At 36.3% G+C, this 52,736-nt stretch carries 50 protein-coding genes (1 of these 50 cut by a window edge); 3 read left to right on the top strand and 47 right to left on the bottom strand.

Translation table 11 applies throughout. From position 1 onward, the window contains the following. Nucleotides 1–103: 103 nt before the first annotated feature. From ACQV2Q_RS02005 to rpsB, 25 genes are all read right to left on the bottom strand, one after another. A complete protein-coding gene (locus ACQV2Q_RS02005; protein ID WP_428881752.1) occupies nucleotides 104–1,018 on the bottom strand; it encodes an ROK family protein in 915 nt (304 codons plus the stop codon). Nucleotides 1,019–1,623: 605 nt separating this feature from the next. Then, nucleotides 1,624–3,168 (bottom strand): sodium:solute symporter, encoded by a 1,545-nt coding sequence (locus ACQV2Q_RS02000; protein WP_428881751.1) that lies wholly within the window; start codon nucleotides 3,166–3,168, stop codon nucleotides 1,624–1,626. Between the two features lie 86 nt (nucleotides 3,169–3,254). Continuing rightward, nucleotides 3,255–4,151: an N-acetylneuraminate lyase gene (locus ACQV2Q_RS01995; protein ID WP_428873954.1), complete on the bottom strand. Its 897-nt coding sequence runs from the start codon at nucleotides 4,149–4,151 to the stop codon at nucleotides 3,255–3,257. Nucleotides 4,152–4,170: 19 nt separating this feature from the next. Further along, the gene (locus ACQV2Q_RS01990) at nucleotides 4,171–4,854 is read right to left on the bottom strand and encodes an N-acetylmannosamine-6-phosphate 2-epimerase (RefSeq protein WP_428881749.1); all 684 of its coding nucleotides are present in this window, start codon (nucleotides 4,852–4,854) and stop codon (nucleotides 4,171–4,173) included. Between the two features lie 276 nt (nucleotides 4,855–5,130). After that, nucleotides 5,131–6,954: a translation elongation factor 4 gene (gene lepA / locus ACQV2Q_RS01985; RefSeq protein ID WP_428873951.1), complete on the bottom strand. Its 1,824-nt coding sequence runs from the start codon at nucleotides 6,952–6,954 to the stop codon at nucleotides 5,131–5,133. Nucleotides 6,955–7,204: 250 nt separating this feature from the next. Further along, on the bottom strand, nucleotides 7,205–8,353 hold the full coding sequence (gene dnaJ / locus ACQV2Q_RS01980; RefSeq protein WP_428873950.1) for a molecular chaperone DnaJ: 1,149 nt from the start codon (nucleotides 8,351–8,353) through the stop codon (nucleotides 7,205–7,207). An 86-nt stretch (nucleotides 8,354–8,439) separates the two neighbouring features. After that, on the bottom strand, nucleotides 8,440–10,284 hold the full coding sequence (gene dnaK, locus ACQV2Q_RS01975; RefSeq protein ID WP_428875319.1) for a molecular chaperone DnaK: 1,845 nt from the start codon (nucleotides 10,282–10,284) through the stop codon (nucleotides 8,440–8,442). A gap of 51 nt (nucleotides 10,285–10,335) precedes the next feature. Beyond that, nucleotides 10,336–10,977, bottom strand: a complete 642-nt coding sequence (gene grpE, locus ACQV2Q_RS01970; RefSeq protein WP_428881748.1) for a nucleotide exchange factor GrpE — start codon at nucleotides 10,975–10,977, stop codon at nucleotides 10,336–10,338. Between the two features lie 13 nt (nucleotides 10,978–10,990). Continuing rightward, complete coding sequence (gene hrcA / locus ACQV2Q_RS01965; RefSeq protein ID WP_428875320.1) at nucleotides 10,991–12,019, bottom strand: heat-inducible transcriptional repressor HrcA; 1,029 nt, start codon at nucleotides 12,017–12,019, stop codon at nucleotides 10,991–10,993. Nucleotides 12,020–12,170: 151 nt separating this feature from the next. Continuing rightward, entirely contained in the window at nucleotides 12,171–13,106 is a 936-nt protein-coding gene (gene ribF, locus ACQV2Q_RS01960) for a riboflavin biosynthesis protein RibF (protein ID WP_428873946.1), read from the bottom strand. A 3-nt stretch (nucleotides 13,107–13,109) separates the two neighbouring features. Continuing rightward, on the bottom strand, nucleotides 13,110–14,030 hold the full coding sequence (gene truB, locus ACQV2Q_RS01955; RefSeq protein WP_428881747.1) for a tRNA pseudouridine(55) synthase TruB: 921 nt from the start codon (nucleotides 14,028–14,030) through the stop codon (nucleotides 13,110–13,112). Between the two features lie 160 nt (nucleotides 14,031–14,190). Then, nucleotides 14,191–14,577 (bottom strand): 30S ribosome-binding factor RbfA, encoded by a 387-nt coding sequence (gene rbfA, locus ACQV2Q_RS01950; RefSeq protein WP_428873944.1) that lies wholly within the window; start codon nucleotides 14,575–14,577, stop codon nucleotides 14,191–14,193. 11 nt (nucleotides 14,578–14,588) lie between these two features. Continuing rightward, the gene (gene infB / locus ACQV2Q_RS01945) at nucleotides 14,589–16,922 is read right to left on the bottom strand and encodes a translation initiation factor IF-2 (protein WP_428876532.1); all 2,334 of its coding nucleotides are present in this window, start codon (nucleotides 16,920–16,922) and stop codon (nucleotides 14,589–14,591) included. Between the two features lie 22 nt (nucleotides 16,923–16,944). Continuing rightward, the gene (locus ACQV2Q_RS01940; protein ID WP_428873942.1) at nucleotides 16,945–17,271 is read right to left on the bottom strand and encodes a L7Ae/L30e/S12e/Gadd45 family ribosomal protein; all 327 of its coding nucleotides are present in this window, start codon (nucleotides 17,269–17,271) and stop codon (nucleotides 16,945–16,947) included. Then, entirely contained in the window at nucleotides 17,268–17,564 is a 297-nt protein-coding gene (gene rnpM / locus ACQV2Q_RS01935) for an RNase P modulator RnpM (RefSeq protein WP_428873941.1), read from the bottom strand. The genes ACQV2Q_RS01940 and rnpM overlap by 4 nt, the downstream gene beginning before the upstream one ends. Nucleotides 17,565–17,598: 34 nt before the next feature. Next, on the bottom strand, nucleotides 17,599–18,852 hold the full coding sequence (gene nusA / locus ACQV2Q_RS01930; RefSeq protein WP_428881745.1) for a transcription termination factor NusA: 1,254 nt from the start codon (nucleotides 18,850–18,852) through the stop codon (nucleotides 17,599–17,601). A gap of 24 nt (nucleotides 18,853–18,876) precedes the next feature. Continuing rightward, nucleotides 18,877–19,350 (bottom strand): ribosome maturation factor RimP, encoded by a 474-nt coding sequence (gene rimP, locus ACQV2Q_RS01925; RefSeq protein WP_428875324.1) that lies wholly within the window; start codon nucleotides 19,348–19,350, stop codon nucleotides 18,877–18,879. A 116-nt stretch (nucleotides 19,351–19,466) separates the two neighbouring features. Beyond that, nucleotides 19,467–23,780: a PolC-type DNA polymerase III gene (locus ACQV2Q_RS01920; RefSeq protein WP_428881743.1), complete on the bottom strand. Its 4,314-nt coding sequence runs from the start codon at nucleotides 23,778–23,780 to the stop codon at nucleotides 19,467–19,469. A gap of 84 nt (nucleotides 23,781–23,864) precedes the next feature. Further along, nucleotides 23,865–25,118 carry an RIP metalloprotease RseP gene (rseP, locus tag ACQV2Q_RS01915; RefSeq protein ID WP_428875326.1) on the bottom strand — a complete coding sequence of 418 codons (1,254 nt, stop codon included), beginning with the start codon at nucleotides 25,116–25,118 and terminating at the stop codon, nucleotides 23,865–23,867. A gap of 18 nt (nucleotides 25,119–25,136) precedes the next feature. Next, the gene (locus ACQV2Q_RS01910) at nucleotides 25,137–25,934 is read right to left on the bottom strand and encodes a phosphatidate cytidylyltransferase (protein WP_428873936.1); all 798 of its coding nucleotides are present in this window, start codon (nucleotides 25,932–25,934) and stop codon (nucleotides 25,137–25,139) included. Nucleotides 25,935–25,959: 25 nt separating this feature from the next. After that, nucleotides 25,960–26,685, bottom strand: a complete 726-nt coding sequence (locus ACQV2Q_RS01905) for an isoprenyl transferase (protein WP_428873935.1) — start codon at nucleotides 26,683–26,685, stop codon at nucleotides 25,960–25,962. Nucleotides 26,686–26,841: 156 nt separating this feature from the next. After that, nucleotides 26,842–27,402, bottom strand: coding sequence for a ribosome recycling factor (frr, locus tag ACQV2Q_RS01900; protein WP_428873934.1), 561 nt, complete (start codon nucleotides 27,400–27,402; stop codon nucleotides 26,842–26,844). A 69-nt stretch (nucleotides 27,403–27,471) separates the two neighbouring features. Continuing rightward, nucleotides 27,472–28,200 carry a UMP kinase gene (gene pyrH, locus ACQV2Q_RS01895; RefSeq protein WP_428873933.1) on the bottom strand — a complete coding sequence of 243 codons (729 nt, stop codon included), beginning with the start codon at nucleotides 28,198–28,200 and terminating at the stop codon, nucleotides 27,472–27,474. Between the two features lie 68 nt (nucleotides 28,201–28,268). Continuing rightward, nucleotides 28,269–29,150 carry a translation elongation factor Ts gene (gene tsf, locus ACQV2Q_RS01890; protein ID WP_428873932.1) on the bottom strand — a complete coding sequence of 294 codons (882 nt, stop codon included), beginning with the start codon at nucleotides 29,148–29,150 and terminating at the stop codon, nucleotides 28,269–28,271. A 152-nt stretch (nucleotides 29,151–29,302) separates the two neighbouring features. After that, nucleotides 29,303–30,106 (bottom strand): 30S ribosomal protein S2, encoded by an 804-nt coding sequence (rpsB, locus tag ACQV2Q_RS01885; protein WP_428873931.1) that lies wholly within the window; start codon nucleotides 30,104–30,106, stop codon nucleotides 29,303–29,305. 253 nt (nucleotides 30,107–30,359) lie between these two features. On the opposite strand from rpsB, the gene ACQV2Q_RS01880 reads away from it, so the two are divergent. Beyond that, on the top strand, nucleotides 30,360–31,577 hold the full coding sequence (locus ACQV2Q_RS01880) for an Mbeg1-like protein (RefSeq protein ID WP_428875440.1): 1,218 nt from the start codon (nucleotides 30,360–30,362) through the stop codon (nucleotides 31,575–31,577). Nucleotides 31,578–31,592: 15 nt separating this feature from the next. Here the strand turns inward: ACQV2Q_RS01880 and ACQV2Q_RS01875 are convergent, their stop codons facing one another. The 8 genes from ACQV2Q_RS01875 to ACQV2Q_RS01840 form a co-directional block, all read right to left on the bottom strand. Next, nucleotides 31,593–32,234, bottom strand: a complete 642-nt coding sequence (locus ACQV2Q_RS01875; protein WP_428881741.1) for a hypothetical protein — start codon at nucleotides 32,232–32,234, stop codon at nucleotides 31,593–31,595. 71 nt (nucleotides 32,235–32,305) lie between these two features. Beyond that, nucleotides 32,306–33,277, bottom strand: coding sequence for a flotillin-like protein FloA (gene floA / locus ACQV2Q_RS01870; protein ID WP_428873958.1), 972 nt, complete (start codon nucleotides 33,275–33,277; stop codon nucleotides 32,306–32,308). A 31-nt stretch (nucleotides 33,278–33,308) separates the two neighbouring features. After that, nucleotides 33,309–33,920: an NfeD family protein gene (locus tag ACQV2Q_RS01865; protein ID WP_428875442.1), complete on the bottom strand. Its 612-nt coding sequence runs from the start codon at nucleotides 33,918–33,920 to the stop codon at nucleotides 33,309–33,311. Between the two features lie 532 nt (nucleotides 33,921–34,452). Further along, on the bottom strand, nucleotides 34,453–35,676 hold the full coding sequence (locus ACQV2Q_RS01860) for an AI-2E family transporter (protein WP_428873927.1): 1,224 nt from the start codon (nucleotides 35,674–35,676) through the stop codon (nucleotides 34,453–34,455). 157 nt (nucleotides 35,677–35,833) lie between these two features. Next, nucleotides 35,834–38,446, bottom strand: coding sequence for an ATP-dependent chaperone ClpB (clpB, locus tag ACQV2Q_RS01855; protein WP_428873926.1), 2,613 nt, complete (start codon nucleotides 38,444–38,446; stop codon nucleotides 35,834–35,836). 157 nt (nucleotides 38,447–38,603) lie between these two features. Next, complete coding sequence (locus tag ACQV2Q_RS01850) at nucleotides 38,604–38,969, bottom strand: hypothetical protein (RefSeq protein ID WP_428873925.1); 366 nt, start codon at nucleotides 38,967–38,969, stop codon at nucleotides 38,604–38,606. 16 nt (nucleotides 38,970–38,985) lie between these two features. Continuing rightward, complete coding sequence (locus ACQV2Q_RS01845) at nucleotides 38,986–39,828, bottom strand: serine aminopeptidase domain-containing protein (RefSeq protein WP_428875826.1); 843 nt, start codon at nucleotides 39,826–39,828, stop codon at nucleotides 38,986–38,988. Further along, on the bottom strand, nucleotides 39,828–40,166 hold the full coding sequence (locus tag ACQV2Q_RS01840) for a metal-sulfur cluster assembly factor (protein ID WP_428873923.1): 339 nt from the start codon (nucleotides 40,164–40,166) through the stop codon (nucleotides 39,828–39,830). The genes ACQV2Q_RS01845 and ACQV2Q_RS01840 overlap by 1 nt, the downstream gene beginning before the upstream one ends. 126 nt (nucleotides 40,167–40,292) lie before the next feature. Here ACQV2Q_RS01840 and ACQV2Q_RS01835 point away from each other — a divergent pair, with 126 nt between their 5' ends. Next, a complete protein-coding gene (locus tag ACQV2Q_RS01835; protein WP_428873922.1) occupies nucleotides 40,293–41,111 on the top strand; it encodes a Cof-type HAD-IIB family hydrolase in 819 nt (272 codons plus the stop codon). 521 nt (nucleotides 41,112–41,632) lie between these two features. On the opposite strand, the gene ACQV2Q_RS01830 is transcribed toward ACQV2Q_RS01835, so the two are convergent. Together ACQV2Q_RS01830 and ACQV2Q_RS01825 are read right to left on the bottom strand one after the other, a co-directional pair. Next, on the bottom strand, nucleotides 41,633–42,646 hold the full coding sequence (locus ACQV2Q_RS01830; protein ID WP_428873921.1) for a YitT family protein: 1,014 nt from the start codon (nucleotides 42,644–42,646) through the stop codon (nucleotides 41,633–41,635). Between the two features lie 15 nt (nucleotides 42,647–42,661). Beyond that, nucleotides 42,662–43,108, bottom strand: coding sequence for a hypothetical protein (locus tag ACQV2Q_RS01825; protein WP_428873920.1), 447 nt, complete (start codon nucleotides 43,106–43,108; stop codon nucleotides 42,662–42,664). Between the two features lie 148 nt (nucleotides 43,109–43,256). Here ACQV2Q_RS01825 and ACQV2Q_RS01820 point away from each other — a divergent pair, with 148 nt between their 5' ends. After that, on the top strand, nucleotides 43,257–45,149 hold the full coding sequence (locus ACQV2Q_RS01820; RefSeq protein WP_428873919.1) for a fructose-1,6-bisphosphatase: 1,893 nt from the start codon (nucleotides 43,257–43,259) through the stop codon (nucleotides 45,147–45,149). Between the two features lie 150 nt (nucleotides 45,150–45,299). Here ACQV2Q_RS01820 and rplS read toward each other — a convergent pair whose 3' ends face one another. From rplS to ACQV2Q_RS01760, 12 genes are all read right to left on the bottom strand, one after another. Further along, nucleotides 45,300–45,647, bottom strand: a complete 348-nt coding sequence (gene rplS, locus ACQV2Q_RS01815) for a 50S ribosomal protein L19 (protein ID WP_428873918.1) — start codon at nucleotides 45,645–45,647, stop codon at nucleotides 45,300–45,302. Between the two features lie 126 nt (nucleotides 45,648–45,773). Further along, the gene (gene trmD, locus ACQV2Q_RS01810; RefSeq protein WP_428873917.1) at nucleotides 45,774–46,502 is read right to left on the bottom strand and encodes a tRNA (guanosine(37)-N1)-methyltransferase TrmD; all 729 of its coding nucleotides are present in this window, start codon (nucleotides 46,500–46,502) and stop codon (nucleotides 45,774–45,776) included. Continuing rightward, a complete protein-coding gene (gene rimM, locus ACQV2Q_RS01805; RefSeq protein WP_428873916.1) occupies nucleotides 46,492–47,016 on the bottom strand; it encodes a ribosome maturation factor RimM in 525 nt (174 codons plus the stop codon). Before rimM ends, trmD begins: the two co-directional genes overlap by 11 nt. Before the next feature lie 169 nt (nucleotides 47,017–47,185). Beyond that, complete coding sequence (locus ACQV2Q_RS01800) at nucleotides 47,186–47,452, bottom strand: KH domain-containing protein (protein ID WP_428873915.1); 267 nt, start codon at nucleotides 47,450–47,452, stop codon at nucleotides 47,186–47,188. A gap of 38 nt (nucleotides 47,453–47,490) precedes the next feature. Further along, nucleotides 47,491–47,763, bottom strand: a complete 273-nt coding sequence (rpsP, locus tag ACQV2Q_RS01795; protein ID WP_428873914.1) for a 30S ribosomal protein S16 — start codon at nucleotides 47,761–47,763, stop codon at nucleotides 47,491–47,493. Nucleotides 47,764–47,853: 90 nt separating this feature from the next. Next, nucleotides 47,854–49,329, bottom strand: coding sequence for a signal recognition particle protein (gene ffh / locus ACQV2Q_RS01790; RefSeq protein WP_428873913.1), 1,476 nt, complete (start codon nucleotides 49,327–49,329; stop codon nucleotides 47,854–47,856). A 14-nt stretch (nucleotides 49,330–49,343) separates the two neighbouring features. Beyond that, complete coding sequence (gene ylxM / locus ACQV2Q_RS01785) at nucleotides 49,344–49,670, bottom strand: YlxM family DNA-binding protein (RefSeq protein WP_428881740.1); 327 nt, start codon at nucleotides 49,668–49,670, stop codon at nucleotides 49,344–49,346. A 192-nt stretch (nucleotides 49,671–49,862) separates the two neighbouring features. Then, nucleotides 49,863–50,321: an N-acetyltransferase family protein gene (locus tag ACQV2Q_RS01780; protein ID WP_428881738.1), complete on the bottom strand. Its 459-nt coding sequence runs from the start codon at nucleotides 50,319–50,321 to the stop codon at nucleotides 49,863–49,865. 271 nt (nucleotides 50,322–50,592) lie between these two features. Continuing rightward, a complete protein-coding gene (locus tag ACQV2Q_RS01775; RefSeq protein ID WP_428873910.1) occupies nucleotides 50,593–50,808 on the bottom strand; it encodes a helix-turn-helix transcriptional regulator in 216 nt (71 codons plus the stop codon). Between the two features lie 2 nt (nucleotides 50,809–50,810). Further along, nucleotides 50,811–51,128, bottom strand: coding sequence for a DUF6442 family protein (locus ACQV2Q_RS01770; protein ID WP_428873909.1), 318 nt, complete (start codon nucleotides 51,126–51,128; stop codon nucleotides 50,811–50,813). A 919-nt stretch (nucleotides 51,129–52,047) separates the two neighbouring features. Continuing rightward, on the bottom strand, nucleotides 52,048–52,401 hold the full coding sequence (locus tag ACQV2Q_RS01765) for a helix-turn-helix transcriptional regulator (RefSeq protein ID WP_428881737.1): 354 nt from the start codon (nucleotides 52,399–52,401) through the stop codon (nucleotides 52,048–52,050). A gap of 326 nt (nucleotides 52,402–52,727) precedes the next feature. Then, nucleotides 52,728–52,736, bottom strand: partial view of a hypothetical protein gene (locus ACQV2Q_RS01760; protein ID WP_428881736.1) — the 3' portion only. It continues 309 nt past the right edge of the window; only the last 9 of its 318 coding nucleotides appear in the window; the start codon falls outside the window, past its right edge; its stop codon occupies nucleotides 52,728–52,730.

Here is a 52,736-nt window from a genome sequence, read left to right as displayed (position 1 = left end):
TTTCAATTCAGAAGCCTATTTTTAGACATAAAAGTACCCCCAAAAGTTAGTTTTTTACTCGAACTTTTGGGGTCAACTCATAAGAATAGTTTTGAGTTAGTTTTTAATTTGTAGAACAAACTCCATACTTTTTAATAAAGTAGTAAAGAGCTCCAATTCTTCCAGCTTCATTACTATACTTTGCAGCTAGGATAGCTTTAGGCAGAAAAATATTATTTTCAATTTTTGCAGCCAATTTTTCTAAAATAATTGGTAACAATATTTTATGTTGATTCATAATACCGCCTCCTAAAATAATGTACTCTGGATTTATCAAATAAATAATTGGAAGTAATCCTTCTGAAAAGTTTTCAGCAAACCAGTTAATTGTTTCGATTGCGGCTGGATGATTAGTTTTATAGGCTTCAAAAATTATTTTTCCATTAGTATTACTTTCTCCAGTGAGCTGTTCAAAGTATTTGCACATAGCAGTCGTCGATGCTACATCTTGAAATCTTTTACCATTAACAGGTAAGTAACCAACTTCGCCGGCAGAAAAACCTTCTCCATGATACAATTGACCATTAAGGATTAAAGCCCCGCCAACACCCGTGCCAATAGTCAAACAAACTAATGAACTATTGCGTGCAAAAGCTCCAATTGAAAATTCAGCAAAAGCTGCCGCATTGACATCATTTAGAACAACACAAGGTAAATCAAAGTGATGGTTAATGGCTTGCTTAAAATCAGTTCCTACATAGTCAGGAATTGTATAACCTGCATAAACTATCTTTCCTTGTTCAGGATCGACTACCCCTGCTGAAGAAATAGCAACACCCTTTAACTTTTTGTTGATTTGCTTAAGACTTTTAATCGTTTCACCAACTAAATTTAAAACATATTCCATAATATGATTTGATTTTTTTAAGGAATCTATCGGTGTTTCCTCTTCTTTAAAATAATTAAAAGAATGCCCCTTCTCATCATAAACATCACTTTTTATCGTTGTACCGCCAATATCAATCGCTAGTATATGCATTTTTTCACTTCCTCTTATACAAAATTACAGTGATAGAAATAATATATCTTATTCTATTTTTAGAGTAGTCATCATTTAATGGCCTTATTACTAATTATTCATTTTTCACCTTACCTACCACCTTAAAAATAGGGAAAAGACGCTTAGCCCTTTCCCTACTTAAAATGTTACACAGTTCATATTTCCCCTTAAAAACAGCTTTTTTAATTGTTTCTATCTGGTCAACAATTTTGAACATCTTCACGATCAAAAACTAAGATTTGTCCAGGCTGAATGATTCATTCCGATAATGGTTGAGCGTGAGGTTTTTGCCAGCCATCCTTTTCTACATAATCTTTTCATTGAACATTTCCATTAAAGTTATGCCAAATTTTTTCCTGACCTTTAATAGGAACAAATACATCAAAATAGCTAGGATAACTTTGCCAAACTCTATGGTCATCTGTCGTAATCTCCTATTCTAAGATATTAAAATAAAAGTCATCGGAAATCATATGGGGCCAAGCTGGCAATCACTTAAGTCATTATTTTCTTTTAAAAGTTAATGACTCTTAGTATAGCTTCTCGCTTGATTTGATCTATTTGATTTAAATCATAAAGTTTCATTAATGTCTTACCAACCAGTCATTATTCGCTTTAATCTCAGAAATATCATAGACAGTGGTGAATTTTGGAGCAGTCGATGTCTCATCTTTAACCATTATCGATACAAGATAACCGACAATTAAAGATACGCCTATTGAAATAAGCGAATAAACCCAAATGCTTACCTTTTCTGCAGGAAGACCGTATTTAATGAAAATCATTACTAAACTTGAAACAATTAGTGCAGCATAAGCACCAATTTTGTTAGCTTTTTTAGAGAATACCCCTAGCATAAAGACTCCACCTAGAACCCCTAAAACGAGTCCCATGAATCCATTAAACCATTCATAGGCTGATTTAATATCAGAGTGTGCAAGAATAATTGAGATAATAATGGAGAAAATTCCAACGCCTAAAGAAATCCAACGCGCAATTTGAGTTCGTTTGGCGTCATCTAAATTCTTAGAAATCACCTCTTGTATGTCCAATGTCCATGAGGTAGCGACAGAGTTCAAACCTGTCGATAGAGTTGATTGACTGGCAGCAAAAATAGCTGCTAAAAGAACACCGGTAATACCAACTGGTAAACGATAGGCTATATAGTAAGTAAACACTTGATCTTGAGCTACTAAAGCGCCAGGATCACTCGGATTTTGTAATTGATAATAAGCGAATAATCCCGTCCCAATAAGATAAAACATAGTCGCAATAAAAATAGATAAGACACCATTGGTAAACATCATTTTATTCAATTTTTTAATATCTTGAGTGGTAGTGAACCGTTGCACGATATCCTGACTTGAAATATAAGATGACAGTGTATTAAAGCCAGCGCCAACAACTAGTAAAAAGATAGAAGATTTTAAAAGGTTCGGATCAAAAATCGGTTCGTGAGGGGCAATAAATTTGTCTTTAGCTAACAAATTCATGATTGGTTGGAAACCGCCGTCTAAGTCCTTGACTAAAAAGCCTAGAGTCACAGCAACACCTACTAACAAAACAGATCCTTGAATAAAATCGGTCCATAAAACTGATTTAATCCCACCAGTATAAGAATAAATAATCGCAATTACACCCATTACCACAATTAGCCAATTGACTGAGATTCCAGTTAATGTGGCTAAAGCAGCAGAGGGTAGATACATAATAATAGACATACGACCAATTTGATAGATAATGAACAAAATAGCACCGATTGCTCGCAAAAGTCTAGAGTTAAACCGTTGCTCTAAATAATCATAAGCAGTATCAATATCCATTCTGGCATAAATAGGCAGGAAAAATTTTATAGCAAAAGGAATTGCAATAATCATCCCTAATTGCGCAAACCACAATAACCAAGTTCCCTTATAGGAGTTACCTGCTAAAGTCATGAAAGAAATCGGACTTAACAAGGTTGCGAAAATAGAAACCGAAGTTACATACCAAGGGATTGAGCCATCTCCTTTGAAAAACTCTTTACCAATCATATCTTTCTTAGAAAACAGTAATCCAGCAAACAAAACAGCTACTAAATAAATAACTAAAATAATAAAATCGATTGTTGTAAAGCCTTCTTGTGCCATAGTTAAACTCCTTTTCAATTTCACATGCTTAGTGAAGCATAACGCTATATAAAATATTCTTTAATTACCTAAGTCTTTTTAATTAATTATAAATAATTTTTAAAAATTCGTTCTGCTTCTTCTTTTTGGTCGGCTGTCATCGAAGCCATCGGTTTACGACTTAAAAACTCCCCTTTATTCGCACCCTGTAATTGTAAAATACTTTTAAGAGTTGGATATAAACCGTTTGCTAGCACTGCTTCAATTAAATCATTACTCTCATTTTGTAGCTTAAGTGCTTTCTCATGGTTGCCCTCATTGACAGCTTCTAAAATGCCACGAGCTCGCAAACCATTTACGTTATATGTCGATCCGATTGCTCCATCAACATGATAGATAGCAGCTGGATAAAGCATCTCATCAAAACCTGAATAGATTAGTACATCTGGAAACGCTTTACGTAATCGTTCTAATAAGAAAAAGTCTGCAGCAGTAAACTTAACACCAACAATATTGTCTAATTCAAATAATTCCTTAAATTCTGCCATCCCCATATTAATACCTGTAAGAACTGGGATTGAATAAATAATTAAGTCATTATCAACAGCTTCTGTAATATCTTTATAATATTGTTTAACCTCAGCGAATGAAAACTTATAATAAAAAGGAGTTACTGCTGAAATTGCGTCATAATCCAAATCTGTCGCAAATTTACCGAGTTCAATTGCTTCATAAACATTGGGACCACCAACTTGTGCAATGAGTTTCACTTGGTCTTTCACTTCATCTTTAACAATTTCAAAAATTTGTTTTTTAATGGCCATATCTAATAAGAAATTTTCACCAGTTGAGCCTCCTACATATAGCCCTGCTACCTTCATATTATCAATATTATGACGGACTACTTGACGTAGCCCTGCTTCGTTAACTTTGCCCTTTGAATCAAAGGGTACCAAGAGGGCTGAGATAATACCTTTGATTTCTCTAGCTGTTTTTTTTGTCATTTTATTTCCCCCTATTAATCTATTGGTTATGAATAGCTTCGACAAATTTTTTTGTAATTAATTGAGGTCTAGTGATAGCTGAACCAACTACTACACTATATACCCCAAGCTCTAAAACGTGTCTTACTTTTTCAGGAGTATCAATATTACCTTCAGCAATAATTGGTTTGTTGATTGTTTCAACCGCTTGACGGATGAGTTGAAAATCATTGCTTTCTATCTTATCTTTCTTACTTTGTTGAGTATAACCTACCAAGGTTGTACCAATATAATCAAAACCAATTTGTTCAGCCATTTTCATTTCTTCTAAGGTTGAACAATCAGCCATCAGCTTTTGTTGGGGATACTTTTCTTTAATCTTTACCATTAAATCACTTAATGATTCTCCGTATGGCCTCGTAGATGCAGTTGCATCAATTGCTATGATTTCCGGCTTTGCTTGCATTAACTCATCCACTTCAGTCATCGTAGGTGTAATAAAAGCATCAGCCCCATCATAAACCCGTTTAATAATGCCAATAATTGGCAAATCGACTTGTTCTTTGATTGCTTTAATATCTTCAACTGAATTCGAACGAATACCTTTAGCTCCACCTTCTTTAGCAGCTAAGGCCATTCGTGACATGATAAAAGAACTGTGCAAAGGTTCATCTTCTAAAGCTTGACAAGAAACAATTAATTCCCCTTTTATTCCTTCAATCATTCAATAACCTCCTTTATCAAAGCGCTTTCTAATTTAAAATTATACACATCACTTTGTAGCATTTCAATATTTTATGAAAAGACAGTGAGTTTTCTGAAAACAAAAACTTTTATTATACTTATTTAAAAAGATTTTAATTGATTATTTATCATAAAAGTAGCTTACTTACGTTCTCTAAAAGGGATTGGTTCAAAACGAAAATTAATATTGCTTTATAGTAATAAGAAAACCCATCTTTGAATTCTCAAAGATAGGTTTTTATGAACCGTTATTCTTTTATTCTTCATCCATTTGTAAGACAGCCATGAAAGCTTCTTGTGGAATTTCAACGTTACCGACTGATTTCATCCGCTTTTTACCTTCTTTTTGTTTTTCTAATAACTTCTTACGACGGGAGACATCCCCACCATATAATTTAGCTGTAACATCTTTTCGATAAGCCTTAATGGTTGTTCGTGCGATGATCTTATGTCCAATAGCTGCTTGGACAGGTACTTCAAACATTTGACGTGGGATAATCCCTTTTAGTTTTTCAACTAAAGCACGACCGCGATTATAGGCAAAATCTTTATGCACTATAATCGAGAAGGCATCAATGACATCAGAATTAAGTAAAACTTCTAATTTTACTAGATTAGACTCTTTATAGCCAATTAATTCGTAATCTAAGGAAGCATAGCCTTTGGTTGATGATTTCAACTTATCGAAGAAATCATACACAATTTCAGCCATTGGTAGTTCATAAATTACATTTACCCGGAAATCATCCAGATAATCCATCGTAATAAAGTTACCACGCTTGCGTTGAGATAGTTCCATTACAGCGCCCACATAATCATTTGGTACCATAATAGTCGCTTTTACATAAGGTTCAAAAATCTTATCAATCTCTGTTGGATCTGGCATTTCAGATGGGTTGTCAATCAAAAGCTCTTCCCCATCCGTCTTTTCAACACGGTAAATAACTGACGGAGCAGTGGTAATTAAATCAATATCAAATTCACGCTCAAGTCTTTCTTGAATAACATCCATATGCAGTAAACCTAAAAAGCCTGTTCGGAAACCAAAGCCTAGGGCTTGCGATGTTTCTGGTTCAAAGTGTAAAGAAGCATCATTTAATTGTAACTTTTCAAGTGCTTCCCGCAAGTCATTATAATCGGCCGAGTCAACCGGATAGAGACCGGCAAAAACCATTGGATTTAATTTGCGGTAACCATCCAAGGCCTCCTCAGCTGGATTATCCGCTAGGGTTATAGTATCTCCTACACGAGTATCTTGAATGGTCTTTATACCTGCGGTTAGATAGCCAACATCTCCTACCATCAAGAAGTCTCTTTTGAGAGGACTCGGTGAGAAAATTCCAACATCAATCACTTCAAACTCTTTACCATTACTCATTAGACGGATGGTGTCACCTGGTTTGACCATACCATTCATCACTCGAATATTTAAAACAACCCCACGATAAGCATCATAAGCAGAGTCAAAAATAAGAGCTTGTAAGGGGTCTTCTATATCTCCCATTGGTGCAGGAACTTTCTCAACTATTTGCTCTAAAATCTCATCAATACCGATGCCTGACTTGGCAGAAGCAAAAACCGCTTCTGAGGCATCGATGCCGATAATATCTTCAATTTCTTTTTGAACCCTTTCAGGATCGGCTGAAGGCAGATCGATTTTATTAATAACAGGCAATATTTCTAAATCATTATCCACTGCTAAATACACATTAGCCAAGGTTTGGGCTTCAATTCCTTGTGCTGCATCGACTACTAGAATGGCTCCTTCACAAGCAGCCAAAGATCTTGAAACCTCATAAGTAAAATCGACGTGACCAGGGGTATCGATTAAATGGAAAATATAATCAATGCCATCTTTAGCCCGATAAGTCAGTTCCACTGCATTCAATTTAATGGTAATTCCTCGTTCTCTTTCCAAGTCCATGGAATCTAACAATTGCTCTTGCATATCACGATCAGCCACTGTATGTGTTTGTTGTAAAATACGATCAGCTAGTGTGGATTTACCATGGTCAATATGCGCAATTATCGAAAAATTACGGATTCTTTCTTGTCTATTCTTCATTTCTTCTATATTCACTTGACTTCACTTCCTTTTCAAGCCTCTTATCAATAGCTAAGGTCTATCTTATCAAAAATGAGTGATTTTGAATAGTTTTCTTTCACTATGGTATTTTAATAAATGAACTACTCAATAAAATCTTTATTTATTCTTTAAAATTTCCTATCTAGAAGCTAATCAATCTTATTTTGATTCCAATTGATTTAAAACTTTTCTAAGCAAGTAAAAAGCATCAGAGCATATTGAATACCCTGATGCTAGCCTATTTTTATTCACCATGAAAAATATCACGCATCTTATTAAAGAAGCCACCTTCTTGCTCTTTAACATTAGCACCCATTTCTTTAGCTAACTGTTTAAATAATTCATGCTGTTTGTCAGTCAGTTTAGAAGGAGTAACGACTTTAACCGTTACTTGTTGATCTCCCGTATAACCTGAGCGAACACTCGGTGCTCCTTTGCCTTTTAAGCGGAAAGTGGTCCCTGTTTGTGTGCCAGCTGGAACCTTTAACTTCACCTTACCATGTACCGTTGGAACTTGGATTTCATCACCCAAGGCCGCTTGAGAGAAAGTGATGGGTAGCGTGTAATAGATTTCCGTACCATCTCGTTTAAATTCCTTACTTGGTTCAACATGGAAAACTACATAAAGGTCTCCATAAGGTCCACCATTTGAACCCGCCTCACCTTGTCCTGAAAGGCGAATTTGATTACCTTCTTCAACACCTGCTGGCACAGTCACTTTAACAGAATGACTAACGGATTCTATACCAGAACCATGACAAGTGGTACATTTTTCTTTAATTTCTTTACCTGTCCCACCGCAGACATCACATGTGGTTTGCGTCATCACACGACCAAAAGGAGAGTTTCGTTCTACCTGAATAGTCCCCGTGCCATGACACTTGTGGCAAGTAACGGGCTCAGTGCCTTCCTTGGCACCTGTTCCGTGACAGGTATGACATTCCTCATTACGATTATATTTTATGGTCGTTTCTTTACCAAAAATAGCTTCTTCAAAGGTTAAATTAATACGATATTGTAGGTCATTACCCTTACGAGGAGCATTGGCTCTTCGTCCTCCTCCAGCAGATCCACCAAAGAAAGTATCAAAGATATCTTCAAAGCCAAAGCCTGCACCACCAGAGAAGCCACCAAAACCACCACCGCCAAAGCCGGCTCCAAAGTTAGGATCCGTTGAAGCATGGCCGTATTGATCATAAGCAGCCCGCTTTTGACTATCACTTAGGACCTCATAAGCTTCTGCAACTTCTTTAAACTTTTCGTCAGCTCCTGCATCTTTATTAATATCCGGATGGTATTTTTTGGACAGTTTACGATAAGCCTTTTTAATGTCAGCATCACTGGCATCGCGAGATACACCTAAGACATCATAATAGTCTCTTTTATTTGCCATTTTGTCCCTCCTTACACATTTTAATTCTCCTGATAAAAGACAAGAGTCGAGGACTTAGCCTAGACTCTTGCTAAAGTATGTCTTAATTACTCGTCGACTTCTTCAAAGTCAGCATCGACAATATTATCATCAGAAGATGATTGAGCATCAGAGGCATCTGTTTGATTTTCTTGAGCAGCTTGAGCTTGTTGAGCAGCTTGCTCGTAAAGTTTAACGGATAGATTTTGAATCACTTCATTTAATGCATCACGTTTTGTTTTCATTTCTTCTAAATCATTTGCTTCAACAGCTGCTTTCAATTCATCACGAGCTGTTTCTGCTTTAGTCAATTCATCTTCAGAAATGTTATCATTATCTTTCAATTCATCGATAGTCTTATTAGTTGTAAAGATCATTTGATCGACTTCGTTGCGTAAATCAGCTTCTTCACGACGTTTCTTATCGGATTCAGCATTTGCCTCAGCATCTTTAACCATACGTTCGATTTCTTCATCGGATAAACCTGAAGAAGATTTTATAGTAATCGTTTGTTCTTTTTGAGTACCTAAATCTTTGGCTGAAACGTTCACAATACCGTTTTTATCAATATCAAAGGTAACTTCAATTTGTGGAATGCCACGAGGTGCTGCTGGAATATCAGTTAATTGGAAACGACCTAAAGTCTTATTATCTGCTGCCATTTCACGCTCACCTTGTAAAACGTGAACATCTACTGCTGGTTGATTGTCAGCTGCTGTAGAGAAGACTTGTGATTTAGAAGTTGGGATAGTAGTGTTACGGTCAATTAATTTAGTGAATACACCACCCATTGTTTCGATACCAAGTGATAATGGCGTAACATCTAATAGAACGATGTCTTTAACATCACCAGAGATAACGCCACCTTGGATAGCTGCACCCATAGCAACTACTTCGTCTGGGTTAACCGATTTGTTAGGATCTTTTCCAGTTTCTTTCTTAACGGCTTCTTGTACAGCAGGAATACGTGTCGATCCTCCTACCAAGATTACTTCGTCAATTTCAGATTTGCTTAAACCAGCATCTTTCAAGGCTTGACGAACTGGCCCTTTAGTTCTTTCTACTAAGTCATGCGTTAACTCATCAAATTTAGCACGAGTTAAAGTTGTTTCTAAGTGTAATGGCCCATCAGCTGTCGCTGTAATAAATGGTAAGCTGATTTGTGTAGAAGTCACACCAGAAAGATCTTTCTTAGCTTTTTCTGCAGCGTCTTTCAGGCGCTGTAAAGCCATTTTATCTTTAGAAAGGTCAATAGAGTTTTCTTTTTTAAATTCTTCAACTAAGAAGTCGATAACTTTATTATCAAAGTCATCTCCACCTAGTTTATTATCCCCTGCTGTAGATAATACATCAAATACGCCATCGCCTAATTCAAGGATTGAAACGTCAAAAGTTCCTCCCCCTAAGTCAAAGACTAGGACTTTTTCTTCAGCATCGGTTTTATCTAAACCATACGCTAAAGCTGCAGCGGTTGGCTCGTTAACAATACGTTCAACTTCTAAACCTGCAATACGTCCAGCATCTTTAGTTGCTTGACGCTGAGCATCGTTAAAATAAGCAGGAACAGTGATAACTGCTTTCTCAACCTTATCGCCTAAGTAATCTTCAGCAAATGATTTCAAGTGTTGTAAAATCATAGCTGAAATCTCTTGAGGTGTATAGCTCTTTCCACCCATTTCAGTCTTAAAGTTATCTTCTCCAATATGACGTTTGATGGAAGCTACTGTGTCAGGGTTTGTAACTGCTTGACGCTTAGCTACTTCACCCACTTGAATCTCATTATTTTTGAAAGCTACTACAGATGGAGTGGTACGGTTTCCTTCTGGGTTAGTAATAATCTTTGCTTCTCCACCTTCTAAAATGGAAACAGCAGAGTTTGTTGTACCTAAGTCAATACCTATAATTTTAGACATATAATCTACTCCTTTAAAAATTTATTTTGGTTAAAACTAAGTGCTTAATAATTAGGCGGACACAATTACCATGGCCGGGCGAATGATGCGATCATTAAGGATGTATCCTTTTTGTAGAACATTCACTACAATATCAGTGTCTTGTCCTTCAGCCGCTGGTTGGGTGGTTACCGCTTGATGATAATTTGGATCGAATGTTTCGTTTAAGGGATTGATCACTTCAATTTTTTCTTCTTTAAATGCTTGTAAGATTTGATCATACACCATTTGGATCCCTTTGTGGATTGCTTGACTCTCTTCTGAACTTGCTTTGATTTGCAAAGCGCGTTCAAGATTATCAATAGCATCTATTAATTTATTAGCTAAAGATTGAGATCGATATTTAGCAGCTTCTTGTCTTTCACGACTATTAGATCGTTGCATATTAGCAATTTCAGCCTGTAGACGTAAATTTCGATCCTCCAAATTCTGAATACTTTCTCTTAATTCATCTTCAATGGAAGAAACTTCCTCTACTGGTGCTACTTCAGTTTCTTCATTTACATCGTTTACATCATTTACATCATTATTCAGACTATCCTGATTTTTTTCTGCTGAACTTTCAATGACTTCATCTTCTACTAACTTTTCTTTTTCATCGTTAAGTTCTGCAGAAGATTGCTTGTCATTCCTCTTTTTATTTTCTTCTGTCACTTGATGACCTCCTTTATTGATTAAATTCTTTTAATATCTGCTCCATAAGGACAATCATGCGTGAATAATGCATCGTCGAAGGTCCTAAGATACTTAAAGACATTTTGCTTAAGTCTTGTGTGAAGGTTCCCGTCACTAAAGATAAATGACGCATCCCTTGCGGAGCAAACTCTTGTCCGAAAAGAACTTCGATTCCATCTTGACGTTGTTCAAAGAGATCAAATAATTCATTCGATCCATCAATCAAATTGAATAATTTTTTGTATTCATTGTTGGAATAACGCTGATCCAAACAATCAAAAAGATTATTCTTGCCAGAAACAAAATAACGTGTTCCTTTAACTTGTTGAATTGACTTCTCAACTAAAGGAGAAAAATCAATCGAAGTTGACAATTGTCTTTGCATAATCATCGGAATAGTTAATTTAGTCCGCTGATAAGCATCTTCTAATGTAATACCTCGCAATTCTGAATTAAGAATTGAACGCATTTGACGTAAATCATCATCCTCAACCGGATATAAGGTTTGGAACATTTTATTTTCCACATGTCCTTGATCCGATAATAAAATAGCCATTATTTGATGGTTACTTAAAAGCACTAACTTAAAGTCAGCCACTCGATGCTCTTCATTATTCTGTCCAAAAACCAAGCAAGGTAATCCAGTTAATGAGACCAATAAATCCGCAGCAATTTTCGCCATCTTAAAATTCTCTTGTCGGCGATTTAAGAAGATTTCGCTAACTGCTTTGAGATCTGCTTCATAGGATTGCTCCCATGAATCATTCTCAATTTTAGTGATCAGACGATCTACATAATAACGATAGCCTTCATAAGAAGGTATTCTACCACTTGATGTATGTGCCTTAACCAGAAAGCCGTTTTTTTCTAAAACAACCATCTCATTACGAACAGTTGCCGGACTTATATCAAGAAAACTCTCCTTGAGTAAAGTCTTTGACCCGATTGGTGCCTCTAAATTTGCATAAAGGCGAACAATTAATTCTAAGATTTGGTGTTGTCTGGCTGTTAATATGATCAATCACCTCACATTATTAGCACTTATTCATACCGAGTGCTAACTGTCTATATCTTACTATCCTCCATCACCTTTGTCAAGGGATTATGCCCATAAAATTAAAAAAATTAGCACTCTCAATTCTAAAGTGCTAATTATGTCTATCGATCCTTGATTATTTAAAGTACGCCCGTGTATGGTCTTGATCCTTTTCAAGTTGATTAATCAAACCTTCAATACCATCAAATTTAATCTCTCCACGCAAGTAATGATGCCACTTTATACGAACCTTTTCCCCATAAATCATGCGGTCAAAATCTAAAATATAAACTTCAATGGAGAGTTCTTTCACATCATCAAAGGTAATATTATATCCAATAGATGCCATGCCCATATACCATTGGCCTTGAACACAAATTTCGACAATATACACCCCTATACCAGGTGTTAACTGACCATAATCCATTGCCACATTCGCTGTCGGAAAACCTAGTTTTCTCCCTCTTTTTAATCCATTGATGACAAGTCCTCTGGTTTCATAAATGTAACCTAATTCTTGATTAGCTAAATCAATATTACCATTTGATAGCTGGTATTGAATTTCACTTGAAGAAATCTTATGGTCACCGATTGTCTTTTTAGGAATTTCGCTAATTTTAAAGCGTCCTTGACTATGGTCAACCAGAGTTTGCATATTAGCTATCTCTTTCAGACCGTATGTATAGTCAAAACCTGCCACCACATGAACGGCATTCAAATTAACCATGTAGTTGTCCACGAACTCTTGTGGACTCTGAGCTCCCATGGCTGAAGTGAACTCAGCAATATATAAAATATCTACTCCATTAACCTCCATCAGTTCTATTTTACGAGGGTTATCACTTAAATAAAAGTAGTGATTCGGATGGATCTGTTGATAAACAAGACGAGGAGTATGGTTAAAAGTTAAGACGGCTAAAGGGACTTGATAATGATCTGCTAATTCGCGCCCCTTTTTGATAACTTCTTGATGGCCTAAATGAACACCATCAAAAAAGCCTAGAGCTAAAACGACTGGTTGGTCATATAGTTGTTCTTGATCGTAAGGATGTGCTAAATAAATTGTCTGCAAGGCTTAAACTCCTTCCATTGGAAACATCTTAATAGGTTTTATTAAATTCTCTTTGCTAGGATGTGGGCCGTAAATTGCTAACAAACGGTCTTGATAAAATAAGGCAGTTGGTTCAATAAGCCTGTCATTAAAATAATTAATGTCTAAAACTTTTCCATGTTTAATGTCTGTAAACTGTTCTGGATTTAGTTGGATTTTTGCATAGTCAGAAACTGCCGTTTCAATGGGGTGAACAGCTGTATTTAAGGAGTCTTTTTCTGCTAATTGCCTTAATTCATCTAAGCGATAACTATCCGCTCGACGATAACCCGCTGCTTGAGTTCGCACTAATTGGGACATGTGGCTAGGATATCCTAATAACTTACCGCAATCTACCGCTAAGGTTCTGACATAGGTCCCTTTACTGCACTTTACTTCAAAGGAGAAAGTTTGCCTTTTTTCACTGGTGTGATATTGTGACGGAGCTAAACGCTTGAAGTAGTCGATAGATACTTGACGTTCAGGCCTTTCTACTTCAATACCTGCTCGGGCATATTCATAGAGTCTTTTCCCTTTGACCTTGACCGCCGAGTAATAAGGAGGAATCTGGCTGATTTTGCCTGTTAATGAAGCCATAGCTTGATCAATAACTTGATCATCAACGGCTTGTTCTACTAATTTCTTTGCAATAACTTGTCCCTGGGCATCTTCCGTATCGGTGGCTTGACCTAAAGTGACTTCTCCTTGATAGATCTTTTTGCTATCCATTAGTATTTCAACTAACTTGGTTGCCTGTCCTAAACAGACAACTAAAACGCCCTCAACTTCAGGATCCAAGGTCCCACAATGGCCTACACGCTTCATTTGAAAAATCTTACGCATTTTAAATACTACATCATGACTCGTCATGCCCTTTTCTTTCCAAACAGCGACAATTCCGTTCATTCAAGCCAACCCCTTTATTAATAACAATTATGATTATACTTTAATTGGCACTTGCTTCCAAGCAAGATTCTTAATTCTACAAGAATAAAAGAGCTGTTTTACCGCCTCTCATTTAATGAGAGCAGTAAAAAAACAGCTCTTGATTTGTGAAAACTTAAGATTATTGCTCCGTCTGAACTGAGCTTGCTTCATCAAAAGATTCAGATTCATGCAATTGATTTAATAATGAATCGATTCGACTACCATAGTCTACTGATTGGTCTCTTTCAAATTTAACTTCGGGAACCTTATAAAGACTTAAACGACTTCCAAGTTCCGAGCGAACTTTACCTGTTATTGCTTTCAAACCATCACTTGTTTTTTGTCTTTCTCCGGCTTTATCACTTAAAGTAGAATAAAAAATTGTAGCATTTTGTAAGTCGCCTGTAAGCTCTACATCAGTAATAGTAACCCCTTCAACACGAGGGTCTTTAATCTCTTTTAGAAGAATATCATTAACTTCTCGCATTATTTCTTGACGAACACGTCCTATACGATATTTAACCATTTCATACTCCTTTATTTACGTTCAACTTCGACCATGCGATAGGCTTCAATAATATCATCGACTTTGATATCATTATAGCCTTCAATCATAATTCCACATTCTAATCCTTTGTTTACTTCTTTAGCATCATCTTTAAAACGTTTCAAACTGGCTAGATCTCCTTCGTAAATAACGATGTTATCACGTATCAAGCGTACCTTGCTCGTGCGTTGAATGAAGCCATCTAAAACAAATGAACCAGCGATGGTGCCTAATTTAGAAACAGAATAGGTTTCACGTACTACTGCTTGCCCTGTTACTTCCTCAACATACTCAGGGTCCAGCATTCCTTTCATAGCTGTTTCAATTTCATCAATTACATTGTAAATAATATTATGGAGACGAATATCTACTTGCTCTTCTTCTGCTTGTTGTTTTGCTTGAGGAGTTGGTCGAACATTAAATCCTACCACAATTGCTGATGAGGCATTAGCTAAAGTAATATCAGCCTCATTAATTGCTCCTACCGCCTGATGGACAATATTAACTTTTACTCCCTCCACATCTATTTTCATCAATGAAGCAGCTAATGCTTCTACTGAACCTTGTACATCTGCTTTTAGGATTACGTTAACTGATCTTAACTCACCTTCTTGTAAGGTTTCGAAAAGATTATCCAAAGTAACTTTCTTCTTAAGGTCTCTTTGTTGTTCTTGAGCCTTCTGAGCTCTTTCTTCTCCAACTTGACGAGCTGTTTTTTCATCTTCAAAGACCACAAACTGGTCTCCTGCTTGAGGAGCATCATTCAAGCCTGTAATTTCCACCGGCATGGATGGACCAGCTGAGCGAATACGACGCCCTTGATCATTGACCATTGTTCTTACTCTACCATAGGTGTTACCCACAACAATTGGGTCCCCTATATGTAGGGTACCATGTTGAACTAATAAAGTCGCAGTGGCACCGGTAGCTTTATCTAAGCGCGCTTCAATGACTGAACCTAAAGCTAAACGGTCTGGGTTAGCTTTTAATTCTTGAACTTCTGAAACCAGAAGAATCATCTCTAATAACTCATCCAAATTAGTCCCGTATTTAGCTGAAATATTAACAAAGATATGTTCGCCACCCCAGTCCTCAGAAATAATACCATGTTCAGATAATTCGGTCATTACCTTATCTGGATTGGCTTCAGGTTTATCAATTTTGTTAATCGCTACAATTATCGGTACATCTGCAGCTTTGGCATGATTAATCGCTTCAACCGTTTGAGGCATCACGCCATCATCTGCTGCAACAACAATAATTGTAATATCAGTCACATCTGCACCACGTGCACGCATGGTTGTAAAGGCAGCATGTCCTGGCGTATCAAGAAAAGTGATTGGCTTATCATTTAAAACAATTTGATAGGCACCAATATGTTGAGTAATTCCACCAGCTTCTCCTTCAGTCACTCTCGAATGGCGGAAGGAGTCCAAGAGACTGGTTTTTCCGTGGTCAACGTGACCCATAATTGTAACAACTGGTGGACGAATGCTTTGATTATCATCAGCAGCAGCTTCTTCAAAATAATGATCTAAGTCTGAAACTTCAACAACAACTTTTTCAATAGGTTCAACGCCATATTCTAAACAGATAATTTCAATCACTTCTTTAGAAAGTGCCTGGTTTTGATTGACCATTACCCCTTGTAGCAATAGTTTTTTAATAATTTCAGTTGCATCTCGGTGGAAGCCTTTAGCAATATCTTGTACATTCATTCCTTCAGTATAGTAGAACGCTTCTGGAAGGTCTTTATGCTTACGAGCTGTTAAGCCTTTAGACTCTTTTTGATAGTTACTATTTTGCTTACCACGACGGCCACGACGGCGATCGCCACGACTTCTTTTGGATCCACCAGTGGATTTATTTGAAGAATTACTTTGATTGCTTTGATTTGCTTTTTGACCCTCTACAGCTTGTTTACTATCAGTTGATTTCTTTTGCTTAGAAGCTGCCTTTTCATTAGGATTTTTAGACTTAGTGTTAGGGTTTGTATTATGACCTTGTGCTTGAGAATCTTTTTGAGAAGAAGGCTTTTTAGAAGCTTTCGACTTGTCTTCATCCTTGCGCTGCTTGGCATCTTTGTGTTGATTGTTTTTTTGATTTGATTCTTTAGTAGCTTCCGTCTTCTTAACATCCTTTTTGGTTTGTTTACCACTAGTCTTCTTATTTTGTAAAGCTTTCTTTAATTGTTCTTGTTGTTCTTGCGTTACCGAGGACATATGGCTATTAAATTCAAAACCATTATTTTCAGCAAGCACTAAGACTTCTTTTGAAGTCATATTGTTTTGTTTAGCAAATTCATATATACGAATAGTACTCATACAAACACCTTCCTATCTTGTATTATTGATTATTCATTGTATTTTCTCCTGTCACATAAGATAAAAATTTTTCAGCCATTCCTCGATCGGTTATGCCGCAAATTGTGCGTGATTTGCCGATTGCATGGCTGATTTGATATTTTGTAAAACGATGATTAATGGCTATTTTTTTTTCACTAGCCAAACGATGGTAGCGATCACTAGTGGAATCACTGGCATCAATCGCTAAAATCAAAAGTTTAACTTTTTTGTTCTTTGTGGCTTTAGTGACTAAATCGTCACCGGAAATTAACTTAGAGGCTCTTTGAGCCAAACCTAATAAATTGAGTTGTTTTTCTTCTGGGCTCATAGTAGTTCTTTTCGCGCCTTTTGGTGGTCTAGAAAGCGATAAAGTTCTTGATAAAACTCTTTATCAATCTCCATTTCAAATGTTCGATTAAAAACTTTTTTCTTTTCCGCTTGTATGGCTAACTCTGGATCCAAGGAGATATAGGCTCCTCGTCCATTCTTTTTACCAGTTGGGTCTATTTCAATGGTACCTTCTGGGGTTCTCACAATACGGATTAAATCTTTTTTGGGATGAGATTCACCAGTAACAACACATTTGCGCATGGGAACTTTTCTTTTTTTCGCTTGGCTCATTTCCATCCTCCTTTGATGTTAATAAATTAAGTGCTTATTCTTGCTCTGATTCTTCAGTTTCTTCAAATGCTTGCTCCAGCTCTTCATCAAGTGATTCCTCTGCCGATTCACGATATTCTAAATCAGCTTCTGCTGGATCGTCATCTAACTGGCTGGAAGTCTCTTGAAGCATTTCTTCAAGATTATCTAAATCCTCTGTAAGATTTAATTCTTCTTGTCCAGTTGATTCAACTGCTTTTTGTTCAATTAAATATTCTTGATAGCTAGTCTCAGACTTAATATCAATCTTATAACCAGTTAAACGAGCTGCTAAACGAGCGTTTTGTCCTTTTTTACCGATGGCTAAGGATAACTGATAATCTGGTACCACAACAATACAAGAATGATTATCTTCATCAAACACAACATTAATCACTTCTGCTGGATTCATAGCATTTTTTATGAAGGTAGAGGGGTCTTCATCCCATTGAATGATATCCATATTCTCACCATTTAATTCATTGACAATACTTTGAACTCGAGATCCTCTCGGACCAACACAAGTTCCAACTGGATCAATATTAGAATCACGCGAAGAAACTGCAACTTTCGAACGGTCGCCCGCTTCACGAGCAATTGAGATTATTTCCACAACACCTTCGTAGATTTCCGGAACTTCTTGCTCAAATAATCTTTTAAGGAAATCAGCATGTGAGCGTGAAACAACAATCTGTGGCCCCTTACTAGTTTTATCTACCTTGACTACGTATACTTTTACCCGTTCATCCATTTGAAATTGCTCAGTTGGAATCTGTTCACTAGCCGGCATTATGGCTTCAACTTTACCTAAGTTCACATAAACATTGCGAGCATCTGAACGTTCGATGATTCCTGTTAAAATTTCATCTTGATGCACAATAAATTCATCATAAATAATATCTCTTTCAGCCTCACGTATTCTTTGCATAACGACATGTTTAGCGGTTTGAGTAGCAATTCTTCCGAAATCTTTAGGAGTCACTTCAAATTTAATCTTGTCTCCTATTTCATAGGCACGATTAATCTTCAAAGCTTCTTCTAGAGAAATTTCTAAAGTAGAATCATAATTGATATCCACAACTTCCTTAACTGAATAAACTTTAATATCACCGGTTTCTTCGTTAAAAATAACTTCCACATTTTGTGCTTGATCATAATTTTTTTTGTAGGCCAAAATCAAAGCAGACTCTAAAGCTTCTTTAATAACTTCAGGCTTTATCCCTTTTTCTGCTTCAAGAACCTTCATGGCATTTACTAATTCTTTGCTCACACTTAACTCTCCTATCTCATCTTGCTAAAACTTAACAGCAAGTCTTGCCTTAGCGACACCCTTCTTATTAATTTCAAGTTCTTTAGTGACTGTTTTAATTGGAACCTTCAATAGATAATAATCCTCCGTCACATCTAAAAGAACGCCCTCATGTTGTTTTTCACCGTATTGAGGGGCATAGTAATCAAAGTGGACATATTCACCAATGGCTGACCGAATTTGCTCTTCATTTTTCAAAGGTCTTTCAGCTCCTGGTGAGGAAACTTCTAAAAAGTAAGCTTCCGGAAAAGGATCTGGTTGCATAGTGTCTAAAACTTCAGAAATTTTTTCTGAAATTAAAGCACAATGATCTAAATCAATGCCCCCTTCCTTATCAGCATAGATACGGAGAAACCAATGCTTTCCTTCTTTTAGATATTCAATATCAATAAGTTGACAATCTAAGGATGCGATAATTGGCTCCACTAGCGGCTGAACTTTGTCTATCACAATACTCATCAATTCACCTCTTCATTTTTATTTTGGTTGAATAATAAAAGAGCGAGCGTTTCCGCCCACTCCTCCTCGAATAATTTGCTAAATAGAGTATATCATATTATCTATTCATCAACAAGTTAGAAGAGTGACAGCTGGTCTTCATCTGGTAAATCAGCTAAAACACCATTCTCTTCTAAATATTCCATAATTGTTTTTGAAACTTTACCACGTTTTTGTAAGTCTTCTTTAGAAATAAAGGCTGCTTGCTCTCTAGCTTCTACAATCGATTTAGCGGCCCCTATTCCCAAACCAGGAATTGTTCTAAAAGGAGGGATCAAACTCTCGCCATCGATAATAAATTTAGTGGCGTCTGATTTTTCCAAATTAATCATTTGGAAAGTTATCCCTCTTTCTAGCATTTCATTCGCTAGTTCTAAAACAGTTCGCAAGCTATTTTCTTTTACTGAAGCATCCATTCCCTTGGCCATAATTTCTCTTAAGCGATGTTTAACCATTTCCTTGCCTTGATGCATGGCAATGATATCAAAGTCTGATGCCCTTACCGAAAAGTAAGCCGCATAATAAAATTTAGGATAGTGAACTTTGAAGTATGCCACCCTCAGTGCCATCATGATGTATGCAGCCGCGTGAGCCTTAGGGAACATATACTTAATCTTCAGACAAGAGTCGATATACCATTCTGGAACATTATTCGCTCGCATTTCAGCTTGCCAGTCATCAGGAATTCCTCTTCCTTTACGAACATGTTCCATTATTTTAAAGGCTAAGGAATCTTCTAATCCATATTGCATCAGTGTCACCATGATATCGTCACGACAACCAATTACCTTAGCTAAGGGTACAATATTCTTTTGAATCAACTCCTCAGCATTGCCCAACCAGACATCCGTACCATGCGATAAACCAGAAATTTGTAACAACTCCGCAAAAGTTGACGGCTTGGTCTGAGTCAGCATCCCTCTGACAAAACTGGTCCCAAATTCTGGTACCCCTAAAGTACCTGTATCAGAAAAAATTTGCTCTTTTGTGACACCTAAGACTTCAGGACCTGAGAACAAAGACATCACATCAGGATCAGAGAATGGAATATCTTGAGGATCAATACCTGAAATATCCTGTAAGAAACGTATCATGGTCGGATCATCGTGTCCTAATATATCTAATTTCAGCACATTATCATGAATAGAATGGAAGTCAAAGTGAGTCGTGCGCCATTCTGAATGAATATCTTCGGCTGGAAATTGTATAGGCGTAAAGTCATAAACATCCATATACTCAGGAATAACGATAATCCCACCTGGGTGTTGGCCGGTTGTTCGTTTCACCCCTTCAATTCCTTTAGCCAAGCGCTCTTTTTCAGCTTGAGGCACTTGGGTCATGGTATTTTCAAGATAACCCTTCACATAACCAAAGGCCGTCTTTTGTGCAACGGTGGAGATAGTCCCCGCACGAAAGACATGGTCTTCTCCAAATAAAACTTTAGTATAAGCATGAGCTTGCGGTTGATATTCCCCAGAGAAGTTAAGATCAATATCGGGTACCTTATCCCCTTTAAAACCTAAGAATGTCTCAAACGGTATATCCTGTCCGTCTCGCTTTAAATCTTTACCACATGATGGACAGGCTTTAGGCGGTAGATCAAAACCTGATCCAACTGAGCCATCCTTAAAAAACTCGTTGTAATGACAATCCGGACAGTAATAATGTGGCACTAAAGGATTAACTTCGGTTATTCCAGTCATTGTCGCTACAAAACTAGAACCTACGGATCCCCTTGACCCAACTAGATAGCCGTCTTGATTGGATTTTAGAACCAGCTTTTGCGAAATTAAATAAATAACGGCAAATCCATTAGAGATAATCGAATGTAATTCTTTTTCCAATCTTTTTTCAATTAATTCTGGTAAAGGATTTCCATACATTTCGTAGGCCTTGCCATAGGCCAAATCACGAATTTTTTGATCAGAGCCTTCAATATTTGGTGTGAATAGTTTTGAGTGGATCACTTCAATGTCGTCTTCGACCCAATCGGCTATTTTATTCGAATTAGTTACCACTAATTCATAAGCCAAATCTTCTCCTAAGAAAGAAAACTCTTCTAGCATCTCATTAGTCGTTCTAAAATGGAGTGGTGGGAAATGGAGGTCGCGATTAGCATTGCGTTTTAAAGACTTGAGTAATATTTCACGGTAAATCGAATCCCGTTCTTCTAGGTAGTGAACATCTCCAGTAGCCACTAGTAACTTGTTATGTTCATTGGCTAGCTTAACCATTCCTTGCATGATCTTAAATAAATCTTCACGAGATCTAATCAAGGTTTCTTCAATCAGGGTGTCATAGACAGAAGGGGGTTGAATTTCTAAATAATCATAATATCCTACTAATTCACTAGCTTCTTGATAACCCTTCTGCATCAAGGTTGTAAAAACTTCTCCATTGGAGCAAGCGGAACCGACAAGTAAATTTTCTCGATACTGATTTAAGACAGACCGTGGTATTCTGGGTTCGCGATAAAAATACTCCACATTGGAAATAGAAATCAATTTAAAGAGATCTTTGAGACCTGCTTGATTTTTAGCAATTAAAGTAGCATGAAAAGGTCTTATCTGTTTATATGCATCACCTTTACCCATCTCTTTATTCAACAGATTATGGTGGGTCATTTGATATTGCTCATTGGCTTGTTCTAGTAACTTAAACAAGATATGACCCGTTGTTTCCGAGTCATAAATAGCTCGGTGGTGTTGTTCTAAAGTTACACCGTAACGCTTGGCAAGATTGTTCAATCGGTGTCCTTTTATATTAGGGTTTACCAACCTTGATAGGGCAAGTGTATCAATCACTGGTAAATTATTCATAGCTATGCCATGACGCACATAGGCTTGATTAATAAAGCCCATATCAAAGGAAGCATTATGTGCCACCAAAATGGTGTCTTGTGTAAATGCTAAAAATTTGTCTATTACTTCTTTTTCACTTGGTGCATCTTCTAGCATAGCATCGGTAATGCCTGTCAGTTCTGTTGTAAAGGATGAAAGTGGATGACCAGGATTAATAAAGGCCTCGAAAGTATCAATTACATTCCCCTTGTGCATCTTAACAGCAGCTAATTCAATCATACGATCATAGACAGAGGATAATCCGGTCGTTTCCACGTCAAAAACAACATAATTAGCTTCTGAAAGATCATGATCACTTTCATTATAAGCAATAGCTTCACCATCATTAACAATATTAGCTTCAATACCGTAAATCACTTTAATATCGTTTTCTTTACCCGCATAATAAGCTTCTGGGAAAGCTTGAGCACCAGCGTGGTCGGTAATAGCTATAGCTGAATGTCCCCATCGAGCCGCTGTTTTAATATAATCTGAAACACTATTGGTCGCATCCATTTGAGACATATTAGAATGTAAATGGAGCTCTACTCTTTTTTGACCTTCAAAGCTATCTTGACGTTTTTTAGGATTTAACTTACGAATCGAACGAGGCCTAAAATCTAGTTCACCAGAATAATTATCTGGGACCATATCCCCTTCCATTCTCAGCCAGTCTCCTACTTGAAACTGATGAATTTGCTCCTTAGTTAAGCGTCGTCCAGAAATTAATTTGACAGCCACAGAGGAAGTATAATCCGTCACTTTCATGATGGATAAAATTTCTCCCGATCGTAAATCACGGATATCATTGGCGAAGACATACCCTTCGATTACTTGTTTGTATTGATTTTCTGGCAAATCAATAATAGGAGTAGCTGTGATATTAGGGATGTCTTTTCCTACTGGCTTAATTTCACTAATATTGACTGATTGTTTCTGCTTTTCTTGTTTTTTCTCTTCATTTTCAATCGCTTCTAGTAGGTTTTGATGATCCAATTCTTCTAAACGCTGTTTAGTTGTTAAATGAGTGGCATCGCTTAAGGATTGATCAACATAGTAAATGATTTTTATTCCTTTAAAGCCTACTTGATCAAAGTGTCTTTTAATTATGTGATCGTATTTATTATCAAATGTATCTACTTGACTCTGACTCGCTAAACCTATTTCAAATAGTTTTGTACTTGCATCATAAGAAATGGAGGCATCTTGTAAACAAACTCTTAAAAAAGGTGTCTCATTCATAATAACAGTTTTTATTTTTTCCCAATAATCCTCAATTAACTGACGATTATCAGTTTCAGCCTTATCAAAGTGCCACCATATTTCGGTTTCTACTATTTGAGCAAAAGCCTGTCGCATAGTAGTTAGTAATAAGTAATAGAGGTCTGGGTGAATCCGCTGTGGGAATCTCAAATGAAAAATCCAGCGTTGGCTGTCTGCTAAAACTTCCACTTGCTCAATTTGACCTCCTGCTAATGCACTTAGAATGTCTGGATCTGTAATGTTTAGTTGCTCCAATAAAACATCGAATAAAGTTTTTTCTTTGCTCATATGAATCCTTTCTTTTTACTTGTGTCGCATTTAATTTTACAATGCATCACTTAAAAAAACCCGTAAAAGACAGGGATTTTGTTCCTAGAAAAATGCTCGCATAATGTCATTCCAAGTAACTGCAATCATCAAAATCAATACTAAAACAACCCCTACCATGGTAACTAAACCTTCTTTTTCTTGGCTGAGAGCTTTACCTCTAACTAATTCAATTAAGTTCAGGACAATTTTCCCTCCATCTAATGCCGGTATCGGTAATAAATTAACAATTCCTAGATTGGTGGATAAGGAGGCAAGAAAAGCAACCATATCGATCAAGCCTTCATTAGCAACCGTGCTAGTTGCCTGAGCCATTGCCACAGGTCCTCCTAACATATTTAAATCAAAACCACGTGAAAATAATGTAGCCAAGGCCGAAAGGACCATGATGAAAGTTCGATAGGTAGCTGTAAAACCAAAAAACAAACGATCTTTAAGCGATGTCGATTGACTGACGGTAATTCCTAACGAACCATATCCCAATTCATTCTCCTCCAATTGGAGTTCTTTTTTAATGACTTGGTCTTGTCTTTGAATTTCTAATCGTACTGTCTCTTTAGGGTATTGGGCAATTAAATCCACTAAGCCTTGCCAATCTTTGGTCTCTTCTTCATTAACTTTAGTGATTCGATCCCCAGCTTGCAAACCAGCTCCTGCAGCAGGACTGCCCTCAACCACTTGACCTATTTGATTGGTAGTGGTAGGAATTCCTGGAAGCATTAAACCGACTATCGCAAAAGCAACAATCGATAAGATAAAGTTATTAAGTGGCCCACCAAAATTAGTGAGAATCTTATGCCAAACTGGAACTGATTCATAACGCGTTGCTAAGGGGGCTACACGAATAATGGTTCCATCTTTTTCAATGATTTCTGCTTGAGGATGGACATGATAAGTTTTAAGAAATTCTTCCCCTTGTTCATAAACTTCAAGAGTCATCTCATTTACCAAATCGGCCTTATCTAATCGAACAGGTAGTTCATTGATATCACTAGTCTCACTAAGGTTAATTTTAATAACCTTATTTTGTTCATTGAAAGTTAAACCTAAAGATTGTCCCGGTTGAACTTCAGCTTCTTCATTTAAACCAGCTAAACGAACATAACCTCCCATTGGTAAAGCACGAATAGTGTAGGTTGTCCCATCTTCGGCTTGTTTTGAAAAGATTTTAGGTCCCATCCCTAGTGAAAATTCTCTCACTAAGATGCCTGCTTTTTTAGCCCAATATAAGTGCCCAAACTCATGAATAATCACAATAATCGAAAAGATAATTAAGAAAACTAAAACTGTTTTTAACATCGCTTACTCCATTTCTAATTAAACACCTAAAAAGTTATTCCATACAACAAACATGATGCTGGCAAATATTGTTGAATCAAAACGATCCAATACTCCCCCATGTCCTGGAAGTAATTTGCCCGAATCTTTCACACCAAAGTCTCTCTTATAGGCGGATTCTACTAAATCACCGAACTGACCAGCTATAGAGATAAGAATGGTTAAAAAGCCAAGATATTGTGGGTTTTTTATTTCAACAGTAAAAAAGAGACTGTAAATACTAGCGACTACAAAAGCGGTTGCTACGCCACCCAAAGCTCCTTCTACTGTTTTGTTAGGACTTATTCTGGGAGCCAGCTTATTCTTCCCATACTTTCTACCTATTAAATAAGCTCCAGTATCCGTTGACCAAATCACCAAAAGAACATATAGAATAGTCGTTAAACCAAGGTCTCTAATCATTATTAAATAACGAAAGCCAAAACCTATATAAAGCGAAGCAAAAATTAAAGTGGATGCATCTACAAAATTAAAACGTTGATAATTATAAACCGTCAAAATCAACAATAACATTCCTGCTAAATAAAAAATCATCAAGGGGTCTGCTTCAGAAAAAATAGGACCAAAATATTTCTCTGGTAAGAGGACCGAGGCTAAGGCTAAAGTTGATATTAAGCCTATTTCATTTAAATAATCGATTTTTTTCATCTCAGCCATTTCGTACAAGGCTATTGCACCCAACAACATTATACAATAGCTAAACCATTTCCCACCCAAGATGACAAATGGTAGATAAATAGAGATCCCAATAATTGCTGTAATGATTCTTTGTTTCATTTTGATCCCTACTCCTTTCTAACATTTAAGAGATTTTACCGAATCTTCTCTGTCTTTCACTATAAGCTGCAATCGCTTGATCAAAGTCTTCAGTTGAAAAATCAGGCCATAAGACCTTTGTAAAATAGAATTCACTATAAGCTAATTGCCATAATAAGAAATTGCTGAGTCTTAATTCACCAGAAGTTCGAATCATCAAGTCTGGATTTGAGTATGAAGCAAGATCTTGAGTCATTAGAGACTGATCAACTAATTCTTCGGTAATTTCTTCTGGCTTTATTTCATTTTTTAAAACTGCCTGACTAATACTTTGAATGGCTTGGACTATCTCTTGACGTCCACCATAATTTAAAGCAATGTTTAAAATCAATCCACTATTATCCTGCGTTTTTTCTACTGCTCGATCTAAGATTTTCTTAGTTTCTTCAGGTAAACGATTAGCATTACCAATATAGGTAACTTTAACATTATTTTCCATTAATTGAGGCATGAAGGATTCAAAAAAGTCTTTTGGCAAAGACATTAAGTAATCCACTTCATCCTTGGGACGCGCCCAATTCTCTGTAGAAAAAGCATAAACCGTTAATACCTTGATTTTAAGTTGGTGTGCACGAATGGTAATTTTTTTGATGGTCTCGACTCCCTTTTTATGCCCCATTACTCGAGGTAAAAAACGCTTTTTAGCCCAGCGACCGTTACCATCCATAATAATTGCAACATGGTTAGGGATCTTCATATTATCTAAATTCATGGTTGTTTCCTTTCAGTAGCATAAATACCTTTTAATTATAGCAGAAAGAAATTGTATATTAAAAGAAAACTAGAAGAAGTTGTTTAATCATAAAATTCTAGTCATTCATAATAAAAAATCAAGTCAAGACTTCTTGACTTGATTTTTGGTCGGTTTTTAGTTATTTCTGATTTCATCTTCTTTAACTGAAGTTAGGCGATCAATTTCCTTAGTCGCATTATCAGTTATTTGCTGAATATCCTTTTCATAACGTTTTAATTCATCTTCAGTAATTTCACTATCTTTTTCAAGTCGCTTAGCTTCATCCATTGCATCTCGACGAATATTTCTTACTGAAACTTTTGCATTTTCTTGTTCTTTACCGATTACTTTAACTAATTCTTCTCGTCTTTCTTTAGTCAATGCAGGTATCACAAGACGAATAACTTCACCGTCATTTGTAGGTGTAATTCCCACATCACTCATCATGATTGCACGCTCAATATCTTGAAGCGAACTCTTATCATAAGGTGAAATTACTAACATTCTTGCTTCAGGTGTATTAATTGAAGCTAACTGGTTTAATGCCGTAGGTGTTCCATAGTATTCAACCATGACACGGTCTAAAATACTAGCATTAGCAACTCCAGCGCGAATAGTTCCTAATTCACGTTGAAAAGCTTCAATTGATTTTTGCATTCGGCTTTCAGTATTTTTTAATATATTATCAGCAGCCATTTTCTTCCTCCTATATGATCCATAGTTATTTTATTATACCATATTTAAGCATTGTAAGAAAAGTTAGAACTAATCATGATTATTTCCAACAGTTGTTCCAATATTTTCACCAAGAATGACACGTTTAATATTCCCAGGTTCGTTTAAGTTAAAGACAACTAATGGAATGTTGTTATCCATAGACAAGGAAGAAGCCGTAGAATCCATTACTTTTAAGCCTTTAGAGATAACATCCAAGTGGGTTAAATTTTCATATTTAGTAGCTGTTTCATCCGTCTTTGGATCTGCACTGTAAACACCATCCACATTGTTTTTAGCCATCAGAATAACGTCTGCTTCAATTTCAGCCGCTCTCAAAGCAGCAGTGGTATCTGTTGTGAAATAAGGGTTACCAGTACCACCAGCGAAAATAACTACTCGACCCTTTTGAAGATGACGAATCGCACGTCTGCGAATATAAGGCTCAGCTACAGCACGCATTTCAATAGATGTTTGAACTCTTGAAGGGACATCCAGATTTTCTAATGCATCTTGCAAGGATAAAGCATTCATTACAGTTGCTAACATACCCATATAATCTGCTTGTGCCCGGTCCATTCCCATTTCAGCACCAATCGATCCACGCCAAATATTTCCGCCCCCTACAACAATAGCTATTTCAATGCCTAATTGATAAACTTCTTTAAGTTGTTGGGTAATTGAACGGACTGTCGCAGGGTCAATGCCAAATCCATTTTCACCTGCTAAAGCCTCTCCACTCAGTTTTAGAATTGCTCTTTGATATTTTGTTTTAACCATTATTCTCACCCTTCTTTTCCTTTAAAAAGACCCCAGCAAAAACTGGGGTCTCTATTAAATGTTGTAAATTACTTGCCCATTTGAGCGGCTACTTCTTCAGCAAAGTTATCTTTACGTTTTTCAATTCCTTCTCCAACTTCAAAACGTACATACTCAGTAACTTTACCCCCTTTAGCACCAACATAATCTGCAACTTTTTGATCGCCATCTTTAACGAAAGCTTGCTCGTTCAATACGATTTCGCCGTAGAACTTATTCATACGACCTTCAACAATCTTGTCGACAATCTTTTCAGGCTTGCCTTCGTTTAATGTTAGCTCGCGTTGAACAGTTTTTTCGCGTTCAATTACTTCAGCATCTACATCTTCACGATTTAGGTATTTAGGGTTGATTGCAGCAACATGCATCGCAACGTCTTTAGCTACATCTTCATCTTTAGAATCTGCAACGACAGTTAAAACACCAATCCGTCCTCCTTGGTGAGAATATTCACCGAAGACATCATTATCCCCTTTATTTAAAAGGGCAAAGCGACGGAAAGAAAGTTTTTCACCAATTACAATAGTTGATTCTGTAATTAATTCTGCGATTGTTTGTCCATTAACTTCCAAGGCATTGGCTGCTTCCATATCAGCTGGTTTACCTTCAGCAACAGCTTTTACAATATCATTAACTAATGTAATGAACTTGTCATTTTTTGAAACAAAGTCTGTTTCAGAGTTTACTTCAACTAATGCAGCAGTATTTCCATCAATATAGCTTGCAGTTAAACCTTCTGCAGCGATACGGTCTGCTTTCTTAGCAGCCTTTGCAAGTCCTTTTTCACGTAATAAGTCGACTGCTTTGTCCATATCTCCATCAACTTCAACTAAGGCTTTCTTAGCATCCATCATTCCAACACCAGTCATATCACGTAATTCTTTTACTTGTTTTGCAGTTACTTTTGCCATCTATAAAATCCTCCTTGGAAATATCATTCAATAATGTGCTACCTTAATTATTATATCAAAATTATTCAGCTTGCTAAAGCCTAATGTATGTATTTTCATAAAAAAGCTGTCTAAAGATGCTTGGCAACTTTTGACAGCTTTTCTTAATTTATTTATTCAGCTTCAGTCGCTGGAGAGCTTTCAGCTTCTTCTGATTCTGTATTTTCTTCCTTGTTGTCAAATAAGTTATCAAAGAATTGGCTATCCCCTTGCTCATCAGTGTCCACGTCAATTTGACCTTGATTTGCTTCAATTGTTGCTTCTGCCATAGAGCTTGTAATTAATTTAATGGCACGAATGGCATCATCGTTTGCTGGAATAACATAGTCAATCTCATCAGGGTCACAGTTAGTGTCCACCATCGCAACAATTGGAATATTTAATTTACGAGCCTCTTGAACCGCGATACGCTCTTTGCGTGGGTCTACGATAAAGATCACGTCAGGTATTCTTGGCATATCTTTGATACCACCTAAGAATTTTTCTAATCGATCCCACTCTTTACGTAATTCACCGACCTCTTTTTTAGGAAGCACATCGAAAGTTCCATCTACTTCCATTTGCTCTAAAGCTTTTAGACGACGAATACGTCCTTGGATGGTATCCCAGTTTGTTAATAAGCCACCTAACCAACGGTGGTTAATGTAGTACTGACCTGCTCTTTCAGCTTGTTCTTCAATTGCTTGCTGAGCTTGCTTTTTAGTGCCTACGAACAAAGCAACGCCACCATCAGCAACTGCATCTCGCATGAAATTATATGCTTCATCTACCAACTTAACCGTTTTTTGTAAGTCGATGATGTAAATACCGTTACGTTCTGTAAAGATGTAACGTTTCATTTTAGGATTCCAGCGACGTGTTTGGTGTCCAAAGTGCACACCAGCTTCTAACAATTGTTTCATTGAAATAACTGCCATATTATAAACTCCTTTTGGTTTTGTATTTTCCTCCGCTAGTTTCATTTAGCTATTAGACTCATGAGAGCACCCTAGTAACTATCCACTAACGTGTGAATTGTGCCTAAGCACTCTTATAAATATAAGCTATTCGATCAAAAAATGCAAATGAATTTTTGCTTTTAAACTATTTTAATTCAACTTTACTTTTTTCACTCATACATTTGCTTTATAACGCTCCATTCGGCTAAACTAAGAGCTAGGAGGTGTCAGCATGTCATCATTATATACTTATTTAGAGCAATATGGTCAATTAAGCTTTCAAGAGGAACCCTTTAATGAACTAGATGCTGCGATTATCTTAGAACTAACCTACCTCCCTATCGATCGGTTTTTTACCGATTCAATGGATTTTAAAGATGGTTTAACTTTTAAGCATCTAGCTAGACTATACCAACCCTTTAACCAATATTTTCAAGAAACCGATCAAACAATGGCCAATCCTTTTAGGAGTCAACTGATTAAAAAAATCGCAGACTATCGTCGGTTTAAAAATTTAAGAATTAGTGGTTTTTTAAACTCAATAGACTTTAAATTAGAAACTCAGTCAGCCTTTCTATTAGTAGATTTAGGAAACAACTTCCTTTTCGTTTCTTTTCGTGGCACCGATGACATGATAGTAGGTTGGAAGGAGGATATCATCCTCACCTACCAATCATCCATTCCGGCACAAATTATTGCGAGCCAATACCTTGAAAAAGTCATTCAAGCTCATCCAACCAGTCATTTAATATTAGGAGGACATTCTAAAGGAGGCCACTTAGCTCTCTATGCAGCTAGCCAAATGTCTCTTGAAACTATTAGTCAGATTAAAATAATTTACACTTTGGATTCACCTGGCTTTCATACCGTTAACTTGCGTCAAAATAAGATGAAACGTGTGAACCAAAAGCATATCCGTATTATTCCTGAAGATAGTATTATTGGTAACTTGCTTTTCCATGATCAAAAAGCCATTATAATTAAAAGTAAAAAGCGTGGACTGATGCAACATAATCTAGCAAATTGGAAAATTGAAGGGAAACAATTTCAACGAGCGAAACAATTAACAATCACCAGCCAAAGTATCAATCAAATCAATAAAAACTGGATCTTGCGAAACTCTCCCGCCAGACGAAAACGTATTATCTCTGCTCTAATTGACTTAATTGATGCCTGTGAAGCGCAATCGATTAACCAACTCATTAATCAGCCAACCTATTATCTTAACAAAGTTCATTACCGTTTTAGGCAATTTGACCCATCCTTGCAAAAGGATTTGCGTGATTTTGCTAAACAGTATATTCAATTTTTTAGAAATGATTTAAGACAATATCATTTAATAAATCTCAATCAATCGATTATCGAAGCGCGAAAGAACTTTAAACAAATGGTAAAAGTATTTTATAATGCCTTTGGCAGCGATAAAAAAAAATCCTATTCTGATAAATAACAGAATAGGATTTTTTTATTTTCTAGACCTAGGCGGTCCTAGAATTTCTGACCATATAATGGCTTCTTTTAACTGATTGGAATGGTTGGTAGAATCCTCTCGAGAGCTTAATCGTTGAACCTGCATTGGTTGACTAAACTCAGCTAACTCTTCCCCTTCAATAATGAATTGTTCCATTTCATAGTCCATATCAGAAAAATCATTAAAATCTTGGGTAACCGTTGAAGATTTAGCGATTAAATCTCCTTTGCTAGGATGCTCTTGAAATTCATTCACAAAATCCTCGTAGTATTTAGCAATTTCTAATAATTTTTCACGGTTAGGGTGATATGCCGACAATTGAATAGCTTTATCTTTAACTGCTTGAGGACCTTGCTCAATCAATTGATTTACTTGTTTTTTTAAATCGTTAGAAAAAGATTGAATATCCTTTCGATATTTTCTTTTTAAACGATCGATTGTTTGAGAATCTACATCAATCTTTCCTTCTTGAATTTTATTAACTTCTGATTCAAATTTTTTCTCTGATTCTTCATCGGTCTCAAAGAAATTATCGAGATTGGGATACTTTTCATGATAAGTAGTTGTTTCTAATTGATCTAAACTTTGAAACATTTTATCCTTAATGGAATCAAAAGAACCATTCTGACGATTCATTTTTTTTATTTTTGAACCGAAATAGTTGATAATAAATCCCAGAATTATTATTTCAAAAAATCCCATTATAATCACTCATTTTCATTATTATGTGGCGTACCACTTTTTGCAATCGATTCACGCATTTGTGTATCTGATTGAATATTTTCTAAATCATAATAATCCTTAATACCGATACGCCCATTACGGAAGGCTTCAGCAACAGCTAGAGGAACTTGAGATTCCGCTTCAACCACCTTGGCACGCATTTTCTGAACTTCGGCAATATTTTCTTGCTCTTGAGCAACGGCTACTGCACGACGCTCTTCAGCCTTAGCTTGAGCAATCTTCTTATCTGCTTCCGCTTGATCGGTTTGTAATTTAGCTCCAATATTACGGCCGACGTCAACGTCAGCAATATCAATCGAAAGTATTTCAAAAGCAGTTCCTGAGTCTAAACCTTTTCTAAGGATTGTTTGCGAAATGGAATCGGGATTTTCCAATACAATGGAGTGGGTCGAAGCTGAACCTACAGTCGTTACAATACCTTCCCCTACACGGGCAATGATTGTTTCTTCACCCGCACCACCTACTAATCGTTCAATATTAGCACGTACAGTAACTTTAGCTTTGGCTTTAACTTCAATACCATCCATAGCTACACCTGCAATAACCGGTGTTTCAATAACCTTCGGGTTAACTGAAACTTGAACGGCTTCAAAAACATTTCGCCCTGCTAAATCAATAGCGGCAGCTTGTTCGAACTCTAAATCAATATTAGCACGCTGGGCAGCTATCAAGGCATCAACCACTTGGTTAACGTCTCCACCTGCTAAAAAATGAGCTTCTAATTGATCAGTTGTAATCGGTACACCGGCTTTGGTGGCTTTAATTAAGGGATTAACAATATAAGCAGGCTTAACTCTTCTTAAGCGCATCCCTATTAAATCACCTATTGAAACTTTAGCGCCGGAAAAATAAGCAGTTACCCATAAGCCAATTGGAACAAATCTTAAGAACACTGAAATCAAGAAAATCAGTAATAAAATAATAACTACAGTCATCACTATGGGTGACCCTTCATCCAGATAAAAATTATCCATTCATTTCGCTCCTTACATAAATTTTTTTGTCAACAACTTTGACAATTTTAATCGGTTGGTTAGCAGCTATCATCTCTTCTAGACTGTATGCTTCAAAATAATGATCATCGACTTTTATTTTACCAACCGGCCTCAAGCCTCCTACCGTTATTCCTTCTTTACCAACTAAGCTTGCAAGATAAGTATGATCCTTAGTCTCTGAATTGGAATTTGCATCTTTGTTAATTGCTTTATCCAAGATAAAATCGGGACTAAACTGCAAATTGTAACCCATCTTATTAAAAATCAAGAATAAAATGAGAACAATCGCTAAGCTAGCTAATACAATTAGAGTAACAGTCGATAAATCTTGAAACTTTAGCCATAAACCTAAAATAAAAGCGATTAAGCCAACTGATCCTGTTAAACCTAAATCTGGTATATACACCTCAAGAATCAGCAATATGACACCAATCATAAAGATTAAATAGTGCAATATTGCCTGGCCTTCTATCCCAAAAAACATGGCAAAAAGAACAGCTGCAATGGACCATAATAACCAAGTCCAGCGCGTATATAATGATACTACTAAAGCACTAATTGCTAGAAAAAAACTTATAAGCATGAAACCACCTCCTTTAATTAAATTATATCATGAAATTGCTTTCATTAGTAGCAAAATCATGCGAACTAAAGTCTTATAATTTCATATTTAAATAAAAACTCCTAATTAAGGGTAGGCACTGCACCCCATAAATAGGACAGAATAAAAACACCTTTGTTAGGCTGCTTGTTGGCGTTTTAATTCGATTTTGAGTGGATTTATCTCGCTAAGTTCTTCGAATCCTTTGCCATAAGTCTATTGTTTACCGCCGGCTTGATTGAAGCGCTAGGTTTGACTTTAACGATCCCAAGGCCAGCAAATTTTTACTTGAGACGTGTTCTTAATGTTTCATTCATCTATTATTTGATTATTAGTCCGGCCTTCATTTTTCATTTCAATACATTTCGATTTTGTTTCTGCAGAGTAAGCTAGGTGATTAACCCTAATCAAACACCTCCATTAAATTCATTTCACACGAATTCAACGGAGGTGTTTTTATGTTTGCCTCACTATTTGGGGTCAGTGCCTAAATCAGGGAGGGAGTTTAATAAAATTAATTAAAATCTTGATTTGACTCTTGATTATCATCAGCTACTTGCTTAAAAGAGTCGTATTTAGCAATATGTAATAACTTTTGTCTTTCTTCGTAAGAATAAGTCTCACGCTCTAGGACATCGCGCTTAATTATTTTGTAGATAGCGGAAGCTATCGGAACTCCTAGCAACATACCAGCTACTCCGTATAGTCCCCCGCCAATGGTTACAGCGAATAAAACCCACATACCTGGCAATCCTATCGATCCTCCCACAACTCGTGGATAAATGACATTTCCTTCGAATTGCTGGATGAGAATGATAAAGATAATAAACCATAATGCCTGGGGAACCGATTGCACTGAAATTAATAAGGCACCAATAGCTCCTGAAATATAAGCGCCTAGCATAGGAACCAAAGCAAAGAAACCAGTTAGAGATCCAATCATTCCAGCATAAGGAAATCTAAAGATCCACATACCTACGGTAACTAAAAAACCTAATATGATTGCTTCAATCACAGATCCTGTAAAGAAATGTTTAAAAGAGTCATTCAATGTCGTTAACACATAAAATATTCTGCGTGATACCGGCTTACTAGTATAAGTGGTAACGATTCTTAAAAATTGGTCCATTAGTTTTTCTTTCGATAACAGTAAATAGATAGAGAAAATGAAGGCCAATACTCCATTAATAATAATAGAAGTTAAAGAACCGACCGTAGAGAGGGTGGTATTTACTACTCCAGTGATAAATCGATTTCCCATATCTTGAATACTTTTAAGAATATCAGCCCAATTTATTTCAAAACGGTCTAAGAATTCCATCGATTCTGCTGGTAACATTTTCTCAAGATTGGTAAGTGCTTCTTCTATGCGAGTAATTTGAAAGGGAACAGCTGTAATAAACTCTGTAATTACATTGTAAACTTGTGGTAAGACCAAGCCTAAGACAAATAACAATACTAAAATAATTGTTATAAGAGACAAAAGAATGGCGATCGGGCGTCGGTAGGGTTTAATCCAACTTTTATCTGAGACTTTCTTTAGCAAGTCTTCATAACGCACCATTAAAATATTTAAAACATAAGCAATCGCGAGGCCCGAAAGAATCGGTAAAAAAACTTGGCCTAAACGATTAATCCATGAAAAAATCACATCATAATTAAAGATTGCTAAGACTAAACCAGCAATTAAAAAGATGTAGCGAACAACAATTTTATCTAATCTATCAATTTGTTTCAAAAGCATTCCCCTTTCTCATGCATTCTATTCTAGCATCTTTTAGTCCTTTTTACACCATTTAGAAGGTATGTTTTCACTAGTTTAATTGTAAAAAAGGCCCTGATAATCAATCAGGACCTTAACTTATAGTAAAAGATTTAATTAGAAGATTTGGCAATTAATTACCGGATGCTAACCCTTCAAATTGCAAATGATCATTAGCTAAATCCACTTTTACAAGTGAGTTTGGCAGAATATCACCCGCTATAATCGCTTTAGCTAATGGATTTTCCAATTCTTTAGTAATAAAACGTAATAAAGGACGGGCTCCATAAATCGGATCATAACCTTTATCCGCTAGCCAATTGATGGCTTCTGAGGTTAATTGGAGTTCAATTTCCTGATAAGCCAAACGATGACGTAAATCTTTTAAGAATTTCTCTACTACACCTTGTAAATCTGCTCGAGTTAAAGGTTTAAAGAGAACGACATCATCAATTCGGTTGAGAAATTCAGGTTTAAAGTGGTTGCTTAAGGCTTGATTTACTTGTGTTTCTACTTCAGCTAGAATTTCTCCCTTATCACTCACTCCTTCTAATAATAAATGAGAAGCAATATTAGAAGTCATGATTAAAACAGTGTTTTTGAAATCTACAACACGACCTTTAGAATCAGTCAGACGGCCATCATCTAAAACTTGTAAGAGAATATTAAAAACATCTGGGTGAGCTTTTTCAATCTCGTCTAATAAGACAATGGAATATGGACTACGTCTTACAGCTTCTGTTAATTGGCCACCTTCTTCATAACCAATATAACCTGGAGGGGCCCCGACTAAACGAGAAACGGAATGCTTCTCCATGTACTCAGACATATCGATTCGAACCATGTGGTTTTCATCATCGAATAAGACTTCGGCCAAGGACTTGGCTAATTCTGTTTTACCAACACCGGTTGGACCTAGGAAGAGGAAGGAACCAATTGGTTTACGTGGATCTTGCAAACCAGCTCTTGATCTTAGGATAGCTTGTGTTACTTTTTCTACCGCTTCATCTTGCCCCATCACTCTTTGATGAAGCGTTTGATCCAAGTGCATTAACTTGGTTCTTTCTCCTTCAACTAAGCGACTGACTGGAATACCAGTTAATCTTTCAACTACTTTGGCTATTTCAACGTCAGTCACACGTTCTTGAGTTAACCGTTCAGTATCAGACTGTAAAGTTTCTTCTGCTTTAGCCTCTAACTCTTTTAATTCTTGCTCTAAATGCGGAATTTCGCCATGCTGTAAGCGAGCCGCTGCTTCAAGATCATAATTACTCTGAGCTTCTTCTAACTGTCTACGCGCATTATCTAAGGCTTCTCGCTTATCTCTTAAAGCGTTAGAAGCTTCTTTTTCTACTTCCCAACGCATTTTCAGTTGATTGGCTTCTTCTCTTAAATCAGCCAATTCTTCTTGAAGATTTTCTAAACGTTTCTTAGAAGCCTCATCAGATTCTTTTTTCAAGGCAGCCTCTTCAATTTCTAATTGCATTAACCGTCGGTTGACAGCATCCATTTCAGTTGGCATAGAATTCATTTCTACGCGAATAGTAGCAGATGCCTCGTCAACTAAGTCAATTGCCTTATCTGGTAAGAAACGATCGGTAATATATCGATGTGATAAGGTTGCAGCGGCCACTAAGGCATTATCATGGATATTGACCCCATGGTGAATCTCGTAACGTTCCTTTAGACCTCTTAGGATAGAAATAGTATCTTCAACTGTTGGTTCTTGGACTAAAACGCGCTGGAATCGACGTTCTAAGGCCTTATCTTTTTCAATGTTTTCACGATACTCGTCTAAGGTTGTCGCACCAATACAGTGCAACTCTCCCCTTGCTAGCATCGGTTTTAACAAATTACCAGCGTCCATCGATCCTTCTGTCTTACCTGCACCAACAATGGTATGAATCTCATCAATGAAGAGTAAAATTCTCCCTTCGGATTCTTTTACCTCTTTAAGAACGGCTTTTAAACGTTCCTCAAATTCTCCACGATATTTTGCTCCTGCTATTAAGGAGCCCATATCTAAGGAATAAAGTTCCTTATCTTTTAAGTTTTCGGGAACATCTTTGCGAACAATTCGATGGGCCAATCCTTCGATAATGGCTGTTTTACCTACACCTGGCTCACCAATTAGAATCGGATTGTTCTTGGTTTTTCTAGATAAAATTCTGATAACATCACGAATTTCTTCATCACGACCGATTACTGGATCCAGCTTATTATTTTTAACCGCATCATTAAGATTCGTTGCATATTTATCTAGAGACTCATAAGTCTCTTCTTGGTTTTGTGATGTCACACGATCTCCCCCTCTTAATTTCTCAATTCTTTCTCTTAGTAGGGACTCATTAATAGCCTTTTGGTTTAACCATTTGGTCAAAGGATTATTTTTTTGCTTATATAAAGCTAGTAGAATCACTTCAGTGGCTAAGTATTCGTCCTTATATTTCTTTGCTATTTGACTGGCGTCATTCAATAACTGAGTAAATCTTTGACTAAAGTGTTGGCCATATTGAATATTTTGACCGGCAACTTGAGGTAATTGATCAATTTCTCCTTCAATCACTGCTTGAAAAGCCGACCGATCAACACCTATGTCTTCATATAATTTTGCAGCATAATGGTCTGCTTGAATAAATATACGCCATAAATGCGGGATATCAATCTCTTGGTGCTGTCTTCTAATAGCAATTTGTTGCGCTTCAGCTATGGCGCTTTGCAAAGTGGTTGTCATTTTTTCTATCATATTCTCACTCCTTAAGGTCAGAATTGGTCAAATTATTTAATCTATATTAAAAGCTCTCTCAAAGAGCTTAAATTGAGTATAACCTATTGGTCAGGAATGGTCAATAGGTTGGGGCAAAATTTTTAGGAAAAAATAAACTTCTACTAAATTACTTAAATTATTTTAAAAAGTAATTAATTTCCACTTGTATAGAATCTAAATCAATCAATGAATGATCCTGATAATATTTCTTAATAGTCTTTTGACTCTGATCAATTATAAAATTTAATTGATGCCAGTCTGAGAGGTCAAGTGCATATTCTTCAATTAATAGAGAGATTCGTTGTAAGACTATATCCTTAATTCGATTCCTTTCGATACTGATTAAGAGCGGAAAGCCACTACGAATATCTGTGGCGATCATTGAGGAGGGTAAAAGAAGAATCAGTTTGAAAACCAATTGATTGATTTGGTCTTGGCTAACTTTTTCAATATAAGAACTTAAATCCACCCGATGGTCTAACCATTGTTTAGTTTTTTGCAAGCAATCACCTTTCTTATTATTCAAAAAAATCTTTTCTTTCTAAAGATAGCTTTTCTACGTACTCCCATATCTGATCGATCTCTTTAAGAGAAGCTGCCTTTAAAAAGCTGGCCATCTTAACAATTTCTTTAAATGGAACCCGATGATAAGCAGGTTCGTGGTTGAAGTATGTATTTTGACTATAGGGTTGATCGATGATGGATTCCACAAATTCTACCGTATCTTGATAAGGAACAAGCGGATCATTTTCGCCATGCCAAATATATAAAGGGCGATTGGCTATCTTTTCGGCTTGCTTACTTAAATCTGACTGATAAATAATGGCAAATTCTTTATGTGTTTCTTTTAAAAGTTGATTATTCGTTAGACTTTGATTAGATGATGACTGGTTATTAATAATATTTTGATCAATCAACTTAGAAATGTGCGCACTCCCCATTAAGGAAACGGCTGCTGAAAGAAATGGGTGTCTACTGAGTAAAAGTAAAGTGGTCATTGCTCCCATTGACATTCCCGAAACTGCCACAAAATTATCCTTAATCGTCGATTTAAAATGGTCGAATAATAATGGAAATTCTTCTATATTAGCTCGAAGAGCCATTAAAAAACCTTGCAATTCTAGCGACTTTCTATCCCCTCTTTTCCCATGTAAATAGGCATCTGGCATGACTACTCGAAAGCCTTGTCGGGCAATTTCCATACCAAAATGTAAATGTTCACCAGCTGAGTTGGTCCATCCATGATAGAAAAAAACAAGTGGTAAGGGCTGATTCACTTGCTCACTAGGAGATAGAGTCCGTCCTGGAAGAGGGCCAAATGGCCCATCTTCAATCACAAAATCAGAAACCATGATATCCATTACATCACTCCTAAAGCTATCTTGGCATAGCGTGATAATTTATCTAAAGACCAGGGTGGATCAAAAGTAATAGTAACTTCAACATTATTAACTTGAGGAACATCTTCGAAAGTTCCATTTAATTCATCCACAATAACATCTGCCATTGGGCACATTGGAGTAGTTAGAGTTAATAAAATCTTTAAAATCCCCTCTTCAGTTAAATCGGCTCGATAAATCAAACCTAAATTAATTAAATCGACCCCTAATTCAGGGTCAATCACATTCGATAAACGATCCACAATCATACGTTCTTCATCATTTAAACTTTTTGTGTCGCGCATTTTTTCTAAATCCATTCAAACGCCTCACTTTCTTTGTTTTCATTCTACATCAATTCAAGCTTTTAGCCAATAATCATGAATAGTTGCCCTTAAGCTTTCATCTTTGCTATAATCGAAGCAATCTCTAAAGGAGGCGAATTAATGAGCCAACATATGATTGCCATTGATTTAGATGGCACTACTCTAAACAATCAATCCAAACTTACTCCTTTAACGATTCAAACATTGCAAAAATTAGATCACATGGGTCATTTAGTTTGTATCGTTACTGGAAGACCTTATCGGACTAGTAAAGAAATTTATCAAGTCTTAAACCTCGTTACACCTATGGTTAATTTTAACGGTGCCTATTGTCACTTCCCTGACCGACCTGAGTGGCTAGCAAGTTACTACCATGAGTTAGATCGTGAAATAGTCTTTGATTTATTTAACCGGCAAGATGAATTAGGCATTCAGCTAGTTTGTGCCGAAGGTAAGGAACGTCTTTATACTTCCTCAATGAATCTTCCTGAGTCACCCTATTATCCAGCCGAAGACGCAAGCTATCAAAAACTTTCTCGACAAACTCTCATTCATAATCCGATTGCTGTAACCCTTTTCACTTCGGAAGCAGACCAAATACCTATTCAAAAGAAAATCATGGCTAGCTATCCAAATCAAGTTTCTGTGCGAACTTGGGGGGGTGAAATACCCGTTTTAGAAGTGGTTAGTAAAAATTTACACAAGGCAGTGGGTGTTAAAACCATTGCTGACTTCTATCATATTCCTCGTCAAAATATTCTAGCCTTCGGTGATGAAGATAACGACTTGGAGATGATTGAATTTGCAGGTCATGGCGTGGCAATGAGTAATGCCATCCAACCCCTCAAAGATATTGCTAACGATATTACTGAGCATTCCAATGATCAAGATGGTCTGGCTCATTATCTTATCGATTATTTTAATCTTTCTTTTAACTAATAATAAGTTATTACTTTATTTCTGGCTTCACTTTGATATAATTTATTTGAAGAGAAAATTCTAATCTTGCTTATTGAAGGAGGCGTTATGATGTTGAAGCAACTTTTCAGTTTGAAAAAATTCAGAAGCTGCATTCAATCACTCTTTCTGAATAGAAACTCTTCCACTCAGCCTGCATTTCTTGGAGGTAACTTCTCAATTAAAATAATCAACTCACATACCCCCTAACCAATTTTTGGTGGGGGTATTTTATTTTATGTCAAGTAAGTGCAGAGACTAATTTGTGAAAGGAGTGTTGGGATTGTCATTAACTCAAACTAAAAAGAAAGGTTAAGGTGATCCAAATGCTTAAATTGCACGTATCTCGCTCCTAGGCGTTAATAGGAATAAAGTAAACCATCCTTTTAGCAAAAGTAATCAGAAACTAAAAAAGAGCAAAGGAAGAATGTACTGACTCCCTAAAGTTGGATTTCATGGTCCAACTTCTTGGGGTCACTATATCCCTTGCTCTTTTACTTTGTTTAGAAATCGTCATCCTCATGCTCGATTCCATCATATAATTGATCAAATTCCATCGGCAGGTTGAAAAAGCTAAAGTCTTCGGATTCCTCTTCTAATGGTCTGTCTACTTGAACTTGTTTCCTCATAGCCTTTTGTTGGTCTCTACTAAAGAAATGACCTACCACTTTATTCGAACGAATAAAGTTAATAAAAGCTTTAGGGTCTGTTTGTCGAATGGCTTGCTCTAAGGGGAACATTTCATAGCGGTTTAAAACAACCATTAAGACATCTCGTTTATCACGCGAGTAGCCACCTTGTCCTTCAAGAATAGTTACTCCTCGAACAATTGACTTATAAATAGCGTTGACTACTTCATCCGTATTATTAGTCACTACTAAAGCTGTAAGGCGTTGCTCATTGGTATGAATGGCATCAATTGTTTTAGCTAAGGCATAAATGGAGATCAAGGTATAAAGGGCAAATTCCCAATCATATAATAAGCCAGAAGCTAAAATAATTAATGAGTTGATGGCAAAACCAATGAATGCCACATTCATATCAGTAGCACGAGAAATTACCAAAGTAATAATATCTAAACCACCACATGACATACCATATTTAATAGTTATCCCAGAACCAATGCCACAAATCACTCCACCTATAATCGCATTAAGCAACGGATTAGAAGAAATGACTGTTAAAGGAATCATATTAGTTGCTAAGGAAGATACAAAAACAACAATTAAGGTCCAAATAGTAAACTGCTTTCCTAATTTCACCCATGAAAGAATAATAATCGGAATATTAAATAGAAAATAGATATTCCCTACTGTCATATAAGGACCTATAACTGGGATATTCACTGCAAAGTAGTTTAAAATTTGTGCTAAACCAGAAGTACCTGATGAGAAAATATTTCCAGGCATTAAAAAGAGTTTTAAGCCAATACCTATACATAAGGCAGCTGTTAAGGCCACCGTCAGTTCAAATAAAAAGTTTAGCCAAGGTCTTTGTTGTATATATTCAATGATCAATTTATTTTTCCTCCATTAAATCATTGGATTAGCAGATTCGCCTAATTTCTTTTCCAGTTCAACAAGTAATGCACGCGCAATACTAGAACCCATTACCAATACTTCATAAATTAAAGTAGGGTCTTGAGTGGCTCTTAGTAGGTTACGCAGGTAAATTTCACCATCTCCTGCCAAATAAAGGTTATAATAACCTGTTTTAGCTTCGTTTAATTCATTGATTGCTTCTAATGCTTCAGGGCGCTGATTATAATCTTTTAATAAATGAACATGACGGTAAATAATCTGAGCATCTAAATGAGCGCCTTTAGCATTTTGAATAATCACTTCTACAACAAGTCTACGCTCTTTACTCACCTTAAATTGAAAACGATATAGGTGGTTTCCGTCTTGAATTTCTTGGTAATTAGCAGGTAATTTCTTTTCTTTTAGTAAAGCATCAAATCTTTCTTTAAATTCTGACATTAATTTCCCTCTTTCCTCACAATAAGTGTAATCGAATTTAAGTATATCAAAGTTTGACTTTGAAACAAAGGATTGACTTTCACAATTAAATTGCATAGCTTATAGATAGAATCATAAAAAATTTATATTATTTGAAAAGAGGTAGGAAATGGATAGATTAGAAAAAGCTCAAACTGTTGAAGATTTAATCGAAATTATAAATCTTGAGGCTATTAAGCAGTTACCTAAAGCAACCGAACATTTTATTTCCGATTTACATGGTGAATTCGAAGCCTTTGATCATTTGCTACGGAACTGCTCAGGTGTTATTTCAATTAAGGTCGATGACCTTTTTCATGATACTCTAACTAAAGATGAAAGGTTAGAATTGTGTTTCAATATTTATTACCCAGAAGACTTGATATTAAATGCCAAAAAAACAAAAGATGAATGGATGACACTCCTAGATCAATTAGTTCAAATTACGCGCCATGTTTCTAGTAAGTATACCCGTTCCAAGGTAAGAAAAGCTCTACCAAAATCCTATGCCTATATTCTAGAAGAACTTATTTATCAATATGACGAAAAAGATAATAAGTCACGCTACTACCACACTATTTTTAACACCGTTATTGACCTCAATCTTGCTGACCACTTTGCCATGGCTTTAGCTCAGTTAATTCAACGTTTTGTGGTTGACCACCTCCATGTATTAGGAGACATCTACGATCGAGGACCAAATCCGGATAAAATCGTAGACCGCCTAATGGAAATTCCTTCGCTTGATATTCAATTAGGTAACCATGATATTATCTGGATTGGTGCCTATTCAGGATCATTAGCTTGTTTGACCAATGTTATCCGTATCCAGCTGCGCTATGGTCATAGTCAACTCTTGAAAGATTATGGAATTGACTTAAGTCGCTTAGCCAAATATGGCCATCGCTATTACCAAGACAATCCAGCCTTTCACCCTCGCGGAGATAATTCCGAATTAAGCCAAGAGGAAATTGATGAAATCACACTCATGCATCAAGCTATTTCGATTATGCAATTCAAAGTGGAAAGTCAAATTATCCAACGGCGTCCTGAATTCAATATGGAAGAAAGACTCTTACTGGATAAATTATCCGCTGACCGTCAAAGTGTCGTGGTTGAGGGCGTTGAATACCCAATTAAGAACGGTTGCTTCCAAAGGGTCGATTCTGCAGAACCCTTTGAACTGACTTTAGGCGAGGAATTAGTACTCTTGGACTTATTGCATCAATTCCAAAATTCTGAAAAGTTACAACGTCATATTAACTTTTTAGTCTCAAAGGGAACCATGTATAAGTGCTACAATGGCAACTTACTTTTCCACGGCTGTATCCCCACTCATCAAGACGGGGAATTTATGAAAGTCACCCTAGATGGTAAAGAATATAGTGGACGCAGTTTGATGGAAAAGTTTGGCGAATCGATTACACGAACTTTTCTAGATAAGAACTCTATGGATGATTTTGATACCGATTTAGTATGGTATTTATGGTGTGGTCCTGTTTCTACACTCTTTGGTAAACATGCCATGAAAACATTTGAACGTTACTTCCTTGAAGATAAAACAACCCATAAAGAAATTCAAAATCCATATTATGAGTTAAGGAATGATGAAGATTTTTGCCTAAAAATGCTGGCAGAGTTTGATTTAGAACCGACCGGCTATATTATTAACGGACACACACCTGTTAAAGCCGTTGCAGGTGAAAAACCGGTTAAAGCCAATGGAAAAATGTTAGTCATCGATGGTGGCTTGGCAAAACCTTATCAAAAAGTAACCGGCATTGCCGGCTATACCCTAGTAGATAATTCATTTGAAATTTATATCTGTGCTCACCAGCCATTTACAACCAGAGAAGATGCTATTGCCTCACGCTTTGATATCCTACCAAAGAAATATGTAGTGACTGAAAAACCAAAACGTTATTATGTTGCCGATACTGATATTGGATTAAGCTTGACTCGGCAAGCTAATGAATTAAAGAAGAACTTACCTACATATCGCTCGGATATCTTTGAACAATAAAATAGTTTCTCATTTAAATGTAGAGAGGAGACCCTCAAAAGAACGTTTTAAACGCTAACTTTTGGGAGTCTCCTCATGTTTATTTTAAATGAAAAAAATTTTCCTAACACAAAAAAAGAAAGCCTACAGAATAGGCTTTCTGAGTCTTTTCTAACGTCCACGTTCTCTGATACGTGCTGCTTTTCCAGACAATGAACGGATGTAGTATAACTTAGCACGACGTACTCTACCTTTACGTGTTACTTCTAATTTAGCGACACGTGGTGAATGTACAGGGAATGTACGTTCAACACCTACTCCATTAGAAATTTTACGAACAGTATATGTTTCACTGATTCCAACACCACGACGCTTAATTACTAAGCCTTCAAAGATTTGAATACGCTCACGTTCACCTTCAACGATCAGGGCATGAACACGAACATTATCTCCAGGACGGAAATCAGGAACATCATCACGTAATTGAGTTTGGGTAATTTTATCAATTAAATTACTCATTTTCATTTCTCCTTCCAACAAATATTCTTAAATAGTCTTTCTATTTAGCGGAATATCGTTAATTCGGGTCAATAGACCACTTAAACAATTATACAAGAAATAAAACACTTGTAAAGGCTCAATTGCTTAATTTTGAGCCAAATTTTTAAATTCTTCTAGCCACTGCTCTTCTTGCTTACTTAAGCTACGTTTTTTTAACATATCGGGTCTTCTTTCAACTGTTTTTCTCAAACTTTCTTTTTGACGCCATTGGTCAATTCGCTCATGATGACCACTCAATAAAACCTCTGGCACTTCCATTCCGCGAAAATTTTGCGGTCTTGTATATTGAGGGTATTCTAACAAATGATCTTGAAAAGACTCACTAACAATGGATTCAGCATTCCCGACAACTTCCGGTATTAACCTTACTGTCGCATCAATCATCACCATAGTCGGTAACTCCCCGTTGGTTAAAACATAATCACCTAAGGAAACTTCTTGAGAGACATAAGAACGGATCCGTTCATCAAAGCCTTCATAATGGCCGCAAATAAAAACCAACTCATCTTTTGTCGACCACTCTTGCGCCATAGTTTGCGTAAAGGGTTCGCCAGTAGGATCCACCAAGATAATCGGTGTCTTTGAATCTAAGTCGAGACTTTCTAAACATTCCACTATCGGTTCAGGACGCAACAACATACCTGCTCCACCACCATAGGGATAATCATCGACATGACCGTGCTTATTAACGGCAAATTGGCGAAAATCAAGGGTGGAAAACTCAAGAATCCCCTTATCTTGAGCAGCCTTCATTAATGACTCCTGCATAGGGGCAAACATTTGCGGAAAAAGCGTTAATACTTTAACCTTCATCAACAAGTCCCTCCATTAACTCCACCGTTACTTTTCCTTGAGCTAAATCCACTTCTTTAACAACGTCATCAATAAAAGGAAGTAAGATATCTTTTTGCTTTGCTTTTTCAGCTTTAACCACCCAAACATCATTAGAACCTAAGGCCATGATTTCTTTAATCTTTCCTAATTTTTCACCTTGATTTGTATATACACTTAAACCAATAATTTGGTGGTGATAATAAGCCCCTTCTTCTAGTTCTTGCTGGTCATCAGCAGGAATAGCTAAAGTTAGCCCTTTAAAGCTTTCAACTTGATTAATATTACTAAACTCTTTGAATTTCACAAGATAAGAACCCTTATGTTCTTGGAAGGATTCAACAGTCACTTGCTGGATACTTTTTCCGTCTTTCATTACAAATAAACGATTCTCTTTAGCAAAACGTTCCTCTATGAAGTCGGTGTCCATCAATAATTTTAATTGCCCTTTAATACCAAAGGTATTGACAATCCTTGCAACTTGATAATATTCCATATGTGTTCCTCCTGTAAATTCATTTGTAAGTTAAGGGTATAAAAAGTTGTGTTCTTTGTCTAAAGTTTTGAGTACGAGTTTACTCAGGGCACATACAAAAAGACACTAACTTAAGTTAGACTCAGTTTAGTGCCTTAAGATGGAATAAATAATAAGTTACCCTATTATTTTACTCTTCTTCATTATCATTGAGGTCATCAGCAATGACGATACGTGAGCGTTTTTGATCACGTAGACGAACACTGTAAACAATTGTTCGAATTGCTCGAATGACACGGCCTTTTCTACCAATAATTCGTCCTACATCATCAGGATGTAAGATTAAATGATACTCCATAAATTCTTCAGTATCATGAAGTTCAATTTGAAACTCCTCTGGGTGGTCTATTAAAGGTTCCACAATAGTTTGAATTAAACGTTCAATTTTTTCTGTCATTGAGAGCACATCCTTATCTTTTGACGCTATTGATTAGGCTATTTGCTTAATTTAGATTCGTGGAATTTTTGCATAATTCCTTGACTGGATAAAAGGTTACGAACGGTATCTGAGGGTTGTGCCCCATTTGCTAACCATTCTAAAGCCTTCTCTTCATCAATTACTAATTCTCTTGGTTCTGAAACAGGATTGTAAGTACCGATTTTTTCGATAATACGACCGTCACGTGGAGAACGTGCATCTGCTACCACGATACGGTAGAAAGGACGCTTCTTAGCTCCTGAACGCTTTAAACGAATTTTAACTGCCATGTATTTCACCTCCATAAGTTCTATCACAGTTATGTATAATAACAGAAAAAAAACAATCTGTAAAGGGTTTTTCCTTTACAGACTAAAAATTTATTTACGCTTGCGTTTTTTCTTCAACAGACGGGCAATTTTCTTTTGTTCTTGCTCTTTTTGAATCTGCTCTGGCGATTGTATTTTACCCAAAGAAGGTATGCCCATATTTGGCATTCCACCCTTTTGTCCTCCTTGTTGCAATTGATTCATCATTTTGTTCATGCCCCCCATTTTACCATTGGACATTTGACTCATCATTTCACGCGATTGGTTGAATTGCTTAATTAATTGATTAACTTGTTGTAAGGATTGACCACAGCCAGCCGCAATCCTGCGTCGACGACTTTGGGAAATGACATCTGGATTGGTTCTTTCATAAGGAGTCATGGATTGAACCACTGCTTTGACTCGATTCATCTCTTTATCATCGATATTAAAATCTTCCAGACCAGGAATTTTATTCATACCAGGGATCATCTTAAGTAGGTCTTTAATAGGCCCCATTTTACGAACTTGATCCATTTGATCAATAAAATCATTAAAATCAAAGGAAGCATCTTTAATTTTATCAGCCATCTTAGCTGCTTGTTCTTCATCAAAATCTTGTTGAGCCTTCTCAATAAGGGTCATCATATCGCCCATACCAAGAATTCGTCCTGCCATACGATCCGGATGGAAAGGCTCAAGTGCACTTAATTGCTCACCTTGCCCGGTATATTTTATCGGTTTGTCGATAATGGCACGAATAGAAAGCGCGGCTCCTCCTCGTGTATCACCATCTAATTTGGTAATAACAACACCGGTAATATCTAGCGAGTCGTTAAAGGCCGCTGCTACGTTTACAGCATCTTGACCGGTCATAGCATCGACGGTTAAGAGAATTTCATCGGGCTGAACAGCTGCTTTAATCTGACGCAGCTCTTCCATTAATTCTTCATTTACGTGAAGACGACCCGCCGTATCGATTAAGACCACTTCGTTACCATTTAAACGCGCCTGTTGAAGAGCTTCTCTAGCAATCTCGACCGGATTTGCTTGCGTTCCTTGACTGAAAACATCAAAACCAAGTTGTCGACCAATCGTTTGGAGTTGGTCAATGGCTGCTGGACGATAAACGTCTCCAGCAACTAGCAAGGGTTTCTTTAAACCTTGCTCTTTTAAATGTTTCGCCAATTTACCCACCGTAGTTGTTTTACCAGCCCCTTGCAAACCAGCCATCATAATTACGGTTGGTGGTTGTTTAGAGATATTAATCGGGGTATGCTCGCCCCCCATTAATTCGGTTAATTCTTCGTTAACAATTTTAACCACTTGTTGAGCCGGTGACAGTGAGTCTAGGACTTCTGATCCGAGGGCTCTCTCATTTACTTTCTTTACAAAAGTCTTCACTACCTTGAAGTTAACGTCCGCTTCCAGTAAAGCAAGTCGGATCTCACGCATCATTTGTTTAAGGTCGGCTTCGGTAATTTTTTCCCCTTTACCGACAAATGAAATGGAATTCTGTAATCGTTCGGATAATGCTTCAAATGCCATAATATTGCTCCTTTTTAGCTTTCTAATTGAATTAAATAGTCAATTTTTTCTAATATGTCATCTTGATCTGCCACCATTGAGCGAATTTCTTTTAAATGTTTCAGTCGGTCATTGCTTTTGGCTAAAATACGTAACTTTTCCTCATAGCTTTCTAATAATTTTTCTGAACGTTTTAGAATATCATGCACAGCCTGGCGACTAATCTCATAATAGTCTCCGATCTCCGATAATGATAAATCTTCTTCGTAATAAGATTGCATCATGGATAATTGACGATCCGTTAGGAGAGAACCATAGTAGGAAAGTAATTGATTGAGATAGATTGTTTTTTCAAGTGACATCTTAAGCTCCCCTATTGATTAATAACTAGCTAGAATAAGTAACAGTCTTTAAAAAAAATACTTAACATTCAATCGCGACTTTTAAATAAATTTACTCCTCCTATTTTAGCATGATTTCAGCCGTCTCACAAATCGATAAGTGAAAAGCTGGGATTAAAGAAAAAGATGTCTTCTATAAGTTGCTTTGGCTTTCTAAAACTTAGATAATGTCTTTCTTAAAATTATTTCTTTACTAGATGTTCCATGTTCAAAGGCCTTATAAAAACGGTTCGCCGCTTGATTCTCTGCCTGGATTAAAAAGTACTGATTTATTTCTTCTTGTAAGCAAATATTCTCAAATGCTTTAAATAATGACTGAGCCACTCCCCTGTGTCGATAGTCTGGCAGTGTATAGACCCAATTGACATAGGCCATCCTATAAGAATCTTGAATGCAAAGATAAGAATGAAACTCCAACCTACCCACAATCTGATGGTCCTCATAAGCTAATAAAGAACGACTTAGTTCGTTGGGTTGATTGGAAACCACTTTAATTATCGCTTCTTCATCTATATCATCCGTTGTCATCCTATCCGGTTCTATTGCCAATGCTTTGTTCAAATAAATGATAAACTCTTCTACGTTTTCTTTTGAAAGTTCTTTGATTTCCATTTTTCTCCCCTTAATCTATAAATATACTATGCTGAATCATCTCTCTATTTTATTAAAAACTATCTGTCCTTAAGACTGTTGTCCATAAACTAGATTCAATCAAGACTTCATCTGATAGCTTAAGCTTAACAGAATAGTCTTTGTTAAACAGTAAAAAAAAAGATAAAATAAAAAGAATAGAGCAAAAAACGAACTCCATTCTTTAAGATTCCATTTATTCAACTATTCAGTCTGTTTTAAGAAGTACACCGAAGATCAACGCCTACTTAAATTAGCCAAAGTAAAATAACTCTTCAAATTTTTTATCTAAAGCAATGCAAATAATAAGCGCTAATCTTGCGGATGGGTTAAATTGTCCTTTTTCGATAGCACTAATAGTTTGTCGAGAAGCCCCCACTAATTTGGCTAATTCTTCCTGAGTCAAACTTTTCTCTGCTCTAGCAACTTTTAAGCGATTTAGTAAAACTAATTCTTCTTTTTTTCCCATATTTAAAAAACTCCGTAACTACTTAATAATGAGGCAAAGCCTAATATAATAGCTAATATAGCTATGATCCCACTTACCAAATAGAGCTTTTTATCTGGCATTTTAGAATACTGATAAAATGAAGCCGCAGCTACTTGAGCCATTAAGATTATCATAATGTCTATGGCTGATTCATTAAAGATAACCCTCAAAACAATAAGAAGTAACATTACAACCGATACTCCTACCCACCCAATTTGAAAAGCTTTCGTATTAATGGCTTCGTCCCTTTCGTCTTTTTGTGCTCGCTGTGCTTTTTTTAAAACATCCTCTTTTTCCATAGTTTGCTCCTCCTTTAACTATTATCTAAATAATAACATTCCAAAAGAGATATGTAAAGTATTGTTGTCACCATGTAAAGTTTAATTGCTTTTGTGTTTTCACATTCCTGTCTTTTATGTGGTAGATTGCAAAATTCTATCCATATCGCCTAGTATTCTAACCATAACCCTATAGCCTTAGTAGGGCTTTCAAACAAAAACAAAAGAACAGAGTTAGAACTAGCTCTATCCTTAACGGTCAATTGATTCAGTTGTTCAGTTGATTTTAAGAATTAGATCGAAGATCACTCAGAAATTAAAATGGGTATTGAATTTGATCAAGGTGACTACTTTTAATCATTAGTTCTTTATACAAACGATAAGCCAAATTTTCGCCTAAATAAGCAAAGGCTGAAGACAAAGGCATTACAACAAGGATAGCGTTAAGAGGTAAGATGAGTATGAAAAGACTCATCATTTTTCAGTTAATATGGACTAGACAGTTCGCAAGTCGAGGGAAATAGATTATTCCTATTAAGACAGGTCATAACATTTTCTTAACTAAATGTTCTGGGGCTTGTAGAAATAATGTGATATCAAGGGGCGTCAATAAGCTGATCACTAACAGTTTTCTTTTTGTGTTCTTCATAAAATTCTCCTTGTTTAGTCTGCCAACTTCCTACTCTCTATAATATACGTACCATTCAGATACACTACCCCCTTTCAAGATTGACTGTCATCTTTAAAAGAGTTTATAAATCAGCTAGTTTGACAGCTTAAGTTGTTTAATTTACTTTTTCTTGGCAAATAAAACAAAAAAACAACTACTTCCTAAGTCTAAAAGTAGATTTAGAAAAAAGTTGTTTTAAGGATTATAAATAGAATGACTAAGGATTAACTAATTACCTTTAAATAAACTTGCTTCATTGAAATAAACGATTTAGGGCATAAAATGCCCCCACCCTTTTCCAATTGCATAGCCGGCACCATAGAAAAAAGCAACAATCAGTAACCCATAAACGATCATTTTTAAAATCTCTGTTATTTTTTGGTATTTTTCCAATTCATTTGCATCTTTTTCAACTTTTTTCATCAGATCAACATCCCCTCTTAACATATAATCTATAGATATTTGATAAAAATTACTAATCTTAATCAAGGTTGGAATATCAGGAAAGCTTTTTCCTACTTCCCAACTAGACAATGTTTGTCGTGTGACATTCAACGAATCAGCAACCTGCTGCTGAGTAAGTTTAAGTTCTTTTCTCTTTTCCCTTAAGATCTCATTGAGCATCGTCTTCACCTCCTAAATTTAAGATAGGCTTTATCAGAGTTTTGGCCTAGCAATTTGAAATTGCAAGTGATCATATTTTGGCAAATATTCTTTGCATGGCGATTATATCAGGGATTGCTTTGAATTTATATCATTCAAATGAATTGTTAAGACTTTCAACTGTCCTATTTATTTTTAGCAAATAAAATGAATTTCCATATTTAAAAGAGACTCGAATGGTTCTCTTTTATAGTTCTTAATATTTTTCATAATTTTCTGACTAAAAGCAAAAGATTATTTAAATTAAAATTAAAAGTTTTATTTTTATAATTTCTAACATAATTCTATTATAAATC

The organism is Facklamia sp. P12950 (genome assembly GCF_050409465.1).
In the GTDB taxonomy this organism is placed as follows: domain Bacteria; phylum Bacillota; class Bacilli; order Lactobacillales; family Aerococcaceae; genus Facklamia.
This window is presented reverse-complemented; position numbering and strand designations above follow the sequence as displayed.

Bases quoted from the DNA above. Each gene is read 5' to 3' on its own strand.
- ACQV2Q_RS01880 (WP_428875440.1), top strand. From the start codon at position 30,360: ATGTCATCATTATATACTTATTTAGAGCAATATGGTCAATTAAGCTTT.
- ACQV2Q_RS01845 (WP_428875826.1), bottom strand. From the start codon at position 39,828: ATGGATATCATGGTTTCTGATTTTGTGATTGAAGATGGGCCATTTGGC.
- tsf (WP_428873932.1), bottom strand. From the start codon at position 29,150: ATGGCAAAAGTAACTGCAAAACAAGTAAAAGAATTACGTGATATGACT.
- ACQV2Q_RS01940 (WP_428873942.1), bottom strand. From the start codon at position 17,271: ATGAGCCCAGAAGAAAAACAACTCAATTTATTAGGTTTGGCTCAAAGA.
- rseP (WP_428875326.1), bottom strand. From the start codon at position 25,118: ATGTTAAAAACAGTTTTAGTTTTCTTAATTATCTTTTCGATTATTGTG.
- ACQV2Q_RS02005 (WP_428881752.1), bottom strand. From the start codon at position 1,018: ATGCATATACTAGCGATTGATATTGGCGGTACAACGATAAAAAGTGAT.
- ACQV2Q_RS01990 (WP_428881749.1), bottom strand. From the start codon at position 4,854: ATGATTGAAGGAATAAAAGGGGAATTAATTGTTTCTTGTCAAGCTTTA.
- ylxM (WP_428881740.1), bottom strand. From the start codon at position 49,670: ATGTCACTTGAAAAAACAATCTATCTCAATCAATTACTTTCCTACTAT.
- rplS (WP_428873918.1), bottom strand. From the start codon at position 45,647: ATGAGTAATTTAATTGATAAAATTACCCAAACTCAATTACGTGATGAT.
- clpB (WP_428873926.1), bottom strand. From the start codon at position 38,446: ATGATAGAAAAAATGACAACCACTTTGCAAAGCGCCATAGCTGAAGCG.
- ACQV2Q_RS01840 (WP_428873923.1), bottom strand. From the start codon at position 40,166: ATGGATTTAGAAAAAATGCGCGACACAAAAAGTTTAAATGATGAAGAA.
- ffh (WP_428873913.1), bottom strand. From the start codon at position 49,329: ATGGCATTTGAAGCATTATCCGAACGATTACAGAATTCCATTTCATTT.
- rimP (WP_428875324.1), bottom strand. From the start codon at position 19,350: ATGAGTATTGTGATAGACAAAGTTCAGCCGCTAGTGGAGCCAATTATC.
- ACQV2Q_RS01910 (WP_428873936.1), bottom strand. From the start codon at position 25,934: ATGAAACAAAGAATCATTACAGCAATTATTGGGATCTCTATTTATCTA.
- rimM (WP_428873916.1), bottom strand. From the start codon at position 47,016: ATGGAATATTATCAAGTTGCAAGGATTGTCAATACCTTTGGTATTAAA.
- ACQV2Q_RS01820 (WP_428873919.1), top strand. From the start codon at position 43,257: ATGGATAGATTAGAAAAAGCTCAAACTGTTGAAGATTTAATCGAAATT.
- ACQV2Q_RS01780 (WP_428881738.1), bottom strand. From the start codon at position 50,321: ATGGAAATCAAAGAACTTTCAAAAGAAAACGTAGAAGAGTTTATCATT.
- truB (WP_428881747.1), bottom strand. From the start codon at position 14,030: ATGAACGGAATTGTCGCTGTTTGGAAAGAAAAGGGCATGACGAGTCAT.
- rpsB (WP_428873931.1), bottom strand. From the start codon at position 30,106: ATGGCAGTTATTTCAATGAAACAATTGTTAGAAGCTGGTGTGCACTTT.
- rbfA (WP_428873944.1), bottom strand. From the start codon at position 14,577: ATGGTTAAATATCGTATAGGACGTGTTCGTCAAGAAATAATGCGAGAA.
- rnpM (WP_428873941.1), bottom strand. From the start codon at position 17,564: ATGAGCCAAGCGAAAAAAAGAAAAGTTCCCATGCGCAAATGTGTTGTT.
- ACQV2Q_RS01995 (WP_428873954.1), bottom strand. From the start codon at position 4,151: ATGACAAAAAAAACAGCTAGAGAAATCAAAGGTATTATCTCAGCCCTC.
- ACQV2Q_RS01835 (WP_428873922.1), top strand. From the start codon at position 40,293: ATGAGCCAACATATGATTGCCATTGATTTAGATGGCACTACTCTAAAC.
- ACQV2Q_RS01765 (WP_428881737.1), bottom strand. From the start codon at position 52,401: ATGCTCAATGAGATCTTAAGGGAAAAGAGAAAAGAACTTAAACTTACT.
- trmD (WP_428873917.1), bottom strand. From the start codon at position 46,502: ATGAAGGTTAAAGTATTAACGCTTTTTCCGCAAATGTTTGCCCCTATG.
- pyrH (WP_428873933.1), bottom strand. From the start codon at position 28,200: ATGGTTAAAACAAAATATCAAAGAGCAATTCTAAAACTGAGTGGAGAG.
- frr (WP_428873934.1), bottom strand. From the start codon at position 27,402: ATGGCTGCTGATAATATATTAAAAAATACTGAAAGCCGAATGCAAAAA.
- ACQV2Q_RS01875 (WP_428881741.1), bottom strand. From the start codon at position 32,234: ATGAATCGTCAGAATGGTTCTTTTGATTCCATTAAGGATAAAATGTTT.
- ACQV2Q_RS02000 (WP_428881751.1), bottom strand. From the start codon at position 3,168: ATGGCACAAGAAGGCTTTACAACAATCGATTTTATTATTTTAGTTATT.
- dnaJ (WP_428873950.1), bottom strand. From the start codon at position 8,353: ATGGCAAATAAAAGAGACTATTATGATGTCTTAGGTGTATCTCGCGAT.
- ACQV2Q_RS01865 (WP_428875442.1), bottom strand. From the start codon at position 33,920: ATGCTTATAAGTTTTTTTCTAGCAATTAGTGCTTTAGTAGTATCATTA.
- dnaK (WP_428875319.1), bottom strand. From the start codon at position 10,284: ATGTCTAAAATTATAGGTATTGACTTAGGTACAACAAACTCTGCTGTT.
- ACQV2Q_RS01775 (WP_428873910.1), bottom strand. From the start codon at position 50,808: ATGGGAAAAAAAGAAGAATTAGTTTTACTAAATCGCTTAAAAGTTGCT.
- ACQV2Q_RS01920 (WP_428881743.1), bottom strand. From the start codon at position 23,780: ATGAGCAAAGAAAAAACTTTATTCGATGTTTTATTGGAGCAACTAAAC.
- rpsP (WP_428873914.1), bottom strand. From the start codon at position 47,763: ATGGCAGTTAAAATTCGTTTAAAGCGTTCAGGAGCTAAGAAGCGTCCT.
- ACQV2Q_RS01825 (WP_428873920.1), bottom strand. From the start codon at position 43,108: ATGTCAGAATTTAAAGAAAGATTTGATGCTTTACTAAAAGAAAAGAAA.
- infB (WP_428876532.1), bottom strand. From the start codon at position 16,922: ATGAGTACTATTCGTATATATGAATTTGCTAAACAAAACAATATGACT.
- ACQV2Q_RS01770 (WP_428873909.1), bottom strand. From the start codon at position 51,128: ATGGAAAAAGAGGATGTTTTAAAAAAAGCACAGCGAGCACAAAAAGAC.
- ACQV2Q_RS01905 (WP_428873935.1), bottom strand. From the start codon at position 26,685: ATGAATTTAGATAATATGAAGATCCCTAACCATGTTGCAATTATTATG.
- floA (WP_428873958.1), bottom strand. From the start codon at position 33,277: ATGACTGTAGTTATTATTTTATTACTGATTTTCTTGATTTCAGTGTTC.
- ACQV2Q_RS01800 (WP_428873915.1), bottom strand. From the start codon at position 47,452: ATGACAGAAAAAATTGAACGTTTAATTCAAACTATTGTGGAACCTTTA.